This is a genomic window from Antarcticibacterium sp. 1MA-6-2, from assembly GCF_021535135.1.
Classification (GTDB): Bacteria; Bacteroidota; Bacteroidia; order Flavobacteriales; family Flavobacteriaceae; genus Gillisia.
The window spans coordinates 1,557,129-1,614,799 of the sequence record NZ_CP091036.1 but is presented as its reverse complement, the minus strand read 5'-3'; the positions used below and the strand labels follow the sequence as shown (position 1 = coordinate 1,614,799).

Below are 57,671 nucleotides of genomic sequence, written 5' to 3'. Positions count from 1 at the left end.
TATGGAAGGATATGATCGATAACATCAACATTCTTATTGAAGCTATTGCAAAACCTGTACTTGAGGTAAGTCGCATTCTTAATAGTATTGCCGCCGGAAAACTGGAAGATAAATTTAGTCTTACGGTAACAGGGGACTTTAGGGCAATGGCCGATGTTATTAACCGAACTCTGGGGAGTTTGAACATTTTTGCAGAACAGGTGACCCTGGTGGCACGGGAGGTGGGAGTAGAAGGAAAACTGGGAGGACAGGCAAGTGTACCTAATGTCTCGGGAACCTGGAAAGATCTTACAGACAATGTGAACCAGATGGCAAGTAATCTTACAGAGCAGGTAAGGGAAATAGCCCGAGTAACCACAGCGGTTGCAGATGGAGATCTCTCCCGAAAGATTACAGAAGAAGGAAAAGGAGGGGAAGTTCTTGGTCTCTCTACTACTATTAACCGAATGGTGGATTCCCTGAACATCTTTGCTGCAGAAGTTACTAATGTGGCTCGGGAAGTGGGGGTGGAAGGAAAGCTCGGTGGTCAGGCCGATGTACCGGATGTTGCCGGAACCTGGAAGGATCTTACAGTCAATGTAAATACTATGGCTTCCAATCTTACAGCACAGGTACGGGAGATAGCCGGAGTGGCAACTTCAGTTGCAAATGGTGACCTTTCAAAGAAAATTTCCATCAATGTAAAAGGGGAGATAGCAGAATTAAAGGACACCATTAACCAGATGGTTGACTCCCTGAATATTTTCTCTGATGAGGTAACACGGGTTGCGCGGGAAGTAGGAACAGAAGGTAAACTGGGCGGGCAGGCAACTGTACCGGATGTTGCCGGAACCTGGAAAGACCTTACCGACAATGTAAATACAATGGCAAATAACCTGACGAATCAGGTGAGGGAAATTGCCTCGGTAACTACCGCTGTGGCCCAGGGAGATCTTTCTCAGAAAATTACAGAAGAAGGAAAAGGAGGAGAAGTTTTGGTTCTTTCCAATACGATCAATAGCATGGTTGATTCTCTAACCCTCTTTGCTGCTGAAGTAACTCGTGTGGCCCGGGAAGTAGGTACCGAAGGAAAACTGGGAGGACAGGCAACTGTTCCAAGTGCTGCAGGAACCTGGAAAGATCTTACTGATAACGTAAATATCATGGCAAGTAACCTTACTACCCAGGTAAGGGAAATTGCAAATGTAGCTACCGCTGTAGCAGATGGGGATCTTTCCCAAAAGATTACTATTGACGTAAAAGGAGAGATAGCAGAATTAAAAGATACCATTAACCAGATGGTGGATTCCCTGAATATTTTCTCTGACGAGGTAACTCGTGTGGCTCGTGAGGTGGGAACCGAAGGAATTCTGGGAGGACAGGCAGACGTGCCGGATGTGGCCGGAACCTGGAAAGATCTAACCGATAATGTGAACTACATGGCTTCTAACCTTACCACCCAGGTAAGGGAAATTGCAAATGTAGCAACTGCAGTTGCAAAAGGAGATCTTGCACAAAAAATTGCCATTGAAGCCAAAGGTGAAATAGCAGAGTTAAAAGAAACCATTAATACCATGGTGGACTCCCTCAACATATTTTCCGATGAGGTAACCAGGGTTGCCCGGGAAGTAGGTACTGAAGGAATTCTGGGCGGTCAGGCACAGGTTCCCAATGTTGGAGGTGCCTGGTGGGAATTAACCGAGAATGTGAATACGATGGCTTCCAATCTTACGACGCAGGTAAGGGAAATTGCTTCCGTAACCAAAGCGGTGGCAAACGGAGATCTTTCCAAGAAAATTTCCGAAGAAGAAAAGGGAGGAGAGGTATTGGAACTTTCAACCATTATTAATACAATGGTGGATTCGCTTAATATCCTTTCCAATGAGGTAACACGTGTTGCCCGTGAAGTGGGTACCGAAGGAATGTTGGGAGGCCAGGCAGAAGTTCCGAATGTGGCAGGAGCCTGGCTGGATCTTACAGGTAACGTAAATACCATGGCGAGTAACCTTACCAGCCAGGTACGGGAAATAGCCAATGTGGCAACTGCGGTTGCAAACGGAGATCTTTCGCAAAAAATTTCCATTGATGTAAAAGGAGAAATAGCCGAACTAAAAGACACTATCAACCAGATGGTGGACTCGCTGAACGTTTTTGCCGCAGAGGTAACCCGGGTAGCACGCGAAGTGGGAACCGAAGGTATGCTGGGTGGACAGGCAAAGGTGCCAAATGTCGCAGGTACCTGGAAAGGTCTTACTGATAATGTGAATACAATGGCCAGTAACCTTACAACTCAGGTAAGGGAGATTGCTTCGGTAACCACTGCAGTTGCAAACGGAGATTTATCACAAAAAATTTCAGAACAGGGAAAAGGAGGAGAAGTTCTGGAACTTTCCACTACTATTAACATCATGGTGGATGCCTTAAACATTTTTGCAGATGAGGTAACTAACGTGGCCCGTGAAGTGGGAACAGAAGGTATTCTGGGTGGGCAGGCCGAAGTACCTAACGTAGCGGGGTCGTGGAAAGATCTTACAGACAATGTAAACCAGATGGCGAGTAACTTAACCTCGCAGGTAAGGGATATTGCTAGCGTTTCAACCGCCCTTGCCCGGGGTGATTTCTCCAGAAAAATTGATGTGGAGGTAAAAGGAGAGGTACAGGAACTAAAGAACAACATCAATGCGATGGTTGACAGTTTCACGACAATTGTAAAAGCAGCTAATACCATTGCTGAAGGAAACTTCTCAATTGAGATGCCGCTTCGAAGTGAGGCAGATCAATTAGGTATCGCCCTGAACTCGATGACTGAGAACTTGAAACGAATTTCAGAAGAGAATGAAAACGAAGCCTGGATTAAAACAGGACAGGCGGGACTTAATGATAGAATGCGGGGAGAACAGGATCTTCTTACCCTTTCTAAAAATATTATTTCCTATCTCACTAAGTATCTGGATGGGCAGGTGGGCGTGATTTATCTTGCAGAAAAGAACAACGAAAGGAAACAATTAAGAATGACCGGGTCCTATGCCTTTACCCGAAGAAAATCTTTAAAAACCACTTTTGATTTTGGAGAAGGTCTTGTGGGGCAGGCGGCATTGGAGAAAGAAGTTATTATAATTTCGGGAATTCCTAATGATTACATCAGTGTGTCATCAGGCCTGGGAGAAGAAAAACCCCGGCACATACTCGTCCAGCCGTTTATGATAGATGGGGAAGTAAAGGGAGTGATCGAGATAGGATCTTTTAAATCCTTTAATGATAACCAGCTGGAATTAATGCGATCCGTAGGAGAGAACATTGCCATTACTACTAACTCTGCTCTGGACAGGGAGAAAATGAAGGATCTGCTGGAAGAGTCACAGCGACAATCTGAAGAGCTGTTGAAACAACAGGAAAAACTGAAGATCCAGAGTAAGGAATTACAAATGGCCAATGAAGATCTGGAATCAAAGACCACAGATCTTGAAATGCAGAAAGAGGACCTGCAATTCAGTAGGGTAGAGGTAGAACGAAAAGCCAAGGAACTGGAGCTTGCAAGCAAGTATAAATCAGAATTTTTGGCTAATATGTCCCATGAATTACGGACTCCATTGAACAGCCTTCTTATTCTGTCCAAGGACCTTAGTGATAATAATAAAGGGAATTTATACAAAGATCAGCAAAAGGCTGCCAGTATTATTTATGAAGGAGGATTAAGCCTGCTAAACCTTATTAATGACATTCTGGACCTTTCTAAAGTAGAAGCCGGAAAGTTACAAATTCATCCTGAAGAAGTTCTTGTAGAGAACCTTGTAACCAATTTGCAAAACCAGTTTGAGCCACTGGCAAAATCCAAGAAACTGAAGTTTACCATTGAATCTAAAAAGAATGCTCCTGAAAAAATAATTACTGATGGTCAGCGACTGGAACAGATCATAAAAAATCTTATTTCCAACGCTATTAAATTCACTGAAAAAGGTTCGGTAGAAGTATCTATATGTAAACCTGGTGATAAATTTACCTTTCAGGAGATCACCCTGCCGGGATCTGAAGTTCTGGAAGTATCTGTAAAAGATACAGGAATTGGAATTCCAGAAGGTAAGCGCCAGATGATTTTTGAGGCCTTTCAACAGGCAGAAGGAGGTACGAGTCGTCAATACGGAGGTACCGGACTGGGATTAACAATTTCGAGGGAACTATCCCGATTATTGGGAGGTGAGATCCATATTAAGAGTAAGGAAGGAAAGGGCAGCGTCTTCAAAGTATATATTCCTGTAGATCTTACTAACGCACCTATAAAGGAGATGGAAGATGCTATGTCCTCTTATAGTGATCCGGGTTATGCAAATATGCGTAATAATGATGTCACAGAAATTGCCGAAAGTTTATCTGAAGCTAATATGGAAGCCGATATTTCTGATGACAGAGATACTATAAAAATTTCCGAAGCTTCTGTATTGGTACTGGGAGGTGACGTTTTTTTTGCTGACATAGTAAAAGGAATAATTCAGAAACAAGGCTATAAATTCCTTTTTGCCAAAGATGGGAAAGAAGGAATGAAACTTGCCGCCCAATTTCAGCCTAATGGAATTCTACTTGATGAACAACTTATAGATATGAAAGGACTTACCGTTCTGGATCATCTAAAGTTCAACTTAAAAACCCGGCACGTACTGGTGTTCCTTCTGGGAGTAGAAGATCAAAGACGTGAGGCTCGTAGTAAGGGGGCTATGGGATTCTGTCTAAAACCGGTTTCTTTTAAAGATCTCGAAGGTGCCATTCAAAAGATTGAAAAATTACATACTTCCCCGCAGAAAGAAATCTTAATCGTTGAAGACGATGAGGGAACCTTAAAGGCCGTTAAAAGTATTCTGGAAAATAAGGATGTAATAATCTCTACAGCTGTAACCGGAAAAGAGGCAGTAAACCAGATGAAGTCCCGGAATTTTGACTGTATAATTCTCGACCTGAATCTGCCGGATCTCTCTGGTTTTGAAATACTTAAAAAACTGGAATCTTTTGGAAAGGCAGATGTTACACCTGTGGTGGTTTATACAGGTAAAGAACTTTCGAAAAAGGAAGAAAAAGAATTAACCACCTTTACAGACAGCATTTTAATAAAAGGAGCCACTTCCCCTGAAACGCTTCTTGATGAGGTTTCTTTATTATTGCACAGTGATGAAAGCAGACTTTCTACCCGACAGAAAAAGGTGATGGCTGATCTCCATGATCCAAAGCACGTATTAAAAGATAAAAAAGTACTTTTAGTAGATGATGACGAGCGTAATTCTTATGCTCTATCTAAAACCCTCTCTGACTCAGGTATGAAAGTAGTGGTTGCGGAAAATGGTAAAATAGCTATAGAAAAATTAGAGAAAGAAAAAGATATTGATATTATATTGATGGATGTAATGATGCTTAGTTATGGACGGATACGAGGCCTCATCAAAAATCAGGAAAAATGCTGATTTTAAAAATCTTCCTATAATTTCATTAACCGCTAAAGCAATGCCTGAAGATAAAGCTAAAAGCCTTGAAGCAGGCGCCAATGATTATCTTACCAAGCCTGTAGATATAAATAAACTACTGGACGTAGTGAGATTATGGCTAAACCAATAAAAATCGAAATATAGCTTAATCTTAGCTGAAGAATTTTAAATAAACAAGGGATCTTTTATGGGAAAAAAGATCCCTTGTTTATTTAAATTAATTGCATCTTAAAAGTCTACTCTCATAGTTTAAAATAAAATACAGTCGATGCAAAATGTGGAATAGTAATCCCAAAAGCGGGGGGTAATAACAACTATCCGACAATATCATATTTGCTCAACAAAATCTGCAAACACCTTTTTGTGCCGTTCAAGATCTAAATCGGGAGAAATGGATACCCGGGCAATATAATCTTTGTCGTCTTCTTTAGTGGTTCCCTGTGTGGAAGTTGCGGGTATGGTCCAGTAAGAACCTTTTAATTGTCCATAGCTTACCACATACTTGCTTTCGTGAGGTAGCTCTGTGATCATCATGTCGATCAATTTTTGATTTAATGCCCGCTTATAATTTTCCCTTTCCTCATCAGTATTTCCTTTAGTAGGGAGATCCAGCGAAAAAACTGAAGGGGTAAAACCTTCTTTTGCCAGTTCTTCTGAAACAAAATTTATTTTAGCTGCGGGTAAAGTGTTTTTGATAAAGTTTACAAATTCGCGGGTATTAATATAAGCCTCCTGAATTCTCCTGTTCATAGAAGGCAATTGTTCTGCTAAAATTTCAATTTGAAGATCTGTTGCCTCGTTGTCACAAAGTTTTAGATGTGTGTCAATTTTTTCCATTAAACTTTCAGCTCTTTTATTTGCCACACAATAGCCCGCAGTACATTTACCTCCACTTGGAAATTTGGATCCGCTAACATAGGAAACAGTCCTGATGGTTGAGAAAATTCCCTCATCCTTTAAGAATTGTACATTAGGACAAAAAGTTTGATCTAAAATAAAAACCGGATCGATAGCAGTATTTCCCTCTGCAGTTTTGCGCTCTTTACTCAAAGCATCACGCAATTTTTTTAGATCAGGAACTTCAACTCTGGGATTGGTAGGAATTTCAGCAATTATATATGGAACAGCATCTTCATCAGCAATTTTATCCAGCACTAAATTTATACTTTGAACCATATCATTATCACCATCAACCAATAGATCCACCACTTCTACATTCTCTATAGCAGCAGCTACCCTTCTTGCCTGGTCGTTCGTTCCGCCGTAACAATTGGGAGGAACAATGATTTTAATTGGTTTTCCCGGGTGTCTCTCCAACCCATTATGAATGAGCCCCATCATAATTGCGTACTGGATCGATAGTCCGGAAGATGCGATTAATGCTTTTGAATTTGTAGCGGTTATTTTATGAATTGAATCAACAACACTGGCTCTTTTTTCAGCTACATTATTTTTAGGATTATCAAAAGAAGTATTTCCAATCAACTGCTTTAAGACAGAAAAACAATTAGCTGGTGTCATAGCAATGGTCTCTCTCCTTCTCACATGCTGAATTTCGGAAATGTAACTTTCATTCCTGGCAGCATTGACCACCAAAATACTTCCGAAAGCAGAATGGGAGCTAATAAAAAAGTCAATATTATCATTAAGTTCCACGTTGCCCATATTATCTTCCTGTGAAAAGAAGATTGTACTGCCGTTAAAAGCTACTATTTCTCCTGGATTCTTAACTCGTTTCAATTCGAAATTATATCCGTAAACTTTTTTTAAAACTTCAGCATCAAGAAATTCCGGTAATTTCCCGTCATAAATGATTTGCGTTTTCTTTTTATCAAAGAGATTTTTTCTCAGAACGGCTAAAATGGGGATGGTCCTTGATGAAAAACTTATTACATTTTCAGGTTTTAGATCAATTAGCTTAGCAATAGTCCATTCCAGGACTGAGGATAAAGGATGGCCCAATCGAATATAATCAAATGCAGTGGGTAAGGCGCTGAGCGCTGAGGGTTCAGTATTGTTCTTATTATATAAACTCGTGAACTCTTCCAAAAATTGAGTTTTGGCCAGTTGTTCATTATAAATTTCCAGTCTATGGGTAGTTAACCGTAACCAGTCATCTGGCATATTCTTTAATACGTCTCCAATATAATTCAGCACTTTTTTCTCTTTCATATCTCTGCTTTTAATAAACGGCAAAGATAGGTGGAATAAGACGTAATTAAAAAGCGATGGGGGGATTAGGTAAATTTTCAACTATAGAAGTTAAAAAGGAGCATAGTACCGGAGCCCATAAAATCTAAACAAAGAATCTTTCCACCACCTATGTTTTTTAGTTTAGAAACTTAAAACCCACAGAAAAGTAACTTTTAAGTACCCATTCTTCGAGCTTTAGCCTCTATTTTTGAAGGGTTCTTTAAAACAATTCGACGTTGAAGAACTTCTGCAATACTGTTAATACGAACATAAAACCTAATACTACGGGACATACATATTTGATCATAATATTTAGAAATCCTTCCAGAAAAGAACCTTTATAATTTTCGGCACCCTTGCTAATTTCTTCGGAAAACTTTGCAGTAGTCCAGCGGGTAGCAATAAAAATACTCAGGAGGAATCCTCCAAGAGGTAAAGCAATAACCGAGAAAACATCCTGAATTAGATCCATAAAACTCTTGGAGCTCCCTTCGTAAAAAGTAAACTGGGTTAAACTTTGAATGGCACCATAGCCTAACATACTGGGTATGCCAATAAGGAAGATCAAAGTAGCCATAATTATTACTGCTTTCCTTCGTGACCATTTTCGCTCATCTATGAAATAAGCAACTGCAACTTCTAATAAGGAAATGGTAGAAGTAAGTGCTGCAAAACACAGCAGCAGGAAGAAACTGCTACCTACGACTTTTCCTAAAATAGGTCCCATGGCCTGAAAGATTCCCGGCAATGCAACGAAAACCAGCCCCGGACCTTCGGAAGGAGACTGACCCTGAGAAAAAACAAGTGGAAAGATCATCAAACCTGCCAGGAATGCCACCATTGTATCGGCAATAGCTACCAGCCCGGCAGAACTTACAATATTTTCTTTTTTGCTGAGGTAGGAGCCATAAGTGATCAAGCCCCCCATACCAAGGCTGAGGGAAAAGAAGGCCTGCCCCAACGCAGAGTAAATTGTAGCCCCGGTAATAAGGCTAAAGTCGGGTAGCAAATAAAATTTAACACCTTCCATTGCACCGGGAAGGGAGAGGCCATAAACAATAATTCCCAGTAAAAGTGCAAAAAGTGCGGGCATAAGAATTTTAGCAGAGCCTTCAATCCCTTTTTTGACCCCCTGAAGAACAATGACTGCGGTGATGGCCATAAAGCCCAGACTAAACCACAGGTTATCAGAAAAGTCGGAAACATATTCCCCAAAGAAGGTAGAATGATCCTCATTTTCCAGGAGATTTCCAAAGGCTGTTTCCAGGAAATAGCCAAAAGCCCAACCCGAGACCACATTATAAAAGGAAAGTATCATGATCCCCGAAAGGATACCGAACAGCCCTACCAGGCCCCAAATTTTTCCACCGTACTTTTTATAAGCACCGTAAGGATTTGCCTGAGCACTTCTGCCCAGGGTGATTTCTCCCAACATAATTGGATAGCCTATAAGAAAGATCCAGAAGACGTAGATCAATAAAAAAGCTGCACCCCCATTTTGGCCAGCCACATAAGGGAACTGCCATATATTTCCTAAACCAACAGCCGATCCTGCTGCGGCTGCTATAAAACCAATTCGACTTGAAAAGCCGCCTCTTGCTGCCATGCTACAAAAATATACTATTTGGAAGTAAATAAATGAGGGAAGTGTTTTTATGTGCAGTTAAATTCAATTATTAATTTAGCTGTAACAGGTCAAATGTGTGTAGTGCATTTTAAAAGGACAGAAATTCTTTTCCGGAATTAATTGTTAAGTGGTGTCTATAGGTATTTTAATTATCCAGTTGGATATATCTTACTATGTATATTATTTTTTGGGATCTTTTTTAGTTGTTTAATACTTTTTATAAATCGGAGGATAATGAAAAAGATATTGTACTAAGTAGATTAGTAAATTGTGTTGGCAGTTTAAAACATCTTAAAATGTGTGTTTAGAGAAGCTTAGGAAAGAAATAACTAAAGATAAAAGGATAAATTTTAAAGGATGAGAGAACCAGATCATTTACCTGTATTGGACGAAGGTCCATTTTATCACGGGACAAAGGCGGATTTGAAGGTCGGGGATTTATTGACAGCTGGATTTGAATCGAATTTTCATCCCGGGGTTATTATGAATCACATTTATTTTACTTCTTTGGTCCAGGGTGCAGGACTGGCTGCTGAATTGGCACCGGGCGACGGGTTTCCAAGAGTATATGTAGTTGAACCGACTGGAAACTTTGAAAATGATCCTAATGTAACTGACAAGAAATTTCCTGGCAATCCCTCCCGTTCCTATCGCAGCAGAGAGCCCCTAAAAATAATTGATGAAATAACCGATTGGGTAAAGTTAACACCGGAAGAACATAAAAATTGGCAGGAAAATTTGATAAAATTAAAGGCAAATCCTAAAGCAAAAATTATAAACTAGGGAAGGAGGCCACTTACAGACCTAACAAAATGCTTCGTTCAATTTTTTCTCTAATTCTACCAGTCTTCTAGAAGAATGGCAGATATTTCAAGCCCGCTTCAAGGGTGTTAATAATCAAAATCTGGAATAGGTATTTAATTAGTAAAATTCCTATATTAGAACTTAAACAAATAAGAAAAATAAAAAATCACCAATGAAACTTCAAAACAAATTTGTAATTGTTCTTAGTCTGCTTTTCTCCTTTAGCTGTAAAACTGGAACAGAAATTAATGCAACCAGCCCCAATAATGAAAAAAGGGCGGCTGATTTACCTAAGAACATAATTTTTATGGTTGGTGATGGAATGGGCTTAACTCAAATTACGGCTGGAATGATAGGAAACAATAATAAACTACACCTGGAGGAATTTAAACATATAGGATTAAGTAAAACTACCTCTACAAGTGGTCTTGTTACCGATTCTGCTGCGGGTGCTACTGCATTTTCTGCCGGAAAAAAGACATATAACGGAGCTATTGGTGTCGATAACGATACCACTTCCGTTGAAACTATCCTGGAAATTGCAGGAAAGGGAATTTATTCTACAGGGATAATCGCCACCTCTTCCATAACTCACGCCACACCCGCCAGCTTTTATGCACATCAGCCTTCCAGAAGCATGGATGAGGCCATTGCAATGGATATGCTTTCTGCGCCTGTAGATTTTTTTGTTGGTGGTGGAAAAGATTTCTTCAGCAAGCGCAAGGATAAATTAAATCTGCTGGATAGCTTAAATGCCAGGGGCTTCCATATTTTTGATGATGTAGATGCAGTTTCTACTCCTTTTGATGATAAAATAGCGGTTTTTATTGCTGCTAAACAACCAGAAAGTATTTAAAAGGGAGAAAGGATATTCTACCCCGGGCAACAAAATTAGCTTTTGATTATTTCGCAGATAAAGAGAATTTCTTTTTGCATATAGAAGGTTCACAAATTGATTGGGCGGGACATGACAACAATTCCCAAGGAATAATTACTGAAATGATTGATTTTGACCAGGCCATTGGAGCAGTCCTGGAATTTGCCAAACAAGATGGCAACACTCTTGTTATTATTACTGCCGATCATGAAACAGGTGGTTATTCAATTGTGGGTGGTGATGACGGAGAAAATATTGAAGGTATTTTCAGTACAGATTATCATACCGGGACTATGGTTCCAGTTTTTGCCTATGGTCCGGGAGCGGAAAACTTTACCGGAATCTATGAGAATACTGCAATATTTGACAAAATGTTGAAACTACTGCAACGATAATCTGCAGATTAATTCCATATGGAGTTTTATGGTCATAATTCTCAGGGTTGAGAGAATAACAAAGTCAACTTTTAAAACTCCGGAATTTATTGATACAATTTAACCTAAGTACAACTAAATCAGCAGGAAAGGATTTGAGATTTTTATTAGATAATCCCGGCAGTATGTATAACAGCTGTTGGGTTTTTCAATTAGAGGCTAAAATTTCGTCCCACCAACTCCCGAACCCTCGTCTAAGGAAAACCAAAATATTTCCAAAAGGTTTCTCTTAAATTAGGGGATATCCCAAGTATTCGAAACACGTTTATTGGATTTTAGCAGTATTTGTATGGAGAGAGACTCTAATTCCTATGGCAGTGTTCATTTATTTTCAGTATGTGGAGTTAACTTTTTTAAAAGTGAGACCGGTATTGAGGTAGGGAAGAAATACGGGCAAAATGCTGTCAATTAACAACATTTTGATCTTTAATCAAAAAGAGTTTTTATTACGGTCTAAGGGTCAAATAATTGTCACCCATGTTGTCACCTTAAAACAAAAAACCCAGTAAACACAGGGCTTACCGGGCTGTAAAGTGGAGTCGGAGGGTTTCGAACCCTCGTCCAAACAAGCAACTCAGCTGCTTTCTACACGCTTATTTTTCGCTTGGTTTTCGATGTAAGACTTAGCCGAAAACCACCAATCTTACACTTATCCTCATTTAGATTTCAGAAGAACATCAAGGCCCTGTCCTTCCTATATTTACTTTTTCGGTGTCTCTGGTGTGGCCGCCGTAAATCAAGGCTTCCACGAGACATCTTAGCTCCCTACCTTGTAGGGATTAAGTATAACCTACTGTAATTCGGTTATGCAGCCAAGGCGTAGTTATTCTCGCCGTTTAAAAAGTGTGAAATATGAGATTTACGAGCTATATCCCAGCGCTCGACGTGCTTACAACTCAATTAGACTCGCTGTCAAATCCAAGTCGACCCCATTATGTAAAGAACTTTCAGAAAAAAATCAGCTTAGCTTCCTTCCTTCAGCCTGCAAAGATACGGTTTAAAATTTATATCTTTGAAAAGACACTTCATATTTAGCAAATCCAATGCCAAAACAAATCCATTTTGCCATTATAAAAGAACGAAAGACTCCGCCCGATAGAAGAGTGGTATTTTCTCCTGAGAAGTTAAAAGAAGTTGTAAAAAAATATCCTGATGCCCGGTTCACCGTAGAAAGTTCAGAAATTAGAATTTTTCCCGATGAAGCTTACAGGGAAGCTGGCTTTGAGGTGAGGGAAGATGTCTCTCAATGTGATGTTTTTCTGGGAGTCAAAGAAGTTCCGCTGCTTAGCTTTAATTCCGGGGAAAAAATACTTTTTCTTTTCACATACTATAAAAAAGCAGCCATACAACCGGGACCTGTTGCGGGAAATTCTTAACAAGAATATCGAACTTTATGATCACGAGGTTATAGTCAGGGAGAATGGTGCAAGGCTAATTGGCTTCGGAAGATATGCAGGTCTTGTTGGGGCGTACAATTGCTTTCGTGGAATAGGTTTAAGAGATAACTTATATGAACTTCCAAAAGCTGAAGATCTGCCCGACCTGAATGCCATGTTGGCACAACTCGATAAAATTCAAATTCCTCCTTTAAAATTTGTTCTTACAGGTAGTGGAAAAGTTGCCAGGGGAGCTAAAGAAATACTGGATCACTTAAATATTAAAAGAGCAGGAGTAGAGGAATATCTAACTAAAGAATTTAAGGAACCCATCTATTGCCTCATTGATGTTTTGGATTACAATCGTCGCAAAGATGGGAAAAGGGGGAGCAATGAAGAATTTTATAAGCACCCCGAAAGATATGAGGGCAATTTTTTAAGATTTGCAAGAGCAAGTGATGTATTTATTGCAGGACATTACTATGGAGACGGTGCCCCACATTTTTTTACAACCGCTGATGCCACTTTACCCGATTTCAGGATCAAATTTATAGCTGATATCAGCTGTGACATTAAAGTGCCAATACCCACTACAATTCGACCTTCAACCATTGCTGATCCTTTTTATGGCTTCGATCCTGTCACTGAAAGGGAGGTGGATTTTCGGAATAAGGCGGCTATAGCAGTTATGGCCATAGATAATTTGCCCTGTGAACTGCCAAAGGATGCAAGTGAAGGATTTGGGGAAATGTTTTTGAAAAATGTAATTCCCTCCTTTTTTAATGGTGACAGGGAGGGTGTTCTGGAAAGGGCAAGAATGACAATAAATGGTAAATTAACCCCTAAATTCAAATATTTACAGGAATACGTAGATGGAAACCTTAAACTAATAAACAATGACTAAAAAATTTTTTATTCCCCTTCTGCTGATGATTTTAACCTTTTCAGCAAGTGCTCAGGTAGAAGTGATGAGCTATAATATTAGATATGCAAATGAAAGTGACGGAGAAAACGGCTGGTCTAAAAGAAGAAATCATATTACTAATCAATTGAAATTCTATGAGCCACATGTTTTGGGGCTACAGGAGGCCTTGTTGGTTCAAATTGCACATTTTAAAGAGAACCTTCCAGGATATGAATATGTAGGAGTTGGCCGGGAGGACGGAAAACAAAAAGGAGAATACACGGCCATTTTCTACGATACCGAAAAGTTAGAGGCTCTGGAAAACCATACCTTCTGGTTATCTGAAACTCCTTCTAAAGTATCAACGGGCTGGGATGCAGCCTTACCCCGTGTATGTACTTACCTAAAACTGAAGGATAAACAAACAAATCAGGAATTTTGGGTTTTTAATTCGCATTTTGATCACAAAGGTGAAAAGGCACGTTTTGAAAGTGCAAAGATCATCCTAAAGAAAATTGATGAAGTGAATACCCAGGATCTTCCTGTAATCCTAATGGGCGATTTTAATATTGAGCCGGACGCGGAAGGAATAGTGGTACTTGCTGAAGAAATGAATGATAGCAAAATGGTCTGTCAAAAAGTTAGCTTTGGTCCTGAAGGTACCTTCAATGGTTATAATTTTAATGAGCCTGTAACTAAAAGGATCGATTATATTTTTACCAGTAAGGAGAACATTGAAGTCCTGAAATATGCGGTATTGTCTAATTCAAAAGATCTAAAATACCCATCCGATCATTTGCGTTGGTTACGTGGAAATAGATTTTCGGAAATAAGAGAGAACTATAACGGAAAAAGATAAAGGCAGCCTGGGCTGCCTTTATGGTTTTTAAAATCTATCGGGATCTTCGGGACCTCGTGTTGGTCTGTCGGGATTTTCCGGTCTTCGGTTCGGGTCGTCAGGATTTTGTGGTCCTCTGTCTGGTCTTCCTGGATTTTCAGGTCCACGGGAAGGAGGATTTGGATTTTCTGGTCCACGTTGGGGTCTGTTTGGATTCTGCGGTTCCCTGCCGGGCTGGGAGCTTGTTCCGGGATCAAATCTTCTGTTTTCTTCCGGGCCATTTCCAGGTCCTCCCGGATTAGTAGTTTGGTTCTTGGTTCCCGGATTAAAATTTCTATTACCTGTATTTTCTGGCCTTACACCAGGATTATTTGTTCCATACGACGTGTCGCCCGGCGGAGTTTCATTTCCAAAGTTATTATCAGATGTACTTCTTAGAGGACGATCTCCCGAAAGATCGGGAGTTTTTTCCGCAGGAATATCTGCAGCTTCGCTTCTTAATCTTCCAATAATATCCTTGAAATGTTCCCCTGCGGCTTCGCGGCCTCCCAGACCGTAACTTAAAGCTACCGCAACAGCAAGTGCGCCAAGAATAAGTCCAAATGCGAGCTCCACGATTTCATTGGCAATTCCCATTGTTCTTAATGCAATGGCAATAAACAGGGCGAGGGATGCCCATCTCATAATTCCTGCAATGAAAGTGTTGTTACTGGAACGGGTCATCGTATTATAGATCAATAATGAAATATAGTTTCCAATAGCAAGGATTATTAAGCCGAATATTATTTGCCCTGTTACTTCCAGGATTTCATTAAGTGTAATGCTTAGTCTGTCCAGGCCAAGAATTTCAACGGCGGTAATAATTCCGAAGAAAACCAGGAAGAAATATATAAGATTAGCGAAGATCTTTGATAAGGATTGGTTAGCACCAATCATATTGTGAATTTGGATTTTTTCTGCAGCGCTGTCAAGTCCAAGACTTCTAAAAAGATCTTCAAGGAAATTGGCAAGAAATTTTCCTCCCCAAATAAATACCACGAGAATTAATGCTGCAACGAGAATTTGGCCAATCATTTCTGTAAAAGCGTACAGGATATCATTAGCAGGCTGGGAAATTGCTTCCATTTGAAGCGCATTAAAAGCCTGAATAAGGAAAGGAATGAAAATAATAATGAAAACCACCTTTTTTAAGATACGTATAAGCTTATCTGTATCTTTAAAGCCAGTTCGGTCTACAAACTTATCGAGGAAGCTGCCTCCAATATGTATGAGATTTGATACGAACTTGGCAAGTAAATACCCTATGAAACCTATTAATATTGCTCCAATGAGATTGGGTATAAACAACAGGAATTCATTGAGCATATTACCTAAGGGAGCAAGGGCTTCATTAATACCCAGCACTTCAAGAACTGCAAGTATTACTATGATCATTAGAAGATAATAGACAATATTTGCTAAAAGCACATTAGTGTCTCCTACATTACTATTACCAAAAACCCGCTCATCCCAGTGGGTTTTTTTAAGTAATCTTACAATAAGAAGTTTTATTCCCCTGGCAATAAGCCATCCTATTAGTAAAATTAGTAAAGCAGCGAGAAGATCGGGTAAAAAATTCAGCACACGGGTACCAAAATATTCGACTTCGTTTTCCATTTTAATTAAATTATTTGGTTAGTAAGTATTAATTTATGAAATAAGAACTGATACCGTTAGCTCCTTAACAGTAGTTTATAATCTGTTGTGTATCAGGTGCTAAATTTCGGGTGCTTTAAAACTTTAAAAACGAGTACTCTTCCCCGTTTTACACAAAAAAATCCCCGAAGGGATTTTTGCCGAAAATGTTATAGAATCTGTTTTAGGAAACAGGTGCTTTCTCAGTAGCTTTTTCATTTGAATTAAGTAATTCAATCATTAATTCTAATTCCTGCACCATTTTTTCGTTGTTACCTCCATATCCCACTTTTTTGAAATTCATCTTTCCTTCAGGACCAATAATTATTTTTGTTGGGATACCAGATACATTATAATCTGCTGCTGTTTTAAAAGTTCTGCTGTTTTCAGATTCCGGTTGGTCCATTACCACGTGAAAAGAGTAGTTGTTGTTTTTAATAAAACCTGCAACGTCTTCTTTTCTACTCGGGCCATCTTCCATTGTGTTTACAAATAGAAATTTTACATTCTCATCATCCTTAAAATTGTCAACAGCCAATTGCATTCCGGGGAAAGAGGCTGTACACGGACCGCACCAGGTTGCCCAAAAATCTAGAATAACTGTTTTTCCTTTCAGGGATGCAAGGGAAACTTTATCTCCCTGAAGATCTACAAGATCAAAAAGAGGAGCTTCTTCATTCAGCATTTCTTTCTTGAGATCGGCAAGAGTATTATTTCTGCCTATTTCTTCTAATTCTGCAAGCTTTTGATCCAGTCCGGTATTATTTCCGTTTGACTTAATATAAGCCTCCCTGTAAAAATCTTTTGTTTGAGAAGTTGCAGTGTTATTAGTTAAATATCCTTCTGCTGTTTTAAGTACTTCCGGGTAATTTTTGTCTGCCATTAAATATGTGAGGTAACGTTCATTGTATTCGCTGTTCTTACCTTCTACAACAGCTTTTTCCTGGTGTTTAATGGCCTCCTGAATTTTTCCCTGCTTGAATAATATAAAAGCATAGGTATCCAGATACATAGTCTCGGAATACTTTTTATTAGATTCAAATTGCTTTTTGGTAAGATATTCGGGTTTGTCCTTTTCTGAAGCCTCTTCTAATAGAACAAGAGAGGTTTTTGATATTTCTTCTGCCAGCTCAAGATTTTCACCTTTTTCAGCCATGCCCCAGGCAAGATTATTAAAGCTTCCTGCTTTTTCGTTTTTATTAGAGATCAAGTCAGAATATTTCTGAAATTTCTCAACGTTATTTTTTTGGGCAAAATGTGAGGCTAAAATACCAGCCATATAATCTTTTTGGAATCCAGCCGGATTTTCTCCAAATTTCTCCCGGAATTCCTGAAAAATTTGTTCCTTTTCGTCGAAACTTGCAGCATTGTAAAATTCATCGAACATTAAACTCTTTGCTGCATTCCCCTTCGGAAATTTTTCTGAAGCAAGTTTATTTATAGAATCTGATTTTTCATCTTTCCTGCTGATCCTGTATAAATTGGCAAGACTGGTATATTCTTCTTCTGAAAGAGAAGATTTTTTGGAATAGTAGTCTGTTCTTTTATTAATAAATTTCTCTCCTTGGGTTTTGTCTTCAGAATAAAGCAGGCGGGCATAAAAATCATCCCATTCATTTTCCAGTTCCGGGTGCTGCTGAAAATCAGCCTCTATCATTGCAAGAACTGAGTCGCTTTTAGTTTCATATTCCCCTCCATAATATTGATAAAAATGTCCTGTTCCTGCACTGCTTCCGGGGAGAGGCTGTCCATTTTCATCATACAATGGCTGTACAAATCCTTTTCCTGAATTATTAAAAGGTTTGTAATCCCGGTGAAAGTTAAAAGCTAAAACTGTTGCAGAGTCCGGTACTATCACCTGCCCATACCAAACTCCTGCAGAATCTGTTAACGCAATGTCTTCAGGGTATGCTTTTGTGCCTACAAAATAGTGATAATAAGCCTGTAGTGTGTCCTCATCTCCTGCTGCTTGGTGCCGAAAAGCAACTAAGAGAGTATCACCTGGTTGCGGTGTTTGTTTTGAAATATGTAAATCGCCAATATCGCGGCCGGGATCCTGTTCTTTCTTTTCATTTTGACAGGAAAAGAGAATTGTCACAATACTGAAAACATAAAAAATACTCCTGATCTTCATAAATTACTTACAATTAAAGAATTAGTTAATGAAAGTAATGATTTTTTACTAAAGTAAGTCAGGAAATTTTTGCTGATTAATAATAAAAAACCCACCATGAAGGTGGGCAGGAGCTATAACTGAAATAGCTATTTATTACAGGCTATTTACGGTTTTTCTTATGGCTGTTAAATTAGTAAGAAGTCTTTCAAGGTATTTGAGGTCAAGCATGTTTGCAGCATCGCTCTTTGCTACAGAAAGATCAAAATGTGTTTCTATAAAAATACCATCTGCCCCGGTTGCAATACCAGCACGTGCAATAGTCTCGATCATATCAGGTCTTCCTCCTGTAACGCCGCTGCTTTGGTTTGGTTGCTGAAGAGAATGGGTTACGTCAAGAACTGTAGGTGCAAATTCCCTCATTGTAGGAATGCCTCTAAAGTCCACGATCATATCCTGGTATCCGAACATTGTACCACGATCGGTCACCATTACCTGCTCATTGTTGCATTCCTCAACCTTTCTTACCGCATGCTTCATGCTTTCAGGACTCATGAATTGTCCTTTTTTCAGGTTGACCACTTTTCCTGTTTCTGCAGCTGCAACCACAAGATCTGTTTGTCTAACGAGGAAAGCGGGAATTTGTAAAACATCCACATATTCCGCAGCCATGGCGGCATCGCTTATTTCGTGAATATCTGTAACCGTAGGTACTTCAAAAGTTTCTGAAACTTTTTTGAGGATCTTCAGCGCTTTTTCATCACCAATTCCTGTAAAACTGTCAATTCTGCTGCGGTTTGCTTTTTTAAATGAACCTTTGAAAATATAGGGGATTTCAAGCTTGTTAGTGATTTCTACAACTCTTTCGGCTATTCTTAAAGCCATCTCTTCACCTTCTATAGCGCAGGGACTAGCTAACAGAAAGAAATTATTAGAAGAGGTGTTCTTTATTTGGGGAATTTTTTCAAGTTTCATCGTACAGGATATTTCTGCAAATATAAAAGATTTAAACCGTCATAACAATTACAGTGATGGCTTCTTTAAATGCTGAAAATATTGTTTCTGCTTCTTCTGAATTTGATATTTGTTGTATTTTTTCAGTCCTAAAAATAAATCTTCAGAAGATGGAATTAAAAGATCTGTTTATATCAGAACTAAAATATGAAATCAAAGTCACTGAAATATTTTTTCACCGCATTCCTGATGACAAAATGGATTACTTAGCCGCATCCAAAATCGATGACATTAAAAGAACTGGTAAATCACCTGGCAGAGATTCCCGGGTATATTGCAATGGTAATGGGGCAGGAGTCTATGAATTACGGAGATTATAAAGCACCCGATCTAAACTCTAAAGTAGACTTGCTGTACCTGCTTCAGGAAAATGCAGAAAAAGCTGAGGCAGCTCTTAGAAAACCTGATGAGGAATACCAGAAAATCTGGAAAATGGTTTATGGAGAAAAGACGCTTATGGAAATGCCCAGGCTCAACGCGCTTCGGTCCATGGCTTTAAGTCAGCTGCCTCATCACAGGGCGCAACTGGGTGTTTATTATCGTCTTTTAGATATTCCTGTGCCTGCTTCTTACGGGCCTTCGGCAGATGAAAGATAATTAAGAAATAAAGATTTTTTATAGAGAAATAGCTGATTACTAATTAGAAAAATAAACGTACCTTTGCAGCCTTAAAAATCAGGCGTTTATATGACAGCTATTAAAAACATTGCGATTATCGCACACGTTGACCACGGAAAAACCACATTGGTAGACAAAATTATGTACCATTGCCAGCTTTTTCGTGAAAATGAAAATGCAGGGGATCTTATTCTTGATAATAACGATCTTGAGCGGGAGCGTGGAATTACAATTACTTCAAAGAATGTTTCCGTAGTTTACAAGGGAACAAAGATTAATATTATAGATACTCCCGGTCACGCCGATTTTGGTGGTGAGGTGGAAAGGGTATTAAATATGGCCGATGGGGTTCTGCTTCTTGTAGATGCTTTTGAAGGGCCTATGCCGCAAACCCGATTTGTACTTCAAAAAGCACTTAATCTTGGATTAAAGCCTTGTGTGGTTATTAATAAAGTTGATAAAGAAAACTGTACGCCTGAAGAAGTACACGAAAAAGTTTTTGATCTAATGTTTGAACTTGGTGCTGAAGAGTGGCAGCTGGATTTCCCAACTGTATACGGTTCTGCCAAGAATAACTGGATGAGTGACGACTGGAAAAATGAGACTACTAATATTGAGCCTTTGCTTGATATGGTTATAGAGCATATACCTGATCCTAAGACTGAAGAAGGTTCCCCTCAAATGTTGATCACTTCCCTGGATTTCTCTTCTTTTACCGGAAGAATTGCTATTGGAAGGTTACAACGTGGTACTCTTAAAGAAGGAATGCAGGTTTCTCTTGTAAAAAGGGATGGCGGCATTAAGAAAACAAAAATTAAAGAACTACATATTTTTGAAGGAGTTGGTAGAAGAAAAACCAACGAAGTACAGGCCGGAGATATTTGTGCACTTGTAGGTCTTGAAGGTTTTGAAATTGGTGATACTGTTGCCGATCTTGAAAATCCTGAAGGTCTAAAAACTATTGCAATTGATGAGCCTACGATGAGTATGTTGTTTACCATTAACGATTCACCTTTCTTCGGAAAAGATGGAAAGTTTGTGACTTCCCGTCACATTAAAGAGCGATTGATGAAGGAGCTTGAGAAAAACCTTGCTCTTAGAGTTCACGAAACTGACAGTGCTGATAAATTCCTTGTTTACGGTCGTGGTGTTCTTCACTTATCTGTACTTATTGAAACTATGAGAAGAGAGGGTTACGAACTTCAAATAGGACAACCACAGGTAATTATAAAAGAAATAGATGGTGTAAAATGTGAGCCTATAGAAGAGCTTACTATTGACCTTCCTGAAGAAGTTTCAGGAAAAGCGGTTGAAATGGTGACGATGAGAAAAGGGGAGATGTTAAGTATGGAATCCAAAGGAGCCCGTATGAATATTCAATTCCTTATTCCTTCACGTGGTATAATTGGATTGAGAAACCAGTTGCTTACAGCTACTGCCGGGGAAGCTATAATGGCTCACCGTTTTAAAGAATATCAACCATTAAAAGGAGGTATTCCTGAAAGACAGAATGGTTCTTTGGTTTCTATGGAAACCGGAAAAGCTATTCCTTATTCTATAGACAAACTTCAGGATAGAGGGAAATTCTTTGTAGATCCGGGAGAGGATATCTATGAAGGACAGGTAATTGGTGAAAACTCCCGTCAGGATGATATGGCAGTAAATATTACCAAAACAAAAAAGCTTTCTAACGTACGTTCTTCAGGAGCTGATGATAAAGCGAAGATTGTTCCTGCAATTAAATTCTCTTTAGAAGAAGCTTTGGAATATATCCAGAAAGATGAGTATGTTGAGGTTACTCCAAAACACATTCGTCTTCGTAAGATCTACCTTACTGAAAACGATCGTAAGAGAAATAAAATAGTATAATTTTCTGTTCGGTAATACGGACAAAACTAAATCGGAAAAAGCAGTCTCCTCCATAAAAGAGACTGCTTTGTCTGTTTTAGCACCTAAACTTAAGAAGAAATGGAAATTTTAGGAATATCTTATATAGAGTGGATAGGCTACGCAGCCTCTCTTTTTGTACTGCTTTCTTTTTTGATGAGGAATATAGTTACGCTGCGCTACGTGAACAGTATAGGATGTTTATTCTTTGTCGCATACGGAGTTCTTCTAGATTCCTGGTAGTAATTATTACTAATGTGGCGATTGTTTTTGTGAACGTCTATTATCTCTTTATAAAGCCGAAAGAGCATGTTCCTGCAGATGAGGTTAAACCTTAGTAATTGTATACTGTAAAATGTATATTGTATACTGTATTAGAATACTCGTAATTTTTCTTTGAACCCGAAAAATTAGCCTAACTAAATGATTAAGGAAACCAGCTGTGGCTGAAATTTTTTTTGGAGAATTTATACAATCTACATTATACTTTCTACAAGTTTTACAGGGTCTTCTGTACTACTTCAAAAACCCGTTCACCGTCACATTTTAATGTTTTAGAAGGATACTTCAGCAGTAGAGCATAATCGTGGGTAGCCATAAGAATGGTGTTTCCGTTTTTACTTATTTCCTGCAAAACTTCCATTACTTCAACTGAGGTCTGTGGGTCCAGGTTTCCTGTAGGCTCATCAGCCAGTATTAGTTCGGGATCGTTCAATAAAGCCCTTGCAATTGCGATACGTTGTTGCTCTCCTCCTGAAAGTTGGTAAGGAAACTTGAATCCTTTGGTTTTCATTCCCACTTTATCCAATACTTCATCAATTCTTCGGTCCATTGAAGATTTATCCTTCCACCCTGTAGCTTTCAGCACAAAAAGCAGGTTGTCGCGAACATTCCGATCATTTAAAAGTTTGAAATCCTGAAATACCACACCCAGTTTTCTTCTTAAAAAGGGGATATCTTTTTCCTTCAGGGTTCGTAAGTTATAATCTACTATTGTTCCTTCGCCTTCAGTTAAAGGCAGGTCCCCATAAAGGGTCTTCATAAAACTACTCTTTCCAGTTCCTGTCTTACCTATTAAATAGACAAAATCTCCTTTGTTGATGGTTAGATCAACTTCAGAAAGGATTAAGCTTTCCCGTTGATAGATAGCTGCATTTTTAAGTTCCAGAACGGTTTGTGACATAGAAGGAATTGGTTTTGGATTTAATAACGTAAAATTATGGGTAAATATACATTAATCGCAAGGTGCGTTAGTACTTTTTTGCACATTAACATAATTATACAGCTTATGCTGCGTTATAGAATGAGCGATTATTTATCTTTGGTTCATCAATCTAAAAACAAATTAATGACACGAAAATTTGCCTCTTTATTTGTTGGTTTTTTTCTTTCGGTTTTTTCTCTTTTTCCACAGCAAACCGCGGTTTACACAAATGAGTTAGTCGAGTTTAACAGGGCACTGGAACTGTACAACAATGAGCAATATCTGGCTGCTCAAAACATTTTTGATGATGTTAAAGATGAAACCAGGGATGAAAAAATAAAATCTGATGCTGCTTATTATATAGCGAATGCAGCCGTGAGACTTGGTCAACCCGGTGCAGATGAACTAATGCAGGATTTCGTTGACAGGTATCCTACCAGCACTAAAAGAAATTCTGCTTTCATAGATGTTGCCGATTATTATTTTGAAACAGGAAAATATGCTCTTGCAAGAAGATGGTATGATCGCGTAGATGAAAAAGGAATGAGTAGGGCAGAGAGGCAAAGATATTACTTCAATAACGGATACGCCTACTTTACTACGAACCAATATGAAGAAGCTGCAAAATATTTGAACAGGGTAAGAGATTCTAAAGAATATGGTTCTCAGGCTAAATATTACCTGGGATATATGGCTTATGAAGGTGACGATTACGAAGAAGCTAACGACCTTTTTGAAGAAGTAAAGGGAAATGAGCGCTATGAGGAGAACCTTTCGTATTTCCAGGCAGATATGAATTTTAAGTTAGGTGATTTTGAAAAAGCCATTCAATTAGGACTTGAGCAACTTCCAAAAGCAAAAAGAGAAGAAATTTCCCAGTTAAACAAGATTATAGGAGAAAGCTATTTTAATCTTGGGCAATATGAGAAAGCCATCCCTTACTTAAAAGAATATAAAGGTTTAAGAGGTAAATGGACAAATACAGATTATTACCAATTAGGATATGCTTATTATAAGCAGGGAAATTACGAAGCTGCAATATCAGAATTTAATAAGATCATAGAAGGTAAAAATGCCATTGCACAAAACGCCTATTACCACCTTGCACAATCATACCTAAACCTGGATCAAAAACAGCAGGCTTTAAATGCTTTTAAGAATGCCAGTGAAATGGATTTTGATGCAAAAATTCAGGAAGACGCATTTCTTAATTATGCGAAACTTAGTTACGAGATAGGGAACAGTTACACCAGCCCTTCTCAGGTATTAATCACCTTCCTGACGAAATATCCTAATTCTCCTGCAAAAGCAGAAATGGAAAGCCTGTTGATAGATTCATTTATAACTTCAGGGAATTATAAGGAAGCAATGAACCTTCTGGAAAATAACAGGAACTTTAGTGATAAGGTAGCATATCAAAAAGTGGCTTACTACTACGGGCTCGAACTGTTTAACCAGGACAACTACCGGGAAGCCATTGTTAATTTCGATAAATCTTTAACAGAAAGAAGAGATCCGGTAGTTACTGCAAAAGCAACTTTTTGGAAAGCGGAAAGTGATTTCAATCTCAACTAGAGTTAAGAGAGGCCCTTGTAGGCTACCGTGAATTTGCCGGAATGAGTGGTGCCCAGGGAACTTCTGAAATGGAAAATATTGACTACAATATTGCCTATGCCTACTTTAAGCAGAAGGAATATGACCGTGCAATTGAATTTTTCAAAAGATACTCAGGTGACAATTCCAAAGAAAGAGTGCGAAGAAATGATGCTCTTACCCGCCTTGGAGATACCTATTTTGTGACAAGCCAGTACTGGCCCGCAATGGAAGCGTACAATCAGGCTATCCAGATGAATGTTGGAAATACCGATTATGCTGCATATCAAAAAGCTATCAGCTATGGATTTGTTGATAGAAATGACAGCAAGATCGAAGATTTAAACAATTTCATTAATAAATATCCGCGGTCATCATATCGGGACGATGCTCTTTATGAATTGGGTAATACCTATTTAGCAATGGAAAATACTTCCAGAGCTCTTGATACTTATGCAAGATTGATAAGAGATGTTTCGGGAAGTGCTTTTGTACCACAGGCAATGCTTAAACAAGGTCTTATTTATTATAATGGAAATCAGCCGGACAAAGCTTTGGAAAGATTTAAAAAAGTGGTTTCCGATTTTCCTAACAGTCCAGAGTCTATGCAGGCAGTGTCTACCGCACGTCTTGTTTACATTGATTTAGGGAGAACCGATGAATACGCGAATTGGGTGAAAAACGTAGACTTTGTAGAGGTTACCGATGCTGATCTTGATAATACTACCTATGAAGCTGCCGAAAAACAATACCTGGATAATAAAACCGATGCTGCTAAAACAGCTTTCTCAAAATATCTTCAAAACTTCCCTAATGGATTACATTCCTTAAAGAGCAATTTCTATTTAGGTCAATTGTATTTCCGGGATAACCAAAAAGATCAGGCTGTAAAACATTACAAATTTGTAGTGGAGCGCCCTCGAAGTGAATTTTCTGAGCAGGCTCTCGCGAGGTTATCGCAAATTTATCTTGAAAGCAGAAACTATAAAGATGCTCTGCCATTATTGAAAAGGTTAGAGACTGAAGCAGATTTTGATCAAAACGTTATCTATGCACAGTCCAATTTAATGAAATCTTATTATGAACTCAAAGATTATAATCAGGCTGTAGCTTATGCTGAAAAAGTTTTGGCCAACCCGACTATTGAGAACAACGTAAAAAGTGATGCGCAAATAATCGTTGCCCGTTCTGCAATGCAAACAGGTAACGAGAACAGAGCCAAAAATGCCTATGCTGAGGTTTTGAAAATTGCAACAGGAGAGATGGCGGCAGAAGCTTTGTATTATGATGCTTATTTTAAAAATAAGGCAGGAAATTTTAAAGCCTCTAATGAATCGGTTCAAAAGCTGGCAAAAGATTATTCCGGATATAAATTTTACGGTGCCAAAGGCCTGGTGTTAATGGCGAAAAATTTCTATGCACTTAAGGATGCTTATCAGGCCACTTATATCCTGGATAACGTAATTAAGAATTTCCAGGAATTCCCTGAGATCGTAAGTGAAGCGAAGGCGGAGCTGGATCGAATTAAAGCCATGGAAGCGAAAACTAACGCTTCAGTAGAGACCAACAACTAATCTTTCAATCTAATATTTAAGATCTTCTATATGCAAATCCCTTCAGTTAAGAGAAGCCTGTTTTTATTTACCTTTTTAGTCTCCGGTTTCGTTTTTGCACAAGACAAACCTTTAGGCGGCGAAACTGTAATTGTAGTTAAACCCTATACGCCATCTGTCAATGATGCTTTTAAAATAAAAGAAACTCCAAATGTAAATGATTCAGTGAATCTGGAGAAGAAGCCTGTAAAATATAGTATTTTCTCTGTTCCCGTGGCCTCTACTTTTACTCCTTCAAAAGGCCGTGCTACCCAGGTAGAAAAAGCGAAAAGAGTAAAATTGTTTAATAATTATGCTACCCTTGGATTTGGTACATATTCTAATGTACTGGCAGAATTCTATAGCAATTTTGAAGTGAACAGAAGTGATAATTTTGGAGTTTTCCTAACACATAATTCCTCTCAGGGAGGGATAGAAGATGTAAGGCTGAAGGATAGTTTTTATAATACAGAACTCAACCTTAATTATAATTCCCGGAACCGAAAAAGCTCCTGGAATACAGAAGTAGGATTGGAACACCGCCTTTTTAACTGGTACGGTTTACCTGAGGCGATTAGCATTCCCGATGATGTGGTGAGACAGATAGATCCCGCACAAAATTATTTTTCAGCATTTGCAGGTGGGGAGTTAGAGCTTTACGATTCTTTCTTTGAAAGAGCCTCTGTTGGGTACCGATTCATGGGTGACTCCTATAGTTCTGCAGAACACCATTTTCAAACTGATGCAACTTTTGAAGTCAACATAGCAGGTGAGTTAATTACAACTACTATAACAGGGGATATCGTAAACGGGAACATGGGAAGAATTTATCCTAATACTGCACATGATGAGGATTACGGTTTTTTCAATGCAGGAATAAATCCCAGCTTACTTATTTTAAGAGATGACTTAACCCTTGATCTGGGAGTAGCTTTATTTTATTCCCTTAATACTGAAAACAGTAAAAACAGTATTTATCTATACCCAAGGGTAACTGCCAGTTACAGGTTAGGAGGTGAGTACTTTATACCATACGCAGGACTTGAAGGGGACCTAAAACAAAATACTTATTACCAACTATCAAAAGAAAATCCTTTTGTTTCTCCTACACTGGATATTCAACCTACCGATATGCCTTATAACACTTATTTAGGAGCGAAGGGAAAGTTGTCAAACAGTATTGCTTACAACCTGCGGGGGAGCTATAAAAAAGAATTTAACAGATCCCTGTTCTATAAAAATCCCTATGCTGCTGAAGAGGGGGAGAATTATGCCTATGAAAATTCCTTTGGGAATATATTTGCTGATCTTTCAACCTTGTCAATTTTTGGAGAATTGAATGTGGATGTTAACCGAAATTTTAGACTTGGTATGAATGCGGCATATTTCAGCTATTCGGTAGATGGACAGGCTGAAGCCTGGAACCTTCCCGACTTTAAAGCTACCATCCTTGCAGATTATCAAATTACCGAGAAATGGTATGCTGGAGCTAATGTATTTTTCGTTGGCGAGAGAAAGGATTTTGGATCTTTTCCTTCTAGCTCCACACAATTTACCCCAAGAGTTGTAACCTTAGACAGTTATGTGGATCTTAATGCAAATCTTGGATATAGATTTAATGACCAGCTTTCAATTTTTGCTCGTGGAAATAATCTCCTGGGTAAGAATTACGAAAAATGGCAGGATTTCCCGGTTCAGGGAATCCAGGTTCTTGCAGGTGCTACTTACAAATTTGACTGGTAAAATAATCTCTTTTAAAGACAAACAAAGACTGCCATTGGTGGTCTTTATTTGTTTTATGGGTTCATTGAAATTCACCTTTTTGAACTATAAACCTTGAATTGTCCAGTAAGAATAATATTTTTTTATCTTGGTTATCACAGCTTTATTGAAATTTTTGTATTCTTATTCTTAACAATAAAACAACATTGAAAACAATTTTTTAATGTTTTAAGACTGTAATATTGTACGCTTAAAATAACGTGCATATAAAGCTTTATAGATCCCTAATTCTTTTCTTTTAGATGGCAAAATTTAAACGTAGTGACAGGTCCAGGCCTTATTTGAACATCCTGGATTTTATGGTGCAGGAAAAGACGTTCCTGGCCATAGTAATAATAGGCATAATACTGGCCGGAATTTTTACTGTAATGCCAAAGCCGCAATGTGGATTGGTTTTTTCTTTGCTGCTTATGCTACAGTGGCAAATGATAGTATCCAATCTCTGGGTACCTTCATTGAAAGTAACAAAAACATGAGTTGGTGGATTCTATGGCTTTATGTAGGTTCTATCTTTCTGCTGGTGGTAACTTTTAGTTGGTTGTATTTTGATGGTGATGTAACCTATCAACGGCTCCTAAAACCCGATGGCTCAACAAATTATCCGCATCCCGAAAATTTCAGTTTTTTTCAAATTATTGCACCTCTTATTCTTTTGATCCTCACCAGGCTCAGAATGCTTAGGTATCTACTACTTTCCTTATATTAAGTGTTTTTAGTGCAGATACCAGTGGTATTACCTCAGTAATTTGGAAGAGCTGGTCAGGCTATATAATGGCTTTTATTTTATCATTCTTAGTTTGGTATCTTTCCTATAACACTATAAAAAAATATTTTAAAAGCAGGAAATTCCACAACAGCTGGACGGTTATACAATGGGTGGTAAGTGGAACCTTGTGGGGGGTTTGGGTTATGCAGGATGGTGCTAATATTGCGGTGTTCTTACCACGCCAGCTGGACCTCTTTCAGTTCATAATTTTCTCTGTTACGATTTTCGCAGGACTGGGGCTGTTATTTTACCTTCGTGGAGATAAGATACAGCAGGTAGTCAGTGAAAAAGCCCGGATATCAGATATCAGGGCGGCAACACTTGTCGATCTTACCTATGTAATCCTTTTGATCTATAAATTATTCATTAGTACTGTACCTATGAGTACCACCTGGGTTTTCCTTGGAGTTATAGGCGGTAGAGAAATAGCGATAAGTCTTTCCCGTAAGAAGAAAGGTAAGAAGCACCGTAAAAAAGCGGGTAAAATGATATTTAAAGATTTTGCTTACGCTATGATAGGTCTTTTTGTATCTATTGCTCTTGCCGCAGGCGCAAATCCATCTATAAGGGAAAGTATTATTGATGCAATAATGAGTATTTTCCAATAGAAGCACAAGATTTGTATTAAATGCACTCCACTTTGGGGTGCATTTTCTATTTTTGAGAAAATTTAAATTATGCTGAAAATTTTACCTGTACTGGTTCTTTCTGTTCTTTTAATTTCCTGTAATTCTGAAGACAAACAGGAGGCTGATCTTTTAGTTTTTAATGCTGAAGTCTATACCGTAGATTCGGGTTTTTCTACGACTGAAGCCTTTGTAGTAAAAGACGGAAAAATCATTGAAACAGGTACTGCCGAAGCTCTTGAAGAAAAATATAATACACCCGAAAGGCTGGACGCGCAGGGAAAAACCATAATCCCGGGAATTATAGATGCGCATGCCCATTTCTACAGGCTGGGTCTTAAACAGCAAACTGTAGATCTTGCAGGCACCAAAAGTTTTGAGGAAGTAGTATCCCGAATTGTGGAATTTCAGAAAGAACGCAAAGTTGATTTCATAACTAGGGTTGGGGTTGGGATCAAAATGACTGGGATATCAAAGAATTTCCCACAAAAGATACCCTGGATATATTATTTCCCGATACTCCTGTAGCTGTAACAAGGATTGATGGTCACGCCCTTCTCGCAAACCAGGCAGCTTTGGATCGTGCTTAGATAACAGCAAATACATCTGACGAAGGCGGAGCAATTGAAACAAAGAACGGCAAACTTACCGGGATCCTCATAGATAATCCTATGGGCCTTATTTCTAGTGCACAGGAAGCCCCTTCCCTTGAGGAGCAGATACAGGCTTTAATGGAAGCTGAAAAAATTAGCTTTAGCTATGGCCTTACCACGGTGGATGACGCGGGAATTGACCGCAGTACGGTGGAGTTGATTGACAGCCTTCAGCAAAATGGGGAATTGAAGATCAGGATCTATGCAATGCTCAGCAATACTCCGGAGAATCTGGATCATTACCTAGGGAAGGATCCGCTGAAGACTGAAAGGCTCAACGTGCGTTCCGTAAAATTTTATGGCGATGGCGCATTGGGTTCGAGAGGAGCAGCTTTAAAAGCGCCATATTCTGATCAGGCGGGGCATTATGGAGCATTACTTTCTCCTGTTGAAGATTTTAAAAAAGTTGCTGAAAGAGTGGCGGCTTCAAAATTTCAGCTAAATACTCACGCAATTGGAGATTCTGCTAACGTGGTTGTTCTTAGGACATATTCAGAATTATTAAATGATTCCGAAGACCGTCGCTGGAGAGTAGAACACGCCCAGATCATCGATGAGCAGGATTTTAAATATTTCAGTAAAAATATTATTCCATCTGTGCAGCCAACGCACGCGACGAGTGATATGTATTGGGCTGAAGACAGATTGGGGGCTGAACGGATCAAAGGAGCCTATGCTTTTAAAAGAATGCTTGACGAAGCCGGAATTGTGGCCCTGGGAACAGATTTTCCTGTGGAGGAGGTAAGCCCGTTTTTCACATTTTATGCTGCTGTAGCACGTAAGGATCTCGAAAATTATCCCGAGGGAGGATATATGCCGGAGCAGGCTTTATCCCGTCAAGAAACCTTACAGGGAATGACGATTTGGGCAGCCTACAGCAATTTTGAAGAAAAAGAAAAAGGAAGTATTGAACCCGGAAAGTTTGCTGATTTTATTATTCTGGACAAAAATATCATGAAGGTGAGTGAAAATGAAATCCCTGAAATTAAAGTGTTGCAGACCTGGGTAAACGGGGAAAGGGTTTTCAACAGAGGTTAGTACTAAGTATTTAGTAGAAGTAAGACATAGTTTTACGCCTTTTGAAAAGAGAGACAAGAGACAAGAGACAAGAGACAAGAGAGAACAGAGAAAAGTGAGAACAGAGAAAAGTGACTTGATTTAAAGGAATTAACTTCCAACTTCCAACTTCTAGCTTCCGACTTCTGACTTCCGACTTCCGACTTCCGACTCCCCGCTATCGACTTCCAGCTTCAAAAATTATTTCCCGCCACTTACCTGTAGGTCGAGAATACATTGATCATCTAATCCTGGCACCGCATTGGTATTGACCATATTGATGAGATCACTGCCAAACTGTACATTAGCATTCATAAGGCAACCAGATACTTCGCAGTGGCCTTTATTTTCCCCATCTTCGTGTTCACTTTGTAATGGGGACCCCAAATTTACCAAACCAAAGAGATGCCCAAATTCATGATTTAAGACTGTACTTTCAATAGTGCTTTTATCTGGTGCATTATATCTTGATGCCACACTTTCTATAGTTTTTCCATAGATCACTATAGAAGTATTTCGGTAGGCAGAACCCAGAATGATCTTGGTATCGGTGTCTCCCTCATTGGTGCCATCGGCAAAATAAACATAAACAGCTATTTCATCCCCGGCATTGTATTGGAGACGCTCCGCAGCTTCAATTTCAACTATTTCTTCAATTTTAAACGGTGCTTTATCAGATGATGAAACTGCCCGGGTAACTACGCTTATACCATCAGGTTTATTTGTTCGTTCCCGTAAAAATTCTTTGAGATTGTCAATGGTTTTTTGAGAGGGTTCATAACTAGTAACGTATACCATTTCTACACGCATAGAGGTGAATCTTTCGCTGCTTAGCAAATCTGTAGCAGATGTTCCCAGGTTTTTTAAATTGGCGCTTTTATTTAGGCCATTATTCTCAGGATTATCTTCTGTAGAACAGGAAGCAAGAATTAGTAATAGCAGGAAAAAGCTAAAAAGCTTATTAGCAGTCATTAGAAGTTTCAGAATTAGGGGATAAATATAGAAAAACTTGTTCAGTAATTTTACGTAGGTTGTAATTCGGCTAAATAATCATAATGCTCTCCTTCCTGAATTAAGTTACAGGAAAAGCCATTTTTTGCAGCTGCCAGTTGTAAAGTATTAAAATCTAAATACAACCAGGGAAACAGGGGAGATTTTTGGCCTTTATAGCTTAAAGAATATTCCAGTTCTCCATAATATCCTGCATCAAAATCTACCCATATGCCTCCATCCTCATCTTCATCATATAAGAATTTAAGATCAGATGAATCAATGATGATTTTTCCTCCCGGGCTTAGAAGTTTCCTGGAATGAATAAAGAACTTATCCAGGTGGTTCAGTTTTCCTATAATTCCGGTGCCATTCATTAAAAAAAGAATGGTGTCAAATTTCTCCTTCTGCAGGTCAAAAAAATTAATTTCCCTTGCGTCCTCAACTCCACGTAAGCGCGCCACCTCTACAGCACCTTTAGAGATGTCTATTGCAGTCACCTTCAATTGTTGATTGTTTTGAAGGTAAAGTGAATGGCTTCCCGCCCCACAGCCTACATCCAGCACTTTTCCCGTGCATAAATCAAGGCCTTTTTTTCTAAAGAAGGCATTTCTTTATAGCTGCGAAAAAGATAAGGGACAGGGATAATATCATCATCAAAATCGGGTGAATGAACAACAATATCTGTTTCGTCCTTATCATTGTAATAGGATAATATTGCCATTCCGAATATATCAATATCTTGGTCGCTGCTGTCCTTCTTCATATCTTTGCCCAATGGAAGAGATCCTGAAAAACCTCCCTGAAAAGGCCAAAGATAAGAATAAGGAAAACAAAAAGTTCTTTGCTTCCCTGCGGAAAAAAGCTCCCAGGGATCTGGATGTGCAAATGCAGGAAATTCATGAGGAAGAGTTTGAGAAAACAGATTGTCTTACCTGTGCAAATTGTTGTAAGACCACAGGACCTCTTTTCACCCATAAGGATATTGAACGAATTTCAAAACATTTCCGGATGAAGCCCGGCAATTTTATAGAATCTTATCTGCGGGTGGATGAAGATGGAGATCACGTGCTACAGCAGGTGCCATGTACTTTTTTGGGAATTGATAACTATTGTTCTATCTATGAGGTGCGACCCAAAGCCTGTAGGGAATACCCACATACTAACAGAAAAGACTTCCATAAGATCTCGGGCCTTACGCTTAAAAACACAGCTATTTGTCCTGCCGCTTATAATATTGTTGAGGAGATGAAGAGAAGGATAAAGATGAAGTAAATAATCTTAGGCACTTTTTGTAGTTCCAATTACGGTTTTCCGTATCCTAATTATAAAGATTCTGTTATCTTGACCGAATATTTAATTCTTCAGTAATGCGCTATTTTACTATTTTCTTTCTGCTTTTTTCATTGAATCTTTCAGCAACTAATTGGATGACTTCTCTTGAACAGGCCCAAAAACTGGCAATTGCGACCGACAGGTTAATTGTGGTTGATTTTTGGGCTTCCTGGTGCGGCCCGTGTAAACGAATGGATAGGGAATCCTGGCAGTCTCCGGAAGTTTCGCAGCTACTTAATAAGTTCATTCCTTTAAAACTTGATTTGGATAAATCGCGTGAGATTGCCCGCAAATATGAGGTGAAGGGCATACCCTATATATTTATTATTGATGGAAACGGGGAGATAGTTTATAAGAATATTGGTTACCTGAGAAAAACTGAAGTATTAAAGGTTTTAGAGAAATATGCGCTAAATACTGAATTCATTAGAAAGGAAAGTTTAGACTTTTACCAACATGAAAATTATGTCACTAGTATAAGATTAGGAGAAAAATATCTTGATTATGCACTTTTTGTCAATAATGACGTGCGATGGGAATTTATTGAAATGGGAAAAGTATATCTTAAGAAAGGGGAGAAAATGCTTGATAAAGAGCAATCCAATTACAATATGATGCGTGAAAAAATTGATCTTCTCCAACTTACAGCAGAGTTGTACAAAGGGAACTTTAAAAAAGTTGGTAGAAATTTAGAAAAAATGGATGAGGCTAATCTTAATAAACTTAATCAAAAACAATTCGCTTTTTTACAATATTGCATAGCAAGAGAAGAAAAGGATGTTGAAGGATCCAAAAAGTGGATGGCAGTGTTTAGTTCAGAAAATATTATTGCCGATAATGAGAGAAGGTTTGAACTTCTGTCCAAAAGTTTGGCACTGGAGTAGTAATTTCCTTCTATTCCGGGTTATGCCTCCTGTAACGCTTTCCCATTATAAAATAGAGTACAGATCCGAGGAAAGGGAGGAAGAGGATTATAAGAAGCCATATTATTTTACCCCGTCCTTTATAACCACTTCTAATTAAATGGATAATAGCAATTACGGGCAACAGCAAAAGTGCCACCGACAAAAGAATAATGGTTATAAGGGAAAACTCCAGACCCATTTTTAAAAATTGCGTCCTTTAATATAGTAAATATTTTTTTCTTTTCTTCTTATACTCCTCAAGACCGGGTTTCCAACTGTTTTTGATTTCTTCTCCTGTTAAGCCGTTTTCAATTTGTTGCTGAAGTTTTGTTCCTCCTGCAAGCTTAGTGAAGAATGGATTAAAAAACTTAGTCTTGTCGCTGGTATGATGATACGCTTCGAGTAACCAGGATAATTCTATTTTATCCAGTAGGTGCATTTGTGACAGGTCTTTTCCATAACATAACACTCCCAAATGTTTAGGGCTTTTAGCTCCGGGTTTTGATTCCGGGGTATAAGCATGGTCAAAAATTTGTTTATCAAGAAAGGGAGAGCCAAAAACCTGAAACTGTTTATCTGTTCCCCTGCCTGCATTTACATTTGTTCCTTCAAAAAAGCAAAGACTGGGATAAAGATTTATTGCGGTGTCATTAGGAAGATTAGGCGAGGGTTTTATTGCCAGGCTGTATAATTGATCATGAGAATAATTATGTATTTTAATTACTTCAAGATCTGTTGTGACACCGTTTTTTAACCATTTTTCACCATTGATCATTTTTGCATATTCCCCCATCGTTAAACCGTGAACCACGGAATAGGATGCATGCCTACAAAACTGGAATGTTCAGGTTCCAGAATTGGTCCATCTACGTAATGACCATTTGGGTTTGGCTAAGTCCAGAACAATTAACGGAATATTGTTTTTCTGCGGAAGCTTCCATGACATAATGAAGGCTGGAAATGTAAGTGTAGAACCTGGCTCCCACATCCTGGAGATCAAAAATGAGAACATCCAGGTCCTGAAGTTGTTGAGAAGTAGGCTTTTTATTATTTCCGTAGAGCGATACTACCTCCAGCCCTGTTTGGGGGTCTTTGCCATCGGTCACAATTTCTCCGGCATCGGCAGTTCCCCTAAAACCGTGCTCGGGCGCAAAGACCTTTTTGAGGTTAACGTTCAGGGATAGTAAAGTGTCAACAAGGTGGGTATAGGTGTTTTTCTCATTTCCGTGAAATACAACAGAACTTTGGTTTCCCACCAGGCCTACCTTTTTCCCTTTTAGCAAGGGTAAATATTCATTAATCATATTGGCTCCCGGCAGTATGGGATCTTCTGAAGGAGAAACTTTAGCATTGGCGATACTTACAGCTGTAGCAGTATCTTTAGTTTCGGTTTGACCAGTGCTTCTTCCGCAGGAAATTACCCCGATAAGAAGGAATAAAAATGTATTTTTGAATAATTTATAAACCATCTGAAGCATCTTGAATTTTGAATTTTTTATAGCCAAACGGCTTATAAGCAGTAAAAAGTATAAAAGTAGCATATCGGCCCCAATAATAAAAATTGCTATTGCAGCAATAGCTATTGGTGTGATCATGATGCTGGTATCCTTTGCAACGGGAATTGGTTTACAGGTTAAAATCAGGAAAAAATTGCTGCTTTTAATGGGCATATTACAATAGAGAATTACGATAATAATAGTTCGCAGGTAACTTTGGTGCTTAGTCTCCATTGAACAGGATTTCTATCCTGAATTTTCTACTGTTTCCGGAATTAATCACATCCAGGCGGTGGCTACCATGGCCGGAATTATTCGTACTGAAACAGATTTTGAAGGTGTAATAGTCAAAGGAGTGGGCGCTGACTATAAATGGGAGAACTTTGAAGAATTTTTAATAGAAGGAGAACTGCCCGATTTCTCCGGGAAGCTGAATGAACAAATTCTTATTTCAAGCTATTTGGCCAATAGGCTGGGATTTAAAGTGGGAGATAAGGTGGTGACTTATTTTCCCCGGGAAGAACAGCAGCGTAACCCTCTTGCCCGTGGATTTGAGATAAAAGGTATTTATAATTCGGGATTTCAGGAATTTGATGAACTTTATATACTTGCTGATATACGTCACGTTCAAAGATTAAACCGATGGGAGAAAAACCAGGTAGGGAGCTTTGAAGTATTTATAGACGATTTTAATAAGCTGGAACAAAAAGGAATAGAAGTTTATGATAATACCGATTCTTTCCTGGACACCCGTACTATTGAGCAAAAATACTATTCAATCTTTGAATGGCTTTCACTGTTCGATTTTAATATCGCTCTTATTATAGGAATTATGATCCTTGTTGCCGGAATAAATATGATAACGGCCTTACTGGTGCTTATCCTGGAACGTACTCAAATGATCGGTATTTTAAAAGCACTTGGCGGGGGAGACTGGAGCATTAGAAAAATATTCTTGTACAATGCTTCTTACTTAATCGTGTTGGGATTATTCTGGGGTAATTTAATTGGACTTGGATTGCTTTTTATTCAGAAATATTTAAAACTTTTTCCCCTAAATCCTGAAACTTATTACGTTACTGAAGTACCTGTGTATATAGGCTGGGAATATATCCTCGCGGTTAACCTGGGAACACTTGTGTTATGTCTTCTTATGTTGCTTGTCCCGTCAATAATTATCACAAGGATTTCTCCTGTTCGAGCAATGAAATTTGATTAAAACCACTTTGTACAATTCTTTGGAAAGGTTTTAAGATAGGCATACCTTTGTGAGCTGAAAGAGACTCTATGGATTACGTTGAAAATATTTTAGGAACTATTGGAAATACTCCAATGGTAAAAATGAATAAGCTTACTAAAGATGTAGATGCCCTGGTGCTGGCTAAATATGAAACTTTTAATCCCGGCAATTCTGTTAAAGACAGGATGGCCCTGAAAATGATAGAAGAGGCTGAAGCTGATGGCAGATTAAAACCGGGAGGGACTATAATTGAAGGGACTTCGGGAAATACAGGGATGGGTCTGGCTCTTGCAGCTATCGTTAAAGGTTATAAAATGGTTTGTGTGCTAAGCGATAAGCAAAGCAAGGAAAAAATGGACATTTTAAAAGCGGTGGGCAGCGAGGTGATTGTATGTCCCACGAATGTACCGCCTGATGATCCCAGATCTTATTATTCTACTTCCAAAAGACTTTCTGAAGAAACCCCTAACTCCTGGTATGTAAACCAATATGACAACCTGGCCAACACAAAAGCACATTATGAATCTACCGGACCTGAAATCTGGAGACAAACAGATGGTAAAGTAACCCATTTTGTCGTGGGTGTAGGAACAGGTGGAACAATTTCAGGGGTTGGAAAATATTTAAAAGAGCAGAATCCAAATATTAAAGTTTGGGGAGTGGATACTTATGGATCTGTTTTCAAGAAGTACCATGAAACAGGTATTTTTGACGAGAAAGAGATCTATCCCTATGTGACTGAAGGAATAGGGGAAGACATCCTGCCAAAGAATGTGGATTTTGACATTATAGATGGCTTTACTAAAGTAACAGATAAGGATGCAGCTGTTTATACACGTCGTTTGGCAAAGGAAGAAGGTTTTTTTCTGGGCAATAGTGCAGGTGCTGCCATCAAAGGGCTTCTTCAGTTAAAAGAACATTTTACAAAAGATGATGTTGTGGTAATTCTTTTTCACGATCATGGGAGCCGATATGTAGGGAAGATGTATAATGACGAGTGGATGAGAAAATTGGGTTATATAGAATAGTCCTGGATAAAATAATACGAGCCGCCTCCTTCCTCTGGAATGAGGCGGTTTTTTTATTGCCTGTATTGTAGAAAGTAAAATAAAAAGCTTCCTGCAAAATACATTAGCACGTCAAGGAAATCGGCAGTATATCTTGGATGGAACTTTGGAAGGTAATATTCAAAATACAATGCGTAAAATAAGGTTAGAGTAAGGACAGGGAGGAGAGGAAGTTTAAAATTTCTGTTTCTTTTTAGTAAGTGAACTGCCTTTAAGCAAATAGTGAGAACAATTGGCATGCAAATGAAATCATTTACATAATTCACTACCCAGGAGGGTAGTGATACTTCATAATATAAAGCAAATTGAATAGCTAAAAATACGGCTACAAAAAATATGATCACGCCGTATAAAATTCTCATATAGCAATAAAGGCCACCAAAAATGCCAGACCTAAGCCTACAGCCATAACTACTATCCACACCCAAAGTCCTATTTTAGCAATACCTCGCACTAAAGGATTACTGTGTTCTTTCCAGGTGTTTTTTTTAGGTTCTCCCTTGGGTCCCTGCTGTTGAGTGCTTCTCCCGGAAAGAGGAGTTTCTTTTTTTCCTATGGGAGAATCTTCACCTAGGTTGGTTTTCTACTGTTATCTGGTTGCATATTATAAGTTCAATTTGGTACTATTGGAAAAGATAGAGAAAAAGCTTTCTATGTCAAAGAAATAGAAAAGGCTTAAGTTCAGTTTAACTAAGATTTAGCAAATTCTTTACTGTAGATATGTAGTTGGTTTGTTGAGATAAAATTGAATACCTCCTGTTCTCTATGGTTGCTTAGCAAAGAGACAGCTGCAGGTGCTAAATACTTAATAAAAAATTTTTACTTGCTTTAAAATGAATTAATTTGGCAGGCAAAAGATTTTTATGAATCGAATTCTACTTCTTCTGCTTATGCTTATCGTTCTTACTGTAAGTTGCAGGACAGCTCCCGAGACTTCAATATCTGAAGATATGAATTACAGTTATCTCGCTCTGGGGGATTCCTATACTATTGGGGAGAGTGTTGAGCCAGACGAGAGATGGCCTAAGTACAGTTAGTTCAAAATTTAAGAGACAGAGGTTACAAAGTTGCACCTCCTAAAATTATTGCAAGAACAGGTTGGACCACCCGGGATTTGATCAGGAACATAGAATCAGAAATTAACGTGCAAAGAGACTTTGATCTTGTTTCCATTCTCATAGGGGTAAATAATCAATACCAGGGAAGAACAACTTCAGAATACGAAACAGAATTAAGGGAAATCTTCAGAAAAGCCATTAACCATTCCCGAACTGGAGAAAGAGGAGTTTTTGCGGTAAGTATTCCTGATTACAGTGTAACTCCTTTTGGAGAGGATAATGCAGAAGTGATAGCTGTAGAAATTGACAGGTTCAACGAAATTTTTAGAAGGATGGCCAACGAATTTGGTGTTGAGTTCTACAATATAACTCCCATATCAAGGGAAGCCATAACAGAAAGAAATCTTCTTGCTGCGGACAGTTTACATCCTAGCGGAGAGATGTATAGGCTCTGGGTAGAGCAAATTGTGGACGAGGTGGCTCAAAAATTACCTCAATAATTCTTCATTATTTTATTTAATAAGTTGTAACTCAACTATCTGTAAAAAATCCTTATTTTCATTTTATGAAAGAGGATTTTCTTCACTATATATGGAAATTCAAAAAGTTTGATTTTTCACGTGCTGTCACAGTGGAAGGTTTGCCTGTTACTTTAATTGATGCAGGTTTGGCAAATTTAAATTCGGGACCAGATTTCTTTAATTCTAAATTAAAAATAGGAGAACAGTTGTGGGCAGGAAATGTTGAAATTCACATTAAGTCCTCTGACTGGTATGCCCATGGCCATGAAAATGATCCTGCTTATGATAATGTAATACTCCACGTAGTTTGGGATGATGATGTGGCAATTTACAAGCAGGATAATACTACCATTCCCACTTTAGAACTACGTGAGCTTGTGCCGGAAATAACTTTACAAAATTACCGCAACCTCTTACTTGCTCCCAACCGAAAATGGATCAATTGTGAAACTGATTTTTCTGCATTTGAAAATTTCGAACTTCAAAACTGGATGGAGCGGCTCTACCTGGAGCGGCTGGAGGAAAAGTCTAAACTTATTCTTGAACTATTGCGGTCGTCTGGAAATAACTGGGAGGCGGTCTTGTTTAAAATGCTTGCAAAGAATTTTGGTTTAAAAGTAAACGGAGCTGCTTTTTTAAGCTTGGCTGCCAGTATACCATTTGGGGTGTTGCAAAAGTGCAGATCTTCACAGTTTAGATTGGAAGCACTATTATTTGGACAGGCGGGATTACTGGATCCTACTTCAGAAAATATTTATTTCAATGAGCTGAAGAAAGAATATCAATTTCTGAAAGGAAAATTCGGTCTCTCAAATTCTTATGTTGAGCGCCCGAAGTATTTCCGGTTAAGACCTGATAATTTCCCTACAATTAGATTGTCCCAACTCGCAACTTTGTATTATAAGCTGCCGCACGTGTTTTCCACTTTAATAGCTACAAACACTGTTGAAAAATTTAAGGAGATTTTGATAATAGAGACTTCTGATTTTTGGAAAGAGCATTACAGTTTTGAGAAATCACATTCGTCTAAAACGAAGAAATTAACTTCAGCCTTTATCGATCTTCTCATAATTAATACCATCATTCCATTGAAGTTTTGTTACAATAGAAGTACAGGTTCAGGAGACGATGAGGAATTATTGAGTTTAATGGAAAATCTCAATGTTGAAAAGAATTCAGTAATAGAAAAATTTAATAAGATTCGATCCGGAACGGCAGTTTCGGCACTACATTCTCAGGCTTTGCTTCAATTAAAATCGAATTACTGTGACAAAAACGCCTGTTTAAATTGCAATTTGGGTTCTAAACTTTTAAAGGGAAATCTTTAAGTTGTTATCTTTGTAAGATGCTGAAAATTATTTACTCCATAAGACATTTTTTTGAACGCCACGGTTTCTACGTTTCTTCGAGATTGGGAGATAAAATAGGAATTCGTGCCCGGAGCATCAGGCTGTTTTTTATCTATCTCTCTTTTGCCACGCTTGGGATGGGATTTGCTGTTTATCTTACGCTTGCATTCTGGCTGAGGTTAAAGGATCTTATTTATACTAAAAGAACTTCAGTCTTTGACCTGTAAATTGGAACTTCTTTCAGCTAATTTATAATTATTTCCCTGGAAATGCACCCTATAATATTTAACAATTCCTTTACATTTTAACTCGTAAAAATTTGAAAAAGCGTAAATTTTTAGCATCTTGCTGCGCTGTTAACCATACCTTCATTTACTAATTCAATAAACTATATGGGAAAGTACTTACTTTCATTCATTCTCTTATTATCTATTTCACCAATTTTTGCCCAGGAGCTAGACGTAAAAGCAAATATTGGAAATCCTTCAAAATTAATTAATGATGGTTTCATCGATCTCGAAGTCACAGGTGGAACTCCTCCTTATGTTTACAAGTGGAATGACCAGGGCACCTCTCTTTCTTCAGCCCGTGCCCAGGGCCTTGTAGAAGGAATTCCTTATAATGTAGTTATTACCGATAGCGATGGTGCCTCTACTACCAGATCTTACACCGTTGAGGCGGAAGCTATAACTGAACATTTTAATGGCACCTTTGCTCCCATTGTGGAAAAGATGGGTGCTTTTCTTTTTGGGATCCCTTTTCCGCTATAGGAGTTTATGACCCGGTCGTCTATGCCGATTTAAAAAATGTTCCTACTCCGGGATGGATAGCAGGAATAGAAGATAGGTTTGTTCTACAGGAATGGTTAGTAGCCGAAGGTGCGAATGTTGAAAAAGGTGACCCTATTGCCATAGTTGTTTCCAATACTGGAGAAGAAACTGAAGCATATGCAAATGCTTCCGGGACATTAAGATATCTTACCGCTGAAGGAGAAGTTATTTATAATTCACAAAATGCAAAACACGTCATAGAAGAAGGAGCACATAATCTTGCGCAAATTGTATATGACGAAAAAATACCTTTGACTCACCCTAACGGTGACCCCCAAACTAAAAATATTCCTTTTATTGTAGTCTGGCTCTTATTTGGTGCCCTGTTCTTCACAATTAGAATGGGCTTTATTAACCTGAGAGGTTTTCGTCATTCGCTTCAACTGGCAAGAGGAAAATATGATGATCCAAATGCTCCGGGACAGGTAACCCATTTTCAGGCACTGGCCACAGCTGTTTCAGGAACTGTGGGTCTTGGTAATATCGCAGGTGTGGCCGTTGCGGTTTCCCTTGGGGGTGCTTATGCGACATTCTGGATGATCATTGCAGGATTGCTGGGAATGTCATCAAAATTTGTTGAATGTACACTAGGTGTAAAATACAGGTTCATCAACAGTGAGGGCCGTGTATTTGGAGGACCAATGAATTACCTGCGGTATGGGCTGGAAAAAAGAAATAAAAAAGGATTAGGAAAAGTACTGGCAGGTTTATTTGCTGTGCTGGCAATTGGAGCCTCCTTTGGTGGTGGAAACATGTTCCAGGCTAACCAGTCTTTTGAAGCCTTACAGGGGCAGATTCCGTTTTTAATCGGTAATGGATTCTGGTTTGGTGTGGTAACTGCAATTCTGGTGGGGGTTGTTATAATTGGAGGTATCAACAGTATTGCCAAGGTAACAGGAAAAATTGTACCTCTTATGGCAGGGATCTATATCCTTGGTTGTTTAACGGTTATAATTCTGAATATTGAAAATATAGGTCCTGCGTTTACTGCTATTTATGAAGGAGCTTTTAGCCCAAGTGCATTAAAAGGAGGAATAATTGGGGTGCTTATTGTAGGATTCCAACGTGCAGCATTTTCAAACGAAGCGGGGTTGGATCTGCAGCTATAGCACACAGTGCAGCCAAAACAAATAATCCTCCTTCTGAAGGTTTTGTTGCTTTACTAGAACCTTTTATAGATACGGTGGTCGTTTGTACATTAACCGCATTGGTATTAATATTTACTGGAAAGCACGAAGTTGTTGGAATTGCTGGCGCTCAGCTTACCTCAGATGCTTTTGGTAGTGTGGTCTCCTGGTTCCCGTATGTTCTTGCACTGGCGGTATTTCTTTTTGCGTTTTCTACAATGATCTCGTGGTCGTATTACGGTATGAGAGCCTGGACTTATCTTTTTGGTAAAAGTATAAGAAGCGAAATTATTTATAAAGTGCTATTTTTAATATTTGTGGTAGTTGGAGCTTCTGTAAGTTTAGGGGCTGTACTGGACTTCTCAGATATGATGATCCTCGCCATGTCGTTCCCTAACATTATTGGGCTTTACATAATGTCAGGTGAAGTAAAGAAAGATCTTGATGAGTATAGAAAGAAGCTGAAAGCCGGACAGTTGTTTAAGAAACAATCCAAACCCAAAGCAGCTGCCTAATGTAAAATCCTGAAATGAAAAATTTTAAATCCCATTTTGTTTTCAACAGAAGTCAACAAAATGGGATTTTTTTATTGGTAGGTATCATAATCGCTCTTCAACTTTTATACTGGTTCGGAGCTTTTTCTTCATCGTCAGAGAATTTCGATGTATACCACGAGGATCTGGTAAAATTTCAACAGCAAATAGATTCTTCTAAACTGGCTTCAACAGTTAAAGACACAGCTAAAATATTTCCATTCAATCCTAATTTTATAACTGACTACAAAGGCTATACTTTGGGAATGTCTGTTGAGGAAATTGACAGGCTTCATGCTTTCAGGGCAGGAGATAAATGGATAAATTCTGCTGAAGAATTTCAGGAAGTGACAAAAGTTTCAGATTCTTTGCTGAAGGTTATATCTGTTTATTTCCAATTTCCTGAATGGGTAAAGTCCAACCGAAATTCAGCGTCCAACCGAAATTCAGTATCCCGTACTGCGTCTCCGGGAATAGCATCCTCAGTAGAAAAGAAGGATCTTAATGCAGCAACTGTTGAAGAACTTATGGAAGTGCGCGGAATAGGAGAGACCCTCGCCGGAAGAATAGTTAATTACCGAAATAAGATCGGCGGATTTGTAAGTGACCTTCAGCTTAAGGATATCTACGGCCTTTCTTTTGAAGTAAGAAATGAAGTAGCGGCTAACTTTACTGTTAAGAATGCTCCTGAAGTCAGGGTTCTTAATATTAATACCGCAACAGTTCTTGAATTAGCCAACATTCCTTATATAAATTATGAGCTTGCGAGGGAGATTGTAAATTACAGGTTGCTCCACGAGCAGATTAACAGCTTTGAAGAATTGGCAAAAATTAAAGATTTTCCTTCAGAAAAAATAGACCGAATTGCTTTATATTTGGCCCTAAAATAGGAATTCCGAAAGGTTGCATTGAATCCATCCCTTATTTTTGTCTCTTCCAAAACTCACCGCTACTAATGGTATATAGTTTTTGAAACAAGAGACGCGGAATGTCCTTCATTTATTAGATTGAGTTATATGAGCAGTACTTATTTTACAGAGGAACACGAACTTTTCCGGAAAAGCTTTAGAGATTTTCTGCAGAAGGAGGTTGTGCCTCATATTGAGAAATGGGAAGAAACCGGAACTATAGAAAGATTTATCTGGGAAAAGTTTGGTGAAATGGGATATTTTGGTCTTACGTATCCCGAAAAATACGGTGGTCTTGACCTGGATTTATTTTACACAACTATTTTTCTCGAGGAACTACAGCGTATTAATTCAGGAGGTTTTGCTGCTGCTATGTGGGCACACTCCTATCTTGCGATGACTCATCTTTTGAAAGAAGGAGACGAACGTATTAAAGAAGAATACCTTGCTCCCAGTATTGCAGGTGAAAAAATAGGTTGTCTATGTATTACAGAACCCTTTGGAGGGTCTGATGTAGCCGGAATGAAAAGTACTGCAGTAAAGCAGGGTGATAAGTATATTCTTAATGGTTCCAAGACTTTTATCACTAACGGGGTTTACTCTGACTATCTAATAGTTGCTGCCAAGACTTCTCCCGAAAAAGGAGGTAAAGGAATGAGTATTTTTGTTGTAGACAGAGATACACCGGGAATATCATCTACTAAACTGGATAAGCTGGGCTGGAGAGCTTCAGATACTGCAGAGATTGCCTTTGACAATGTGGAGATTCCGGCCGAAAATCTTATGGGTGAGGAAGATCTTGGTTTTAATTATATCATGCAGCATTTTGCGCTGGAGCGTCTAATTATGGGTATTAACGCCCACGCCAGATCAGAATATGCACTGGAATACACCCTGGAATATATGGGTGAAAGAATGGCCTTTGGAAAAACTATTGATAAATTCCAGGCTTTACGACATACTGTGGCTGATATGGCCAGTGAAGTGGAAATGTGCAAGGAATTTAATTATTCTATTGTAAAAAGAATGATAGATGGTGTATATGTGGTAAAAGAGGCCAGTATGTCAAAATTGCTTTCTACTAAAATTGCAGACGAAGTAATCTATAAATGTCTTCAAATGCTCGGTGGTTATGGATATATGGAAGATTATCCCCTGGCCAGAATGTTTAGAGATAGCCGTTTGGGTCCTATTGGAGGAGGAACATCAGAGATCCTGCGAGAGATCATCGCGAAGATGGTAATTGATGGTAAAGAGTACAAACTTAGCGGCGAGATAGGTAGGAGTCGTAGAGACGAGGAACAGGGGAGAAGAGAAACAAGAGGCAAGAGGCAAGAGTCAAGAGAAGAGAGAAGTTATCTTAAATTTGGAATTTGGAATTTGGAATTTGATGCTTGGTGCTTGGACTTTAGTACTTAATAATTGGAATTTAAGGACTTTAAGGTTAATTCCAGGTGCCGGGAAAAAATAAGAAATAAAATATTGAGAAAGGTTGCAGGATTAATCAATTGAATTATCTTTGCACTTTAATTTTTAAAGAAAGGAGGTGACACTATGTTAATTATACCAGTTAAAGACGGAGAAAATATCGACAGAGCGCTGAAGCGTTTTAAAAGAAAATTTGATAGAACCGGAACAATGCGCCAGCTGAGAAGCAGGCAGGCATTTACGAAACCGTCTGTTGAACGTAGGGCTCAAATCCAGAAAGCACAATACATTCAGCATTTAAGAGACCAGGAAGAGATCTAGTAGCTCAACCTTCTGTTAAAGCTGTTTTGGCTTAAAGATAGAAACCTAAGCCCTGCATTTAAGGGTATTACAATAATTACTGTTGGTAAATTAAAGTTTTATAACTTTGTTTGCCAACAGTTTTTTTATGCCTTACAATCAGTTTTTGGATTATCTACTTCTGGAAAAAAAGTATTCTGTCCACACAGTTACTGCATATCGTACAGATCTTACTTCATTTACCACTTACCTTCTTCAGGAATATGAACAGGATACTCTTGTTGATGTAAATTATTCCCAAATTAGAAGTTGGATAATTAAACTGGTGAAAGAGGGATTGAGTAACCGCAGTGTGAACAGGAAGATCTCTTCACTTAAAGCTTATTTCAAATTTCTTCTCACCATAGGGGAAATTGATAAATCACCACTTGCCGCACACAAAGCCTTAAAAAGCAAAAAAACAATTCAAATCCCATTTTCACCTGGAGAGGTAGAGCAGGTTCTCTCGCTGCCGAAACCTGAGAATTTTAAAGAAGCCCGAAATGCTGCAGTTGTTATGACCTTTTACGCCACAGGAATAAGAAGGGCTGAACTTATTGGAATTAAACTTCAGGACATTGATCTCAATAATAAAATGCTGAAGGTTCTGGGGAAAAGAAATAAGGAAAGATATATTCCTCTCCTTCCTGAGTTGTGTAACAATCTTAGGGAGTATCTTCAATACAGGGATGAAGTTTTAATGGATTACACTCCCTATTTATTTCTCACAGGGAAGGGAGTTAAAATGTATGAAAACCTTGTTTATAGGATTATTAATAATTACTTTAGAGAAGCATCTGGAAAGGTAAAAAAGAGCCCGCATATACTGCGGCACTCTTTTGCAACTCACCTGTTAAACCAGGGCGCAAATTTAAATGCAGTCAAGGAATTATTAGGCCATTCGAGTTTGGCGGCTACACAGGTTTATACACACAACAGTATTGGGGAACTGAGTAAGGTATATAACATGGCGCACCCCCGCCAGGCTAAAAAATGACCACACTTAATATTGTTTAATTTTTAAATTTTTAGAACATGAAAGTAAATGTGCAGTCAGTCAATTTCCACGCAGACCAGAAGCTAATTAATTTTATCCAGGCTAGACTGGATAAGTTAGAACATTATTACGATCGTATAGTTTTTGCCGATGTATATTTGAAAGTTCAGAATACAAGTGACAAAGAGAATAAAGTCACTGAAATTTTATTGAGTATCCCCGGTGGAGATTTAATTGCAAAAAAAACCTGTAAAAAATTTGAAGAGTGTGTAGATGAGTGTGTTAGTACTTTACAGCGCCAGGTGTTGAAGAAAAAAGAGAAAATGAAAGTGCATGCTTAATGCATTTTTTGATGAAATTTATTTTGTGAAATAAAATAAATGTATACATTTGCAGTCCGTTAGAAATAGCGGACTTTTTTATGCCAAAAAAGTAATTAAAAAGCCGATGTAGCTCAGCTGGCTAGAGCAGCTGATTTGTAATCAGCAGGTCGTGGGTTCGAGTCCCTCCATCGGCTCTGAAATTTTGAAGTTAAAACCGCTTAGGTAAGGTGTTAGAATGTTAATTTTAGCAACAAAAAAGGGATGAGAAGTTTATCCTGAGCGAAGTCGAAGGAAGTCCCTCCATCGGCTCTGAAATTTTGAAGTTAAAACCGCTTAGGTAAGGTGTTAGAATGTTAATTTTAGCAACAAAAGAGGGATGAGAAGTTTATCCTGAGCGCAGTCGAAGGGAGTCCCTCCATCGGCTCTGAAATTTTGAAAGAAAAAGCTTTGTGATGGGGAAATTTATAATTAAATTTGCACCTCGAAAAAAAGCAAGCCACTTTTAAAATGGTTCTGTGAAATATTGAAATTAAAGGGGAGATACTCAAGCGGCCAACGAGGGCAGACTGTAAATCTGCTGACTATGTCTTCACAGGTTCGAATCCTGTTCTCCCCACAATAATTAAATTCCAAATAACAAATTCCAAATACCAAATTGGAATTTGGAGGTTGAGGCTTGGAATTTTAAAGTTTGCGGGAGTAGCTCAGTTGGTAGAGCGTCAGCCTTCCAAGCTGAATGTCGCTTAGTTCGAACCCGGTCTCCCGCTCAAAGTCTTTCTGAAGAAGAAGAGGTTTGATGTAAGTCAAATTTCTTTATAAGCAGAGAGCAGGGTGAGAAGTCTGTCCTGAGTAAGCTTGTAAAGCGATCGAAGGAAAGCGGTCTCCCGCTCAAGGAAGAATTGTTGCGCTAAGTGTGTAATATTCTTCAGATTATAAAAAGTCTTCACGTAAGTGAATACTTTGCAAGAGAAGGTAATTCAATAGAATTGCCTGTTTCAATGAGAGGATTTCAGATTTAATTAAATCCTCTGCTCTGGGCAAAACGGTAATATAGAACTGTTTTTGTTCTTATCTCCATAAGGTAATACTTAGTGGGGATGCCCTTTTTTGCCGACGTAGCTCAGGGGTAGAGCGTTTCCTTGGTAAGGAAAAGGTCACGAGTTCAATTCTCGTCGTTGGCTCTTAATTTTGTATAAAATTGAACACTAATATATAACTAAGATTAAATAATTATTAATTATGGCAAAGGAAACTTATAGTCGTTCCAAACCGCACTTAAACGTTGGTACGATTGGACACGTAGATCACGGGAAAACCACTTTAACTGCAGCGATTACTAAAGTAATGGCTGATGCTGGTTATTCAGAAGCCAGGTCTTTTGATCAAATCGACAATGCTCCGGAAGAAAAAGAAAGAGGTATTACAATTAACTCTTCACACGTAGAGTACTCAACTGCTAACCGTCACTACGCTCACGTTGACTGTCCTGGTCACGCGGATTACGTAAAGAACATGGTTACAGGTGCTGCTCAAATGGACGGTGCTATTTTGGTTGTTGCGGCTACAGATGGTCCAATGCCTCAAACACGTGAGCACATCCTTCTTGGACGTCAGGTTGGTATTCCAAGAATCGTTGTATTCTTGAATAAAGTTGACCTTGTTGACGATGAAGAATTATTGGAGCTTGTTGAGATGGAAATCAGAGAATTACTTTCATTCTATGAGTATGATGGTGATAACGGACCTGTAATTTCAGGATCTGCTCTTGGTGCTCTTAACGGAGAACAAAAATGGGTTGATACAGTTTTAGAATTAATGGAAGCTGTTGATAGCTGGATCGAATTGCCAGAGCGTGATGTTGATAAGCCTTTCTTGATGCCTATCGAGGATGTATTCTCTATTACTGGTCGTGGTACTGTTGCAACAGGACGTATTGAAACTGGTGTTGCTAACACTGGAGATCCTGTAGAGATCATTGGTATGGGTGCTGGTAAATTAACTTCTACTATTACCGGGGTTGAAATGTTCCGTAAAATATTAGACAGAGGTGAAGCCGGAGATAACGTAGGTATCCTTCTAAGAGGTATTGAGAAAACTCAAATCTCAAGAGGTATGGTTATCACTAAGCCAGGATCTGTAACTCCACACGCTAAATTTAAAGCTGAGGTTTATATCCTTAAAAAAGAAGAAGGTGGACGTCACACTCCATTCCACAATAACTACCGTCCACAGTTTTACGTACGTACAACTGACGTGACAGGAACTATTTCTCTTCCAGAAGGTGTAGAAATGGTAATGCCTGGTGATAACCTTACAATTCACGTTGAATTGATCCAGGCTATCGCAATGAACGTTGGTCTACGTTTCGCTATCCGTGAGGGTGGTAGAACAGTAGGTGCTGGTCAGGTAACTGAAATTTTAGACTAAATTATTTATATATAGGTAAGGTATCCTGTACACTCAGGATACCTTCACTTATATTTAGGGCTTACCCTGATAAAGTTATTTACAGGGAAAAGTATAAACGGGTTTAGCTCAGTTGGTAGAGCACTGGTCTCCAAAACCAGGTGTCGGGAGTTCGAGTCTCTCAACCCGTGCATAAAAGTTACTTCTGTTAAGGTAATTTTATATAACAAGAATCATCGTGGCGAGAAGCCTTACCTCCCGGAAAGTCTTTGAAACCGTGAAAATAGTAGAATACAATGGCAGGAATCGTCAATTATATTTCAGAGTCTTACAACGAGTTGAAAAACCACGTTACCTGGCCAACCTGGCCGGAGGCTCAAAGGCTTACAATAGTTGTAGCTGTTTTTTCAATTATATTTTCATTGGCTATCTGGGGTATAGATACCGTATTTAGTTCAGCCATTGAACAGTATTTTGAATGGATTAAATCATAAAATATGGCTATGGCAGAAGTTAAGGATAAAAAATGGTATGTAGTTCGTGCCGTAAGTGGTCAGGAAAATAAGGTTAAGGAGTATATCGAACGTGAGATATCTCACCAGGGTATGGAGGATCTTGTAAGCGAGGTTCTTGTTCCTACCGAAAAAGTTATCCAGATAAGAAACGGAAAGAAGATAAACAAGGAACGTGTTTACTTCCCTGGGTATGTAATGATTCTTGCGAACCTTTCAGGAGAGATTCCACATATCATTAAATCTATTAACGGTGTTATAGGATTTTTAGGTGAAACTAAAGGTGGTGATCCGGTTCCGCTTAGAAGGTCTGAGGTTAACAGGATGCTCGGTAAAGTTGATGAACTTTCAGTAAAAGCAGACAATGTTGCAATACCATTCACTATTGGAGAGACTATTAAGGTTATAGATGGTCCTTTTAATGGATTTAATGGTACGGTTGAGAAAATAAATGAAGAAAAGCGTAAGCTTGAAGTAATGGTGAAAATTTTCGGAAGAAAAACTCCATTGGAACTTAGCTATATGCAAGTAGAAAAAGTATAAAGGTAATAACTGTTACATATATTTTTGATAGTTTTTAAAGCTTCCACTCTTAAAACTATCACCTAAAAATAACAAAAATGGCAAAAGAAGTAAGTAAAGTTGTTAAACTACAAGTTCGTGGAGGTGCTGCTAACCCATCACCACCAGTTGGACCTGCTTTAGGTGCTGCCGGAGTTAATATAATGGAGTTCTGTAAGCAATTCAATGCTAGAACCCAGGATAAGCCAGGTAAAGTTTTACCTGTTCAAATTACAGTTTATAAAGATAAGTCTTTTGATTTTGTAATTAAAACTCCACCTAAGCTGCAGTGCAAATTATGGAAGCAGCTAAAACCAAAAAAGGATCAGGAGAGCCTAACCGTAAAAAGATCGCCAGCATGTCCTGGGATCAGGTTAGAGCGATTGCTGAAGATAAGATGCAGGATTTAAACGCATTTACCGTAGAATCAGCTATGAAAATGGTAGCGGGAACTGCTCGCTCTATGGGTGTAACTATTAAAGGGCAGGCGCCGTTTTAATCCAAAACAAAATCAAAAATGGCAAAAGTAACTAAAAAGCTTAAAGAAGCTCAGTCAAAAATCGAAAACGGAAAACTGTATTCGGTAGCTGAAGCCTCTGCTTTAGTAAAAGAAATATCCTACGAAAAATTTGATGCTTCTGTAGATCTTGCGGTTCGTTTGAACGTAGATCCACGTAAAGCTAATCAAATGGTAAGAGGTGTTGTTACACTTCCACACGGTACAGGTAAAGACGTAAAAGTTCTTGCTTTAGTGACTCCAGACAAGGAGGCAGAAGCTAAAGAAGCTTAGTGCAGACTATGTAGGATTAGATGAGTACCTCGATAAAATTAAAGGAGGTTGGACAGATGTTGATGTTATAATCACCATGCCTAGTGTTATGGGTAAATTAGGACCTCTTGGTAGAGTATTAGGACCCCGTGGTTTAATGCCTAACCCTAAAACTAGTACAGTAACTATGGATGTTGCAAAAGCAGTATCTGATGTTAAAGCTGGTAAGATTGACTTTAAAGTTGACAAAACGGGTATTGTACACGCAGGTATTGGAAAAGCATCTTTTGATGCCGATAAAATTGCCGGAAACGCAAGAGAATTATTAACTACGTTGGTTAAGTTGAAGCCAGTGGCTGCAAAGGGAGTTTATATTAAAAGTATCCACATCTCTTCTACAATGAGCCCAAGTGTTGAAATTGATACCAAAAGGTTCACTGAGCAATAATATTTAAGATTATGACAAGAGAAGAAAAATCAATAGTAATTGAAGATTTAACTGCGCAGTTAGCAAATAACAATATTATTTACCTTGCTGATATTTCTGGCCTTAATGCCTTAAATACTTCAAACTTACGTAGAGCTTGTTTTAAAGCAAACATAAAACTTGCAGTAGTTAAAAATACATTGCTTGCAAAAGCTATGGAAGCTTCCGATAAAGAATTCGGAGAACTTCCTTCAGTTTTAAAAGGCAATACTTCAATAATGTTTTCTGAGGTTGGAAATGCTCCGGCCAAAGTTATCAAAGAATTCAGAAAAAAATCTGACAAACCATTACTTAAAGGAGCTTTCATTGAAGAGGCTGTTTATTTAGGTGATAATAACCTGGACAACCTGGTTAATATTAAATCTAAAGAAGAAGTTATTGGAGATATCGTTGGATTACTTCAATCACCTGCGAAGAATGTTATTTCTGCGCTTAAGTCTGGTGGTGGTAAGATAGCTGGAATTCTTAAAACTCTTTCTGAAAAAGAAGGATAAACAAGTACGCACTTTTTAACAATTATATAATTAAAGAACATTTTAAAACGATAGAAAATGGCAGATTTAAAAGATTTCGCAGAGCAATTAGTTAACTTAACAGTAAAAGAAGTTAATGAATTAGCTACAATATTAAAAGAAGAGTATGGTATCGAGCCTGCTGCTGCTGCTGTAGCTGTTGCTGCTGGTGGTGCTGGTGGTGGTGAAGAAGCCGCTGAAGAGCAAACTGAATTTGATGTAATCCTTAAAGCAGCTGGAGCTTCTAAGCTTGCAGTAGTTAAATTGGTAAAAGAGCTTACCAGTCTTGGTCTTAAAGACGCAAAAGAATTGGTAGACAACGCTCCACGTCCAGTTAAAGAAGGAGTTTCTAAAGACGAAGCTGAAGCATTAAAAACACAGTTAGAAGAAGCAGGAGCCGAGGTTGAGCTTAAATAAGCTTGACAAAGCAATATTATTTAGGTTTAGACCTCAGGATTCGGTCCTGAAGGTCTAAACCCTTTTGCGTCTATAATGGTATAGTCCTTGTAGCGCACCCACATATATAACTAAATATAATTCCGTCCATTGATGTTAGCAACGCAAACTGAAAGATTGAATTTCTCTTCCGTAAAGAACAAACCTGAATACCCGGACTTTTTGGACATCCAAATTAAGTCATTTCAGGATTTCTTTCAATTAGAAACTAAATCAGAAGAAAGGGGAGACGAAGGTCTGTATAATACCTTCATGGAAAACTTTCCCATTACAGACACCCGTAATCAATTCGTATTAGAATTCTTAGATTACTTTGTGGACCCACCAAGATATTCCATACAGGAATGTATTGAACGTGGATTGACATATAGCGTACCGCTTAAAGCCCGCTTAAAACTATATTGTACAGATCCCGAACATGAAGATTTCGAAACCATTGTACAAGATGTTTACTTAGGAACCATCCCTTATATGACCCCAAGTGGGACTTTTTGCATCAACGGTGCTGAGAGAGTAGTTGTTTCCCAATTACATCGTTCCCCCGGTGTATTCTTTGGACAGTCATTCCATGCAAATGGAACTAAACTTTATTCTGCCAGAATTATCCCGTTTAAAGGATCCTGGATAGAATTTGCTACCGATATAAACAACGTGATGTATGCTTATATCGATAGAAAGAAAAAATTACCTGTAACTACACTTTTCCGTGCTATTGGTTTTGAAAGAGATAAGGATATCCTTGAGATCTTCGACCTTGCTGAAGAAGTGAAAGTTTCTAAAACAGGATTAAAGAAATATTTAGGTAGAAAACTTGCTGCAAGGGTATTAAATACCTGGTACGAGGATTTCGTGGATGAAGATACTTAGCGAAGTTGTTTCTATTGAGCGTAACGAGATCGTTCTTGATCGTGATACCGAACTTGATAAAGATCACGTAGAGGAAATCCTTGAAACCGGAACTAAAACTATCCTTCTTCACAAAGAGGATAATTCTACAGGTGATTACGCTATTATTCACAATACATTACAAAAGGATCCTACTAACTCTGAAAAAGAGGCAGTAGAACACATTTACCGTCAATTACGTAATGCTGAGCCGCCGGATGAAGAAACTGCGCGTGGTATTATTGACAAATTGTTCTTCTCTGACCAACGCTATAGCCTTGGTGAAGTAGGACGATATAGAATGAACAAAAAACTTGGTCTTGATATTGGAATGGATAAGCAGGTGCTTACCAAAGAAGATATTATTACCATTGTTAAATACTTAATTGAGTTAATTAACTCAAAGGCAGAGATTGATGATATTGATCACTTATCTAACCGTCGTGTTAGAACAGTAGGAGAGCAGCTTTCTCAGCAGTTTGGTGTTGGTTTGGCTCGTATGGCCCGTACAATTCGTGAGAGAATGAACGTACGTGACAACGAGGTATTTACTCCTATAGATTTGATCAACGCGAAGACATTATCTTCAGTTATCAATTCATTTTTTGGAACAAACCAGTTATCTCAGTTCATGGATCAAACGAATCCACTGGCAGAGATTACTCACAAACGTAGACTTTCCGCACTAGGACCTGGGGGACTTTCCAGGGAGCGTGCAGGATTCGAGGTTCGTGACGTTCACTATACTCACTACGGAAGGTTGTGTCCTATTGAAACTCCTGAGGGACCAAACATTGGTTTGATCTCTTCTTTGGCTGTATTTGCCAAAGTTAACGGGATGGGCTTTATTGAAACTCCTTATCGTACAGTGACCAATGGTAAAATAGATTTTTCACAAGATCCTATTTACTTAAGTGCTGAAGAAGAAGAAGATAAATTGATAGCTCAGGCTAACATTTCTCTTGATGACGATGGAACAATCAATGCTGAAAGAGTAATTGCCCGTGAAGAAGGAGATTTCCCGGTAGTAGAGCCAATTACAGTTCATTATACTGACGTTGCTCCAAACCAGATTGCTTCTATTTCGGCATCCTTAATTCCATTCCTGGAGCACGATGATGCGAACAGGGCGTTGATGGGATCAAACATGATGCGTCAGGCAGTTCCTTTATTAAGAGCAGAATCTCCAATTGTGGGAACTGGTCTTGAGAGAGCTGTAGCGACAGACTCCAGAGTATTAATAAATGCTGAAGGAGCTGGAGTTGTAGAATATGTGGATGCTGAAAGAATTACCATTAAATACGACCGGACAGAGGAAGAGAGAATGGTAAGTTTTGACAGTGATTCAAAAACTTATGAATTAATAAAATTCAGAAAAACCAACCAGGGAACTTCTATTAACCTTAAGCCAATTGTGCGTGTAGGTGATAGAGTAACTACAGGACAGGTGCTTTGCCAGGGTTATGCAACCGAGGCCGGAGAACTTGCACTGGGAAGAAACATGAAAGTTGCTTTCATGCCCTGGAAAGGATATAACTTCGAGGATGCGATAGTTATTTCTGAAAGAGTGGTAAGAGAAGATGTTTTCACTTCTATTCATATAGATGAATATTCACTGGAAGTTCGTGATACCAAATTAGGTAACGAGGAACTTACTAATGATATACCAAACGTTTCTGAAGAGGCTACAAAAGACCTTGATGAAAACGGTATGATTAGAATTGGAGCTGAAGTGAAGCCTGGTGATATTCTTATTGGAAAAATTACTCCTAAAGGTGAAAGCGATCCAACTCCGGAAGAAAAATTACTTAGAGCGATCTTTGGAGACAAGGCTGGAGATGTAAAAGATGCTTCGTTAAAAGCTCACCCTTCATTAAGAGGTGTTGTTATTAACAAGAAACTTTTTGCCCGTGCCGTAAAAGATAAGCGCAAACGTGTACAGGATAAGGAAGATGTAGCTGCATTGGACAAAAAGTATGATGCTAAGTTTGCAATTCTTAAGTCAGAATTAGTAGATAAGTTGTTTGCTATTGTTGGTGGAAAAACTGCACAAGGAGTTCAAAATGATCTTGGAGAGGAAGTATTACCAAAAGGTAAAAAATATACTCTTAAGATGTTAAACTCTGTAGATGATTATATCCACCTTACACAGGGAACCTGGACTACAGATGACCACTTAAACAAATTGGTGGCAGATCTTATCCACAATTACAAGATCAAGGAAAATGACCTTCAGGGTAACCTTAGAAGGGAGAAATTCACGATCTCTGTTGGAGATGAGTTACCTGCAGGTATTATCAAATTAGCTAAGATTTATGTAGCTAAGAAGAGAAAACTTAAAGTAGGTGATAAAATGGCGGGTCGTCACGGTAACAAAGGTATTGTTGCACGTATCGTTCGTCAGGAAGATATGCCTTTCCTTGAAGACGGAACTCCAGTGGATATTGTACTTAACCCGCTTGGTGTACCTTCCCGTATGAACATTGGTCAAATTTACGAGACTGTGTTAGGATGGGCTGGACAAAAACTTGGAAGAAAGTATGCAACTCCAATCTTTGATGGTGCAACTTTAGATCAAATAAATGAGCTTACAGATGAAGTAGGTGTACCGCGCTTTGGACATACTCACTTATATGATGGTGGTACCGGAGACAGATTTGACCAGGCTGCAACAGTTGGTGTAATTTATATGTTGAAATTAGGACATATGATTGACGATAAAATGCACGCCCGTTCAATTGGACCATACTCACTTATTACTCAGCAGCCGCTTGGTGGTAAGGCACAGTTTGGAGGTCAGCGTTTTGGTGAAATGGAAGTTTGGGCGCTTGAGGCTTATGGAGCATCAGCTACCCTTAGAGAGATTTTAACTGTAAAATCTGATGACGTTATAGGTAGAGCTAAAACTTACGAGGCAATCGTAAAAGGGGAGCCAATGCCAGAGCCGGGATTACCAGAATCTTTCAACGTATTAATGCACGAATTGAAAGGTTTAGGTTTGGATATTAGATTAGAAGAATAATATGCTGTTTAAAGGGAGTCGCTAAGTTGTGATTCCCTTATAAAGCAGAATTTTCACAAAAATTATAGCAGCACAGATTATTATGGCTAGAAATAATGAACATACTACAGAAAAGAGATTTAACAAGATCTCTATAGGTTTGGCTTCACCCGAGTCCATTTTGGCGGAATCTCGAGGGGAAGTACTAAAGCCTGAGACTATTAACTACCGTACGCACAAACCTGAGCGGGACGGTTTATTCTGTGAGCGTATTTTTGGTCCTGTAAAGGATTACGAATGTGCCTGTGGGAAATATAAAAGAATCCGGTACAAAGGAATTGTTTGTGACCGTTGTGGAGTAGAAGTAACAGAAAAGAAAGTAAGACGTGACCGTGTTGGACATATCAACCTGGTAGTTCCTGTAGCTCACATCTGGTATTTCCGTTCCCTACCAAATAAAATAGGTTACCTTCTTGGATTACCTTCCAAGAAACTTGATATGATCATATATTATGAGAGATATGTGGTTATACAACCCGGTATTGCTAAAAATTCTGA

Annotated in this window: 36 protein-coding genes, 5 tRNA genes, 1 other RNA gene and 11 pseudogenes (2 of these 53 cut by a window edge); 42 read left to right on the top strand and 11 right to left on the bottom strand. The window is 38.6% G+C overall.

Annotation, left to right across the window (positions count from 1 at the left end; genetic code table 11):
* Positions 1–5,426 carry the 3' portion of a HAMP domain-containing protein gene (locus tag LZ575_RS08120; protein WP_255702877.1) on the top strand. Its footprint begins 364 nt before the window's first position, so 5,426 of the gene's 5,790 nt are visible here — the last part of the coding sequence; the start codon falls outside the window, past its left edge; it ends in the stop codon at positions 5,424–5,426.
* Positions 5,383–5,577 carry a response regulator gene (locus tag LZ575_RS22415; RefSeq protein ID WP_255702875.1) on the top strand — a complete coding sequence of 65 codons (195 nt, stop codon included), beginning with the start codon at positions 5,383–5,385 and terminating at the stop codon, positions 5,575–5,577. Before LZ575_RS08120 ends, LZ575_RS22415 begins: the two co-directional genes overlap by 44 nt.
* 197 nt (positions 5,578–5,774) lie before the next feature.
* Here LZ575_RS22415 and LZ575_RS08115 read toward each other — a convergent pair whose 3' ends face one another.
* Together LZ575_RS08115 and LZ575_RS08110 are read right to left on the bottom strand one after the other, a co-directional pair.
* Positions 5,775–7,619: a PLP-dependent transferase gene (locus tag LZ575_RS08115; RefSeq protein ID WP_235330209.1), complete on the bottom strand. Its 1,845-nt coding sequence runs from the start codon at positions 7,617–7,619 to the stop codon at positions 5,775–5,777.
* Positions 7,620–7,860: 241 nt separating this feature from the next.
* A complete protein-coding gene (locus LZ575_RS08110) occupies positions 7,861–9,246 on the bottom strand; it encodes a sodium-dependent transporter (protein WP_235330208.1) in 1,386 nt (461 codons plus the stop codon).
* 378 nt (positions 9,247–9,624) lie between these two features.
* Between LZ575_RS08110 and arr the strand changes: the two genes are divergently transcribed.
* The 3 genes from arr (at position 9,625) to LZ575_RS08095 (ending at position 11,343) form a co-directional block, all read left to right on the top strand.
* The gene (gene arr, locus LZ575_RS08105) at positions 9,625–10,050 is read left to right on the top strand and encodes an NAD(+)--rifampin ADP-ribosyltransferase (RefSeq protein WP_235330207.1); all 426 of its coding nucleotides are present in this window, start codon (positions 9,625–9,627) and stop codon (positions 10,048–10,050) included.
* Positions 10,051–10,243: 193 nt separating this feature from the next.
* The gene (locus tag LZ575_RS08100; protein WP_235330206.1) at positions 10,244–10,927 is read left to right on the top strand and encodes an alkaline phosphatase; all 684 of its coding nucleotides are present in this window, start codon (positions 10,244–10,246) and stop codon (positions 10,925–10,927) included.
* Between the two features lie 74 nt (positions 10,928–11,001).
* The gene (locus LZ575_RS08095; RefSeq protein WP_235330205.1) at positions 11,002–11,343 is read left to right on the top strand and encodes an alkaline phosphatase; all 342 of its coding nucleotides are present in this window, start codon (positions 11,002–11,004) and stop codon (positions 11,341–11,343) included.
* Between the two features lie 570 nt (positions 11,344–11,913).
* Here the strand turns inward: LZ575_RS08095 and ssrA are convergent.
* Positions 11,914–12,313, bottom strand: a transfer-messenger RNA (tmRNA) gene (gene ssrA, locus LZ575_RS08090).
* Positions 12,314–12,437: 124 nt separating this feature from the next.
* On the opposite strand from ssrA, the pseudogene LZ575_RS08085 reads away from it, so the two are divergent.
* A pseudogene (locus LZ575_RS08085) lies at positions 12,438–13,662 on the top strand (NAD(P)-dependent oxidoreductase).
* Positions 13,655–14,521, top strand: coding sequence for an endonuclease/exonuclease/phosphatase family protein (locus LZ575_RS08080; RefSeq protein ID WP_235330204.1), 867 nt, complete (start codon positions 13,655–13,657; stop codon positions 14,519–14,521). Before LZ575_RS08085 ends, LZ575_RS08080 begins: the two are co-directional and overlap by 8 nt.
* Before the next feature lie 27 nt (positions 14,522–14,548).
* Here the strand turns inward: LZ575_RS08080 and LZ575_RS08075 are convergent, their stop codons facing one another.
* The 3 genes from LZ575_RS08075 to kdsA form a co-directional block, all read right to left on the bottom strand.
* On the bottom strand, positions 14,549–16,156 hold the full coding sequence (locus LZ575_RS08075; protein ID WP_311196025.1) for a mechanosensitive ion channel: 1,608 nt from the start codon (positions 16,154–16,156) through the stop codon (positions 14,549–14,551).
* 202 nt (positions 16,157–16,358) lie between these two features.
* Positions 16,359–18,308 (bottom strand): TlpA disulfide reductase family protein, encoded by a 1,950-nt coding sequence (locus LZ575_RS08070; protein WP_235330203.1) that lies wholly within the window; start codon positions 18,306–18,308, stop codon positions 16,359–16,361.
* 135 nt (positions 18,309–18,443) lie between these two features.
* Positions 18,444–19,262 carry a 3-deoxy-8-phosphooctulonate synthase gene (gene kdsA, locus LZ575_RS08065; protein WP_235330202.1) on the bottom strand — a complete coding sequence of 273 codons (819 nt, stop codon included), beginning with the start codon at positions 19,260–19,262 and terminating at the stop codon, positions 18,444–18,446.
* Between the two features lie 264 nt (positions 19,263–19,526).
* Here kdsA and LZ575_RS08060 point away from each other — a divergent pair, with 264 nt between their 5' ends.
* Both LZ575_RS08060 and typA read left to right on the top strand, forming a co-directional pair.
* Entirely contained in the window at positions 19,527–19,898 is a 372-nt protein-coding gene (locus tag LZ575_RS08060; protein WP_235330201.1) for a DinB family protein, read from the top strand.
* Between the two features lie 90 nt (positions 19,899–19,988).
* Positions 19,989–21,788 (top strand): translational GTPase TypA, encoded by a 1,800-nt coding sequence (gene typA, locus LZ575_RS08055; protein WP_235330200.1) that lies wholly within the window; start codon positions 19,989–19,991, stop codon positions 21,786–21,788.
* A gap of 517 nt (positions 21,789–22,305) precedes the next feature.
* On the opposite strand, the gene LZ575_RS08045 is transcribed toward typA, so the two are convergent.
* Positions 22,306–22,989: a cell division ATP-binding protein FtsE gene (locus LZ575_RS08045; protein WP_235330199.1), complete on the bottom strand. Its 684-nt coding sequence runs from the start codon at positions 22,987–22,989 to the stop codon at positions 22,306–22,308.
* A gap of 165 nt (positions 22,990–23,154) precedes the next feature.
* Here LZ575_RS08045 and LZ575_RS08040 point away from each other — a divergent pair.
* The 5 genes and pseudogenes from LZ575_RS08040 (at position 23,155) to LZ575_RS08020 (ending at position 31,060) form a co-directional block, all read left to right on the top strand.
* Positions 23,155–26,177: pseudogene (locus LZ575_RS08040) on the top strand (tetratricopeptide repeat protein).
* A gap of 30 nt (positions 26,178–26,207) precedes the next feature.
* Entirely contained in the window at positions 26,208–27,938 is a 1,731-nt protein-coding gene (locus LZ575_RS08035) for a TonB-dependent receptor (protein ID WP_235330198.1), read from the top strand.
* Positions 27,939–28,359: 421 nt separating this feature from the next.
* Complete coding sequence (locus LZ575_RS08030) at positions 28,360–28,683, top strand: hypothetical protein (RefSeq protein WP_235330197.1); 324 nt, start codon at positions 28,360–28,362, stop codon at positions 28,681–28,683.
* Between the two features lie 65 nt (positions 28,684–28,748).
* Positions 28,749–29,351, top strand: a complete 603-nt coding sequence (locus tag LZ575_RS08025) for a hypothetical protein (RefSeq protein WP_235330196.1) — start codon at positions 28,749–28,751, stop codon at positions 29,349–29,351.
* A gap of 69 nt (positions 29,352–29,420) precedes the next feature.
* A pseudogene (locus LZ575_RS08020) lies at positions 29,421–31,060 on the top strand (amidohydrolase).
* Between the two features lie 219 nt (positions 31,061–31,279).
* Here LZ575_RS08020 and LZ575_RS08015 read toward each other — a convergent pair.
* Both LZ575_RS08015 and LZ575_RS08010 read right to left on the bottom strand, forming a co-directional pair.
* Positions 31,280–32,050, bottom strand: a complete 771-nt coding sequence (locus tag LZ575_RS08015) for a hypothetical protein (RefSeq protein ID WP_235330195.1) — start codon at positions 32,048–32,050, stop codon at positions 31,280–31,282.
* Between the two features lie 50 nt (positions 32,051–32,100).
* A pseudogene (locus LZ575_RS08010) lies at positions 32,101–32,834 on the bottom strand (class I SAM-dependent methyltransferase).
* A gap of 11 nt (positions 32,835–32,845) precedes the next feature.
* Here LZ575_RS08010 and LZ575_RS08005 point away from each other — a divergent pair.
* Positions 32,846–33,343: a YkgJ family cysteine cluster protein gene (locus LZ575_RS08005; RefSeq protein ID WP_235330194.1), complete on the top strand. Its 498-nt coding sequence runs from the start codon at positions 32,846–32,848 to the stop codon at positions 33,341–33,343.
* Between the two features lie 155 nt (positions 33,344–33,498).
* Positions 33,499–34,287, top strand: coding sequence for a thioredoxin family protein (locus tag LZ575_RS08000; protein WP_235330193.1), 789 nt, complete (start codon positions 33,499–33,501; stop codon positions 34,285–34,287).
* Positions 34,288–34,297: 10 nt separating this feature from the next.
* Here the strand turns inward: LZ575_RS08000 and LZ575_RS24240 are convergent, their stop codons facing one another.
* Complete coding sequence (locus tag LZ575_RS24240) at positions 34,298–34,507, bottom strand: PLDc N-terminal domain-containing protein (protein WP_409187193.1); 210 nt, start codon at positions 34,505–34,507, stop codon at positions 34,298–34,300.
* An 18-nt stretch (positions 34,508–34,525) separates the two neighbouring features.
* Positions 34,526–35,777: pseudogene (locus tag LZ575_RS07995) on the bottom strand (exo-beta-N-acetylmuramidase NamZ domain-containing protein).
* A 10-nt stretch (positions 35,778–35,787) separates the two neighbouring features.
* On the opposite strand from LZ575_RS07995, the pseudogene LZ575_RS07990 reads away from it, so the two are divergent.
* The 26 genes and pseudogenes from LZ575_RS07990 to rpoC form a co-directional block, all read left to right on the top strand.
* Positions 35,788–37,023, top strand: a pseudogene (locus LZ575_RS07990) (ABC transporter permease).
* 68 nt (positions 37,024–37,091) lie between these two features.
* The gene (locus LZ575_RS07985) at positions 37,092–38,072 is read left to right on the top strand and encodes a PLP-dependent cysteine synthase family protein (RefSeq protein ID WP_235330192.1); all 981 of its coding nucleotides are present in this window, start codon (positions 37,092–37,094) and stop codon (positions 38,070–38,072) included.
* A 902-nt stretch (positions 38,073–38,974) separates the two neighbouring features.
* On the top strand, positions 38,975–39,148 hold the full coding sequence (locus LZ575_RS07980; protein WP_235330191.1) for a hypothetical protein: 174 nt from the start codon (positions 38,975–38,977) through the stop codon (positions 39,146–39,148).
* Between the two features lie 77 nt (positions 39,149–39,225).
* Positions 39,226–39,669, top strand: a complete 444-nt coding sequence (locus tag LZ575_RS07975; protein ID WP_235330190.1) for a GDSL-type esterase/lipase family protein — start codon at positions 39,226–39,228, stop codon at positions 39,667–39,669.
* Between the two features lie 65 nt (positions 39,670–39,734).
* The gene (locus tag LZ575_RS07970; protein WP_235330189.1) at positions 39,735–41,018 is read left to right on the top strand and encodes a DUF2851 family protein; all 1,284 of its coding nucleotides are present in this window, start codon (positions 39,735–39,737) and stop codon (positions 41,016–41,018) included.
* A gap of 17 nt (positions 41,019–41,035) precedes the next feature.
* A complete protein-coding gene (locus tag LZ575_RS07965; protein WP_235330188.1) occupies positions 41,036–41,266 on the top strand; it encodes a PspC domain-containing protein in 231 nt (76 codons plus the stop codon).
* A gap of 165 nt (positions 41,267–41,431) precedes the next feature.
* Positions 41,432–43,511 (top strand): annotated as a pseudogene (locus LZ575_RS07960) (amino acid carrier protein).
* 14 nt (positions 43,512–43,525) lie between these two features.
* Positions 43,526–44,419, top strand: a complete 894-nt coding sequence (locus tag LZ575_RS07955) for a helix-hairpin-helix domain-containing protein (RefSeq protein WP_235330187.1) — start codon at positions 43,526–43,528, stop codon at positions 44,417–44,419.
* Between the two features lie 126 nt (positions 44,420–44,545).
* Positions 44,546–45,856 (top strand): acyl-CoA dehydrogenase family protein, encoded by a 1,311-nt coding sequence (locus LZ575_RS07950; protein WP_235330186.1) that lies wholly within the window; start codon positions 44,546–44,548, stop codon positions 45,854–45,856.
* Positions 45,857–45,991: 135 nt separating this feature from the next.
* A complete protein-coding gene (gene rpsU / locus LZ575_RS07945) occupies positions 45,992–46,186 on the top strand; it encodes a 30S ribosomal protein S21 (protein WP_235330185.1) in 195 nt (64 codons plus the stop codon).
* 127 nt (positions 46,187–46,313) lie between these two features.
* The gene (locus LZ575_RS07940; protein WP_235330184.1) at positions 46,314–47,201 is read left to right on the top strand and encodes a tyrosine-type recombinase/integrase; all 888 of its coding nucleotides are present in this window, start codon (positions 46,314–46,316) and stop codon (positions 47,199–47,201) included.
* A 38-nt stretch (positions 47,202–47,239) separates the two neighbouring features.
* Positions 47,240–47,542, top strand: coding sequence for a ribosome hibernation-promoting factor, HPF/YfiA family (gene hpf / locus LZ575_RS07935; protein ID WP_235330183.1), 303 nt, complete (start codon positions 47,240–47,242; stop codon positions 47,540–47,542).
* Between the two features lie 102 nt (positions 47,543–47,644).
* Positions 47,645–47,718, top strand: a tRNA-Thr gene (locus LZ575_RS07930).
* Positions 47,719–48,058: 340 nt separating this feature from the next.
* Positions 48,059–48,140 (top strand) — tRNA-Tyr (locus LZ575_RS07925).
* A gap of 77 nt (positions 48,141–48,217) precedes the next feature.
* A tRNA-Gly gene (locus LZ575_RS07920) sits at positions 48,218–48,291 on the top strand.
* 342 nt (positions 48,292–48,633) lie between these two features.
* A tRNA-Thr gene (locus tag LZ575_RS07915) sits at positions 48,634–48,705 on the top strand.
* A 58-nt stretch (positions 48,706–48,763) separates the two neighbouring features.
* Positions 48,764–49,951, top strand: a complete 1,188-nt coding sequence (tuf, locus tag LZ575_RS07910) for an elongation factor Tu (protein ID WP_235330182.1) — start codon at positions 48,764–48,766, stop codon at positions 49,949–49,951.
* Between the two features lie 97 nt (positions 49,952–50,048).
* Positions 50,049–50,121, top strand: a tRNA-Trp gene (locus LZ575_RS07905).
* A gap of 105 nt (positions 50,122–50,226) precedes the next feature.
* On the top strand, positions 50,227–50,424 hold the full coding sequence (gene secE / locus LZ575_RS07900) for a preprotein translocase subunit SecE (RefSeq protein ID WP_235330181.1): 198 nt from the start codon (positions 50,227–50,229) through the stop codon (positions 50,422–50,424).
* A 9-nt stretch (positions 50,425–50,433) separates the two neighbouring features.
* The gene (gene nusG, locus LZ575_RS07895; protein WP_235330180.1) at positions 50,434–50,985 is read left to right on the top strand and encodes a transcription termination/antitermination protein NusG; all 552 of its coding nucleotides are present in this window, start codon (positions 50,434–50,436) and stop codon (positions 50,983–50,985) included.
* A gap of 77 nt (positions 50,986–51,062) precedes the next feature.
* A pseudogene (gene rplK / locus LZ575_RS07890) lies at positions 51,063–51,502 on the top strand (50S ribosomal protein L11).
* An 18-nt stretch (positions 51,503–51,520) separates the two neighbouring features.
* Positions 51,521–52,220: pseudogene (gene rplA / locus LZ575_RS07885) on the top strand (50S ribosomal protein L1).
* An 11-nt stretch (positions 52,221–52,231) separates the two neighbouring features.
* Positions 52,232–52,753: a 50S ribosomal protein L10 gene (rplJ, locus tag LZ575_RS07880; protein ID WP_235330179.1), complete on the top strand. Its 522-nt coding sequence runs from the start codon at positions 52,232–52,234 to the stop codon at positions 52,751–52,753.
* Positions 52,754–52,810: 57 nt separating this feature from the next.
* A complete protein-coding gene (gene rplL / locus LZ575_RS07875) occupies positions 52,811–53,188 on the top strand; it encodes a 50S ribosomal protein L7/L12 (protein WP_235330178.1) in 378 nt (125 codons plus the stop codon).
* Between the two features lie 132 nt (positions 53,189–53,320).
* Positions 53,321–57,134, top strand: a pseudogene (gene rpoB / locus LZ575_RS07870) (DNA-directed RNA polymerase subunit beta).
* An 82-nt stretch (positions 57,135–57,216) separates the two neighbouring features.
* Positions 57,217–57,671: pseudogene (rpoC, locus tag LZ575_RS07865) on the top strand (DNA-directed RNA polymerase subunit beta') (it continues 3,848 nt past the right edge of the window).

What these genes read in the sequence shown, in the direction of transcription:
- LZ575_RS08100 (WP_235330206.1), top strand. Translation starts at nt 10,244, where the DNA reads ATGAAACTTCAAAACAAATTTGTAATTGTTCTTAGTCTGCTTTTCTCC.
- typA (WP_235330200.1), top strand. Translation starts at nt 19,989, where the DNA reads ATGACAGCTATTAAAAACATTGCGATTATCGCACACGTTGACCACGGA.
- LZ575_RS08005 (WP_235330194.1), top strand. Translation starts at nt 32,846, where the DNA reads ATGGAAGAGATCCTGAAAAACCTCCCTGAAAAGGCCAAAGATAAGAAT.
- rplL (WP_235330178.1), top strand. Translation starts at nt 52,811, where the DNA reads ATGGCAGATTTAAAAGATTTCGCAGAGCAATTAGTTAACTTAACAGTA.
- hpf (WP_235330183.1), top strand. Translation starts at nt 47,240, where the DNA reads ATGAAAGTAAATGTGCAGTCAGTCAATTTCCACGCAGACCAGAAGCTA.
- LZ575_RS08000 (WP_235330193.1), top strand. Translation starts at nt 33,499, where the DNA reads ATGACTTCTCTTGAACAGGCCCAAAAACTGGCAATTGCGACCGACAGG.
- LZ575_RS08025 (WP_235330196.1), top strand. Translation starts at nt 28,749, where the DNA reads ATGGCTTTTATTTTATCATTCTTAGTTTGGTATCTTTCCTATAACACT.
- LZ575_RS07965 (WP_235330188.1), top strand. Translation starts at nt 41,036, where the DNA reads ATGCTGAAAATTATTTACTCCATAAGACATTTTTTTGAACGCCACGGT.
- LZ575_RS08075 (WP_311196025.1), bottom strand. Translation starts at nt 16,156, where the DNA reads ATGGAAAACGAAGTCGAATATTTTGGTACCCGTGTGCTGAATTTTTTA.
- LZ575_RS08070 (WP_235330203.1), bottom strand. Translation starts at nt 18,308, where the DNA reads ATGAAGATCAGGAGTATTTTTTATGTTTTCAGTATTGTGACAATTCTC.
- LZ575_RS07970 (WP_235330189.1), top strand. Translation starts at nt 39,735, where the DNA reads ATGAAAGAGGATTTTCTTCACTATATATGGAAATTCAAAAAGTTTGAT.
- rpsU (WP_235330185.1), top strand. Translation starts at nt 45,992, where the DNA reads ATGTTAATTATACCAGTTAAAGACGGAGAAAATATCGACAGAGCGCTG.
- LZ575_RS08115 (WP_235330209.1), bottom strand. Translation starts at nt 7,619, where the DNA reads ATGAAAGAGAAAAAAGTGCTGAATTATATTGGAGACGTATTAAAGAAT.
- LZ575_RS08015 (WP_235330195.1), bottom strand. Translation starts at nt 32,050, where the DNA reads ATGACTGCTAATAAGCTTTTTAGCTTTTTCCTGCTATTACTAATTCTT.
- LZ575_RS08035 (WP_235330198.1), top strand. Translation starts at nt 26,208, where the DNA reads ATGCAAATCCCTTCAGTTAAGAGAAGCCTGTTTTTATTTACCTTTTTA.
- LZ575_RS07955 (WP_235330187.1), top strand. Translation starts at nt 43,526, where the DNA reads ATGAAAAATTTTAAATCCCATTTTGTTTTCAACAGAAGTCAACAAAAT.
- LZ575_RS08110 (WP_235330208.1), bottom strand. Translation starts at nt 9,246, where the DNA reads ATGGCAGCAAGAGGCGGCTTTTCAAGTCGAATTGGTTTTATAGCAGCC.
- LZ575_RS08080 (WP_235330204.1), top strand. Translation starts at nt 13,655, where the DNA reads ATGACTAAAAAATTTTTTATTCCCCTTCTGCTGATGATTTTAACCTTT.
- arr (WP_235330207.1), top strand. Translation starts at nt 9,625, where the DNA reads ATGAGAGAACCAGATCATTTACCTGTATTGGACGAAGGTCCATTTTAT.
- LZ575_RS24240 (WP_409187193.1), bottom strand. Translation starts at nt 34,507, where the DNA reads ATGGGTCTGGAGTTTTCCCTTATAACCATTATTCTTTTGTCGGTGGCA.
- LZ575_RS07950 (WP_235330186.1), top strand. Translation starts at nt 44,546, where the DNA reads ATGAGCAGTACTTATTTTACAGAGGAACACGAACTTTTCCGGAAAAGC.
- secE (WP_235330181.1), top strand. Translation starts at nt 50,227, where the DNA reads ATGGCAGGAATCGTCAATTATATTTCAGAGTCTTACAACGAGTTGAAA.
- LZ575_RS22415 (WP_255702875.1), top strand. Translation starts at nt 5,383, where the DNA reads ATGGACGGATACGAGGCCTCATCAAAAATCAGGAAAAATGCTGATTTT.
- nusG (WP_235330180.1), top strand. Translation starts at nt 50,434, where the DNA reads ATGGCAGAAGTTAAGGATAAAAAATGGTATGTAGTTCGTGCCGTAAGT.
- kdsA (WP_235330202.1), bottom strand. Translation starts at nt 19,262, where the DNA reads ATGAAACTTGAAAAAATTCCCCAAATAAAGAACACCTCTTCTAATAAT.
- LZ575_RS07940 (WP_235330184.1), top strand. Translation starts at nt 46,314, where the DNA reads ATGCCTTACAATCAGTTTTTGGATTATCTACTTCTGGAAAAAAAGTAT.
- LZ575_RS07985 (WP_235330192.1), top strand. Translation starts at nt 37,092, where the DNA reads ATGGATTACGTTGAAAATATTTTAGGAACTATTGGAAATACTCCAATG.
- LZ575_RS08060 (WP_235330201.1), top strand. Translation starts at nt 19,527, where the DNA reads ATGACATTAAAAGAACTGGTAAATCACCTGGCAGAGATTCCCGGGTAT.
- LZ575_RS08030 (WP_235330197.1), top strand. Translation starts at nt 28,360, where the DNA reads ATGTGGATTGGTTTTTTCTTTGCTGCTTATGCTACAGTGGCAAATGAT.
- LZ575_RS07980 (WP_235330191.1), top strand. Translation starts at nt 38,975, where the DNA reads ATGAATCGAATTCTACTTCTTCTGCTTATGCTTATCGTTCTTACTGTA.
- LZ575_RS08045 (WP_235330199.1), bottom strand. Translation starts at nt 22,989, where the DNA reads ATGTCACAAACCGTTCTGGAACTTAAAAATGCAGCTATCTATCAACGG.
- rplJ (WP_235330179.1), top strand. Translation starts at nt 52,232, where the DNA reads ATGACAAGAGAAGAAAAATCAATAGTAATTGAAGATTTAACTGCGCAG.
- tuf (WP_235330182.1), top strand. Translation starts at nt 48,764, where the DNA reads ATGGCAAAGGAAACTTATAGTCGTTCCAAACCGCACTTAAACGTTGGT.